This is a genomic window from Pantoea sp. EA-12 (genome assembly GCF_030053355.1).
Taxonomy (GTDB): Bacteria; Pseudomonadota; Gammaproteobacteria; order Enterobacterales; family Enterobacteriaceae; genus Pantoea; species Pantoea vagans_C.
This window is the reverse complement of the sequence record NZ_JASGBY010000017.1, coordinates 57,672-115,342: the sequence shown is the minus strand read 5'-3', so window position 1 is coordinate 115,342 and position 57,671 is coordinate 57,672. Positions and strand designations below refer to the sequence as shown.

The window sequence follows — 57,671 nt, the reverse complement described above, 5'->3', positions numbered from 1 at the left end:
GCCACACCGCCTTGGGCGTTACGCTTATCCAGGCACGATTGCAGTGACAGAATCGGATAGACATCGTCCTCAATCACCGCACTGAACTGCTTCAGCTGCGCCAGGCTCAACGCTTCCAGCGCGACGCCCTGTTTGATCGCTTCTACCACCGTTTCACCCACAATGTGGTGTGCTTCACGGAAAGGTACGCCCTTCGCCACCAGATAGTCCGCCAGCTCAGTGGAATTAGCATAACCCTGCTCTGCTGCCTCCTGGCAACGTGGACGTTTTACCTGAATGCCGTCCAGCACCAGCACCGCCATATGCAGGCAGTCTCCCCAGGTATCCAGCGCATCGAACAGCCCTTCTTTATCTTCCTGCATGTCTTTGTTGTAGGCCAGCGGCAGGCCTTTCAGCGTCATCATCATGCCGGTCAACGCGCCCTGCACGCGGCCACATTTGCCGCGAATCAGTTCCAGCGCATCCGGGTTTTTCTTCTGCGGCATCAGTGAAGAGCCAGACGTCACCTTGTCAGACAGCTCAAGGAAGCCCGCTTCACCGGTGTTGAAGAAAATCAGGTCTTCGGCAAAGCGTGACAGGTGCACCATACCGATCGATGCGTCAGACAGCAGCTCCAGTACGTGATCGCGGTCGGACACGGTATCAAGGCTGTTGCGGGTGGCGGAGGCGAAACCTAACCAGCCCGCCAGCTGCTGACGGTCGATTTCATACGCAGTGCCGGCCAGTGCGCCACAGCCCAGCGGGCTGACATCCAGACGCTTCAGGGTATCCTGCAAGCGGCTTTCATCACGCGCCAGCATCTCAACATAGGCCAGACACCAGTGCGCAAAGGTCACCGGCTGCGCACGCTGCAAGTGCGTGTAACCCGGCATGACGGCGTCTTGATTGGCTTCTGCGGTCGCGACCAAAGCTGATTGCAGCTCACGCGTTGCTTCAAGCAGCACCGCAACCTGCTCTTTGCACCACAGTTTGAGATCGGTCGCGACCTGATCGTTACGGCTACGTCCGGTATGCAGTTTTTTACCGAGTGCGCCAACTTTGTCGATCAGTTTGCCTTCAACCCAACTGTGAATATCTTCTGCGTCGCTTTGCAAAATCTGCTCTGGATTGGCGCGCACTTCTGCCAGCAGTTCATTTAATGCGGCTTCCAGCTGCTGTTGTTCTTCGCTGCTCAGCACATTGACGGTCACCAGCGCTTTTGACCACGCAATCGAACCGGTGATGTCCTGCTCAGCCAGACGATAGTCAAAACGCAGTGAGTCATTGAATTGTTTGAACCGTTGGTCTGCTGCCTGCGAAAAACGTCCGCCCCAAAGTGCCATCTGCTTTACTCCTGAATTCTGTTAAAGAAAGGGCGGCTCGCGGCCGCCCTTGCAAAAAATCGTCTCTGCTGCGGTATTACTTCTTCTGCTCGTTCAGTGCACGGATGCGTGAAGAGAGAGAGAACAGACGGATGAAGCCGCCCGCGTGGCTGTGGTCGTACACTTCGTCTTCGCCGAAGGTCGCGAATTCTTCAGAGTACAGGCTGTTAGCAGAGGTTTTCTGAATCGCGGTCGCCTGGCCTTTGTACAGCTGCAGTACCACTTCGCCATTCACTTCTTCTGCCAGTGATTCAGCTGCCGCCTGGATAGATTTACGCAGTGGCGCGAACCAACGACCGTCGTAAACTACGTAAGACATCTCATGGCCCAACTGCTCACGCCATTTGAAGCTATCACGATCCAGCACCAGCTGCTCAACCGCACGCAGGGCATTAACCATGATGGTGCCACCAGGGGTTTCGTAGCAGCCGCGAGACTTAATACCCACCAAGCGGTTTTCCACGATATCAATACGGCCCACACCGTGCTTCGCGCCCAGCACGTTCAGTTTTTCCAGGCACTGGAACGGGCTCAGCTTCTCACCGTTTACGGCAACCACACGGCCTTTCTCAACGGTGACGGTCACGTTCTCTGGCTGGTCTGGCGCTTCCAGTGGATCAACGGTCCATACCCAGCAATCTTTGTTCGGTGCGTTCGCTGGGCTTTCCAGTACGCCGCCTTCGGTGGAGATGTGCCATGCATTCTCATCACGGCTGTAGATTTTTTCCAGCGAAGCGGTGGTTGGGATATTGCGTACTTTCAGGTAATCCAGCAGGGCTTCACGTGAACGCAGATCCCACTCACGCCATGGCGCAACCACTTTCAGCTGTGGTGCCAGTGCGGTGTAGGTGGTTTCGAAACGCACCTGATCGTTACCTTTGCCGGTCGCACCGTGGCACAGCGCGTCTGCGCCGACTTTCAGCGCCAGCTCAACCTGCGCTTTAGCGATAATAGGACGCGCCATTGAGGTACCCAGCAGGTAGGTGCCTTCGTACAGTGCGCCAGTCTGCAGCACGGGATAAACGTATTCGCTGATGAACTCTTCACGCAAGTCAGCCACGTGGCACTCAGAAGCACCTGACTGCAGCGCTTTCTTCTCAACGCCTTCCAGATCGGCTGGGTCCTGACCAATGTTGGCCACGAATGCCACCACTTCACAATCGCCGTAATTCTCTTTCAGCCATGGAATGATGGCTGAAGTATCCAGACCGCCGGAATAGGCCAGAACGATTTTCTTAATCTTTTGCGTGCTCATGTCTTAAATCCTTGATTATGCGAGAATCCGGGTGCCAATCGACACGCCGTTGAAAAGGGTTGGCAGCTGTTCAGCATGACGCCAGCTAGCAATATCAACCGGGCGACCCAGCGTACGCGCTGCGTCGAGCGCCGCGTTCACTTTCACGATCATGCCATCAGTAATAATGCCTTGAGCAATCAACTGCTCTGCTTTCTCTGCGGTCATCTCTTCGATGCGCTGACCTTTGCCATCGAGAATACCGCTCACGTCAGACAACAGAACCAAATCAGCACCGATGGTAGCCGCCAGCGCCGTCGCTGCCTGGTCAGCATTGACGTTCATCAAGTCACCGCCATCAGTGATACCAATTGAACTGATCACTGGCATGTAGCCTGCACTCAATAAGGTATTCACCAGCGCAGGATTGCCAGGCGTGGCATTGCCCACGTGACCGAGTTCTTCGTCGAACTGCGCCACGTTAACCAGGCCTGCATCGCCGAGGCATAAGCCCACTGCGCCAATGCCGTATTTCTTTGCCCAGGCTAACAGCGTTTTGTTGGCAGTACCGGCCAGGGCACCGGTAATAATGTCAATCTGATCGGCTGGCGTCACGCGCAATCCGTTCTTCTTTTTCACTGGCAGGGCGAGCTTCTTCATCAGCTCATCAACCAGGCAACCGCCACCGTGCACAATGATCAGCGGACGCTGATATTCGTTGCGATACGCCAGCAGGGCATCAAACAGACGGGCCAGCGCTTCTTCGCTATCCAGCAACACGCCACCCAGTTTAATGATCAATGGATTCATTGCAGTTTCCGTCCGTTAAATCAGTGACAGCGTTTCAGGGAAGCCGAAACGAATGTTCAAACACTGAACCGCCTGCGAAGAGGCACCTTTCAGCAGGTTATCTTCCGCCGCTACCACAATCAGGTGCTCGCCTTGCATGGCAAAACCGATATCGCAGAACGGCAAACCGACCACCCCTTTCAGCGCAGGCACGCCTTTGTCATACACGCGCACCAACGGTTTGTCGTGATAGGCCTTGTGGAAAGCATCGGCGACATCTTGTTGCGTCACACCGGCTTTCAGACGGCAGGTGGTGGTGGATAAAATACCACGCGGGAAGCTACCCAGATGCGGAGTGAAGATCACCGGCGTTCCCAAATGCGCAACGATTTCAGGGTGATGGCGATGGTTGAACAGCCCATAGGGCTGCAGGCTCACTTCACAGAAGCTGGTGCCAACATTGGCTTTGCGCCCTGCACCACTTACGCCACTGGTGGCATTAATCACTGGCCACTGTGCATCGTTAAGCAGGCCCGCTTCAACCAACGGTTTCAATGACAGCTGTGCGGCCGTTGGGTAGCAACCCGGCACGGCGACCAGCTGGGCATCTTTAATTTTGTCGTGCTGCCATTCCGCCAGGCCATAGACAGCTTTGTCCAGCCACTCTTGATGCTGATGGCTGAAACCATAATATTGAGTATAGAAAGCTTCGTCGTTGACGCGGAACGCACCGGAAAGGTCGAACACTACGCAACCGGCTTTAAGAAAGCCTGGTGCCAGATCGTGGCTGACTTCATGGGCGGTGCAAAGGAACACCACATCGACTTTATCGGCCCATTCTGAGGCATCACTCAACGGCTGCAGAGGCAAATCCACAATGCCTTTCAGCTGCGGATGCAGGTCCGACAGTAATTTTCCGGCATCCGGGCTTTGCGCTGAAACCGCCAAAGCGGTTATGTTCATATGCGGATGGCGATTCAGGTAAGTGGCAAGCTCTACGCCAGCATAACCACTGGCACCAACGATCAGCGTATTCAACATCAGGCTGTATACCTTATTACAGTCACACATTCCGGGTCGCGGCCTTGCCCCGTTGCCCACGATGCCGTTTGCAGAAGATTTCTCTCTTCACATGCAGACGACGTTATTGTATTTTTATTCACTATTAATGCATGAATATTGATACATCCTAACCCAAGGACCGTCAACAGTGAAGACAAAATTACCACCTTTTATCGAACTCTACCGCCAGTTGATTGCCACACCATCGATCAGCGCGACCGACAGCGCCATCGATCAGAGCAATGAAACTTTAATCAATTTACTGGCAGGTTGGTTCCGCGATCTGGGCTTCAGTGTCGAAGTACAACCGGTACCGGGTACGCGCCATAAATTCAACATGCTGGCACGCAGCGGATTAGGTGCGGGCGGCCTGCTGCTGGCGGGCCATACAGACACCGTTCCCTACGATGATGGGCGCTGGACGCGCGATCCCTTTACCCTGACTGAACACGACAACAAGTTATACGGCTTGGGTACGGCGGATATGAAAGGCTTCTTTGCCTTTATTCTGGATGCGTTGCGTGACGTTGACGTGACTAAACTGAGCAAGCCGCTGTACATCCTTGCGACCGCCGATGAAGAAACCACCATGGCCGGTGCGAAGTATTTTTCGGAATCCACCCAGCTGCGCCCGGACTGCGCCATCATTGGTGAACCGACCTCGCTGAAACCGGTACGTGCTCATAAAGGCCACCTGTCGAATGTGATTCGTATTCAGGGCCAGTCAGGTCACTCCAGCGATCCCGCGCGCGGTGTCAACGCCATCGAACTGATGCATGAGTCCATTACCCAATTGATGCAGCTGCGTAACACGCTGAAAACGCGTTATAACCACGACGGCTTCGCTATCCCCTACCCGACCATGAACTTTGGTCACATTCACGGGGGTGACGCCGCCAACCGGATTTGCGCCTGTTGCGAATTGCATATGGATATTCGCCCGCTGCCGGGCTTAACCCTGAGCGATCTCGACGGTCTGCTGAATGAAGCCCTGGCACCGGTTAGCGAACGCTGGCCAGGACGTTTAACCGTAGGGGAATTGCACCCGCCGATTCCGGGCTACGAATGCCCTGCCGATCATGAACTGGTGAAAGTGGTAGAAAAACTGCTGGGTGTGCCGACTGAAGTGGTGAACTATTGCACTGAAGCGCCTTTTATCCAGTTGTTATGCCCTACATTGGTTTTAGGCCCAGGATCGATCAATCAGGCCCATCAGCCAGATGAATTTATTGATACCGCATTTATTAAGCCAACTCATGCGCTTATCACGCAGGTTGTGCAGCATTTTTGCCACTGATTAACAATAGATGGGGCAATTCACTGTTAAAACAGTAAATTGCCCGGTCATTGTTCGGGATTTAATAATAAGAATAACTTATCTCGCTTCCTCTCAATTTAATTCTATGAATTTCCGGTAGTTAGCAGCGAATTATCGTCAATTTAAGTCAATTGACGTACAGGAAGAACCGTGGCTAGATAAAAGACGATGTTATGCCCGTTGGGTGTAAGGGTACTTTTAAGACGATAAGGGTGTCAGGGTCAAATGAACGAACAATATTCCGCAATGCGAAGTAATGTCAGTATGCTCGGCAAACTGCTCGGGGATACGATAAAGGATGCACTGGGAGAGAACATCCTCGAACGTGTGGAAACCATCCGCAAGCTCTCTAAATCATCCCGCGCTGGAAATGACACCGATCGTAAGGAATTGCTGAACACGCTGCAAAACCTCTCTAACGACGAGCTGCTGCCCGTCGCGCGTGCCTTTAGCCAGTTCCTGAACCTGACCAACGTGGCTGAACAGTATCAGACCATTTCCCGCAGCGGCGAGGGTGCGAATAACCCTGAGCTGCTGAAAAAAACCTTTGAACATCTGAAGCAGCAGGGCGACCTGAGTGAAGCGGCGATCCGTCAGGCGATTGAATCGCTGTCGCTGGAGCTGGTGCTCACGGCGCACCCAACCGAAATCACGCGTCGCACCTTGATTCACATGCTGGGCGAAGTGAATAGCTGCTTGCAGCAACTCGATCACAGTGACATCTCCGATTATGAGCGCACGCAGGTGATGCGTCGCTTGCGCCAACTGGTCGCGCAAGCCTGGCATACGGATGAAATCCGTAAGTATCGGCCTACCCCGATTGATGAAGCCAAATGGGGCTTTGCGGTGGTGGAAAACAGCCTGTGGCAAGGCGTGCCGGCTTTCCTGCGTGAGCTGAATGAGCAAGTCGAAGAGACCTTTGGCATCAAGCTGCCGGTGGACTTCGTCCCAATCAAATTCACCTCATGGATGGGCGGTGACCGCGATGGCAACCCGAATGTTACCGCGCCAATCACCCGTCACGCGATGCAACTGAGCCGCTGGAAAGCCGCCGATCTGTTCCTCCGCGATGTGGGCGTGCTGATCTCTGAGCTGTCGATGTCTGAGTGCAGCGATGAAGTGCGTGAGCTGTGCGGCGATCCCGAAGCGCTGGAACCGTATCGCATGATCCTTAAGCGCATCCGTGGCCAGCTGATGACCACTCAAGCGTATCTGGGGCGTCGTCTGAAAGGTGAACGCCTGCCGCGTCCAGCCGATCTGCTGGTGAACAACGACCAGCTGTGGCAACCGCTGTTCGCTATCTATCAATCGCTGCAACAGTGCGGTATGGGCATCATTGCCAATGGCCAGCTGCTGGATACGTTGCGCCGCGTGAAATGCTTCGGCGTGCCGCTGGTGCGCATTGATATTCGTCAGGAGAGCACCCGTCATACCGAAGCGATTGCTGAAGTGACGCGCTACCTTGGTCTGGGCGATTATGAAAGCTGGTCAGAAGCCGACAAGCAGGCGTTCCTGATCCGTGAACTGAATTCCAAACGTCCGCTGCTGCCACACCAGTGGGAGCCAAGCGACAACACGCGCGAAGTGCTGGACACCTGTAAAGTGGTGGCCGATGCGCCGGAAGGCTCCATCGCTTCCTACGTGATTTCCATGGCTAAAACGCCATCAGACGTGCTGGCTGTGCATTTGCTGCTGAAAGAAGCGGGCATTCCTTATGCGATGCCGGTTGCGCCGCTGTTTGAAACCCTTGATGACCTGAACAACGCTAATGACGTGATGACGCAGTTGCTAAACATCGACTGGTATCGCGGCTTCATCAACGGCAAACAGATGGTGATGATTGGTTATTCCGACTCGGCAAAAGATGCCGGCGTGATGGCCGCCAGCTGGGCACAATATGAAGCACAAGACGCGCTGATCAAAACCTGTGAGAAAGCCGGCATCACGCTGACGCTGTTCCACGGACGCGGTGGTTCCATCGGCCGTGGCGGCGCACCTGCCCATGCAGCACTGCTGTCGCAACCGCCGGGCAGCCTGAAAGGTGGCCTGCGCGTGACTGAACAGGGCGAGATGATTCGCTTCAAGTACGGTTTGCCAGAAGTCACTATCGCTAGCCTGTCGCTGTATACCGGTGCGATTCTGGAAGCCAATCTGATGCCACCGCCAGAACCAAAGCGTGAGTGGAAGGAGATCATGAACGGTCTGTCAGCGCACTCCTGCGCGATGTACCGTGGCTATGTGCGTGAAAATCCTGACTTCGTGCCGTATTTCCGTTCCGCAACACCGGAACAGGAACTGGGCAAACTGCCGCTCGGCTCGCGTCCGGCGAAGCGTCGTCCAACCGGTGGCGTGGAGTCACTGCGTGCCATTCCGTGGATTTTTGCCTGGACGCAGAACCGCCTGATGCTGCCGGCCTGGCTCGGTGCGGGTGCCGCGCTGCAGAAAGCGATGGATGAAGGCCATCAGGATCAACTGGAAGCGATGTGCCGCGAATGGCCGTTCTTTGCCACGCGCCTGGGTATGCTGGAAATGGTGTTCTCGAAAGCCGACTTGTGGCTGGCGGAGTACTACGATCAGCGTCTGGTGGATAAATCACTGTGGTCGCTGGGCCAGCAACTGCGTGATCAGCTGGCAGCGGATATCAAAGCTGTGCTGACCATCGCCAACGATGCGCATCTGATGGCCGACCAACCATGGATTGCTGAGTCCATCGCGCTGCGTAACGTCTACACCGATCCGCTCAACGTGCTGCAGGCTGAATTGCTGCATCGTGCGCGTGCGCAGGAAGATCGTGGTGATGAGCCAGATGCACGCGTTGAACAAGCACTGATGGTAACGATTGCAGGTGTTGCGGCGGGTATGCGTAATACGGGCTAGTGGTGAAAACACTCATCATGAAGGGGCCAATGTGCCCCTTTTTTTATGGGCGTTGCGCATCGTGGTAAGAGGCGACAAATTACGTAAAGTCGCTGTCTCGTCCCTGATCGCTCAACGCTTTACTCCATTTGCCGCCTCTTCCCACTATGTAAGCCAGTGCCCATAAAAAAGAGGACACATTGGCCCTCTTCTTCGTGATTCCATTGTAGATGATCAGGCCGAGGCAGGCGGACGCACACCCAGCGTGTGACAAATAGCGTAGCTCAGCTCTGCACGGTTTAAAGTATAGAAATGGAAATCTTTCACACCTTCGCGTGACAGGATTTTTACCATGTCCATGGCGACACTGGCGCCGACCATTTTGCGTGTCTCTGGATCGTTATCCAACCCTTCAAACATTGCATTCATCCAACCGGGTACGCGAACGTTGGTCATGGTGGCGAAGCGCTGCAACTGCTTGAAATTTGATACCGGCAAGATGCCCGGCACGATTTCCACGTCAATGCCTGCCGCCACACAGCGGTCACGGAAGCGCAGATAACTTTCAACATCAAAGAAGAACTGCGTGATGGCGCGATTGGCTCCCGCATCCACTTTACGCTTCAGGTTAATCAGGTCCGCCTGGGCACTTTTCGCTTCGGGATGCACTTCTGGATACGCCGCCACAGAAATATCGAAATCACCGACCTCTTTCAACAGCGACACCAAATCCGCGCCGTACATCTCAGGTTTGCCGCTGCCAGGCGGTAAATCGCCACGCAAAGCCACAATATGACGGATACCGTTATCCCAATAATCACGGGCGATGGTGCGTAACTCATCACGTGTGGCATCGATACAGGTTAAATGCGGCGCCGCTTCCAGGCCGGTACGATCTTTAATGCCTTTAATGATGCTATGCGTACGGTCACGCTCGCCTGAGTTGGCACCGTAGGTGACGGAGAGAAATTTTGGCTTCAGGCTGCTGAGTCGATCGATGGAGCTCCACAAGGTCTCTTCCATTTCACTGGTGCGCGGCGGGAAAAACTCGAAAGAAACATTAATTTGCCCGTTCAGCTCAGCCAGGCTTTGGTTCAGCGCTTCGCGTTGATTGGCGTGAAAGAAACTCATCCTGTTACCTCGTCATCACATCGATTATTTTGCGGCCCCCGAACATCCATACGTTTAGACGTCCAGATGCTTAAATTGAACGATTACGGGGTTAGCGTCAACCTAAAATTAATGTACAGGCGTGACAATAATTCAACCAATGTGAAAGAGTTTCATTAAAAGAGGGAAATGCAGACGACGGACGCCGTCTGCAGGAAAGGTCAGATTACAGCAGTTGCGCGAGACGGTTGATATCAGATTGCAGTGCGCCCGCCGTGACATCGCGGCCTGCGCCTGGCCCACGGATCACCAGTGGATTATCGCGATACCAGCGGCTTTCGATGGCAAATACGTTATCACACGGCAGCAGCGAGGCGAGCGGATGCTCCGGACGCACCGCCTCAACACCAACGCGCGCTTTGCCATTCGCATCGAAACGCGCCACGTAGCGCAGTACCAACCCCATCTCCTGCGCGGCCTCAAGGCGTTGCAGCATTTGGTCGTTAAGCTCGTCGGCGTTCTCGAAGAAATGATCGATGGACTCGTCTTCGCAATCCGCTGGCACCAGCGATTCGACACGCACCTGGTCTGGTTCAATGTCATAACCGGCTTCACGCGCCAGAATCACCAGCTTGCGCATTACGTCCTGACCCGATAAATCAACGCGTGGATCGGGCTCGGTTAAGCCCTGCTGCCAGGCTTGATCCACCAGCTCACTGAACGGCACCGTGCCATCAAATTGCAGGAACAGCCACGACAGCGTACCGGAGAAAATGCCGCTGATCGCCAGAATGCTGTCACCGCTTTCACGCAGATCGCGCACCGTATGGTTAACCGGCAAACCGGCGCCCACGGTGGCGTTATACAACCAATGGCGACCGGTTTTCGCGAAGGCATCACGGATCTGGCGCCAGCTTTGGCCACTTGATGCCCCCGCCACTTTATTCGCACTGATGACGTGGAAACCATGGCTGGCAAAGTCGAGGTACTGCTGCGCCAACGGCGCACTGGCTGTGACATCCAGCACCACTAAATCATCAAACGGATGGGCGCGCATCCACAGGAACAATGACTCTTCATCGCGCGCTTCGGCTTCATCTTCAAAGAAAGCCAATGCACGGCTGGCATCAAGACCTTCATAACTCAGCAGGCTGCGGCTGCTGTCCACCACGCCCGCCAGCACATATTCAAAACCGGTCCGCGCCGACAAACTTTCCTGCTCGCGAGCAAACAGCTCCAGCCAACGCGAACCGATATTGCCTTTGCCGAACAGCATTAAACCAATACGTTTTTCCGCGCGGAACAGCGACTGGTGCAGTCCCTGAATCAGATGCTGGGTGGGTCCAACACGCAAGACCGCAACAATGCTGATGTGATCTTCTGACTGCCAGACAAACTCCACCGGCTGATCTTTAATTTGCTGCCAGAAACGATGGCTGTGCAGTGGATTGCGCGTTACCCCTGCACCCACCAGCGCCACCAGCGCTAAGCCATCACGCAATTGCAAATGGCCCGGCAGCGCGGCGTCCTGCAACAGGTTAAAGGCGCTGTTCACCACTTCTGAGGTGTAGCAGAGTTGCAGCAACCGGCGGTCAGGATGCACGCCAATCGCTAACGGACGCAGTTGCGCCCGCTTCAGCAGCAGATCGATCTCTTTCTGCTGGGTTTTAAAGTCGTGGTTGTCCGGGATCTGAATCTCCACCAGACAGACGTCGTCGTGGCTGGTGACGATACGTGCGCCAGTGCCAGAAGCCAGCACGCGTTCAATGCGCGTGGAACCCTGCTCCGGCTGGTAACTGCAACGCAGTTGCAAATCGATATCGCTATTTGAGACTGGCTGTAACGTGCGGGTATGCAGCACCGGGGCAGCGAGACGTGCCAGTTCGCTGGCTTCGTCTAAACGCAGCAGCGGTAACAGACAAGCATCGGAAACTTTACGTGGATCGGCACTGTAAACCCCGGCCACGTCACTCCAGATGGTCACGCGACTGACGCCAGCCAGCGCACCAATCTGCGTGGCCGAGTAATCCGAACCATTACGGCCCAGCAACACGGTTTCACCGGCATCGCTGCGGCTGATAAAGCCGGTCACCACCAGACGTTTATGCGGATGCTGTGCCAGCAATGCCTGCAACAGCGGCCAGGATTTGCCTTCATCCACCTGTGGCTGCGCAGCACGCTCGGCACGCAGGAAGTCACGTGCATCCAGCCAGGCCGCTTCAATATCACGCTGGCTGAGTACCGCGGCCATTAAACGCGCCGACCAAAGTTCGCCATGACCGACGACTTCGGCATAGACCGCATCGGTGATGGTGCCATCCAGCAGTGCCGCAAGACGTTCCAAATCACGAATAAACGAAGCTGTCAGGGTTTCAGCAAATTCAGCAGGCAGCAGCGCAGCAATCAGCTCACTGTGGTAACGCCGTAAAGCTTGTTGCACCTGATGCGCAGATAAGCGATCGCTCTGACTCAGCTTGAGCCAGCTAATCAGCTGATTGGTGGTACTGCCTGCGGCAGAGACCACCATTAAGTCGCCCGGCTGGCTGTAATCCGCCATGATGCTGGCGACACGCTGATAACAACGCGCATCGGCCAGGCTACTGCCACCAAATTTATGCAACTGCTTGTTCGGCGTTCCCGCGCCTGCTGAAATCGTCATGCTTAGTCCTCGGCTGCGATCCGGAAGGCATTATCCAGATCGGCGATTAAATCTTCGTGATCTTCAATTCCGACAGAAATACGCAACAGCGTTTCCGAAATTCCCGCTGCGGCACGCGCTTCCGCAGACATACCTGCATGCGTCATGGTCGCGGTATGCGAAATCAGACTCTCTACGCCACCCAGCGATTCTGCCAGGGTGAACAGCTGCAGCGCTTTCAGGAAGCGGCGCAGACGTGCTTCATCAGCGTCGAGTTCAAAACTGAGCATCGCCCCAAAGCCACGCTGTTGACGTACCGCATACTCATGCCCCGCATTTTCCGGCAGAGACGGATGATACAGTTTTTTCACCAGCGGTTGTTGCTTCAGGTAATCAACAATTGCCAGCGCATTACGTTGTGCGGCCGCCATACGTGGTGCCAGCGTGCGCAAACCACGCAGCAGCAGGTAGCTATCAAACGCTGCGCCGGTTACACCAATATTATTCGCCCACCAGGCCAGTTCGGTTGCCACGGCAGGATCTTTAGAAATCACCGCACCTGCCACCACGTCAGAGTGGCCATTCAGGTATTTGGTGCAAGAGTGGATCACCAGATCGGCACCCAGTGCCAGCGGGTTCTGCAACGCCGGGCTCAGGAAGGTGTTATCCACCACGCTGACGGCACCGGCTTCACGCGCCGCCTGGCAAATACCGGCGATATCCACCACGCGCAGCAACGGGTTGCTTGGGCTTTCAACCAGCACCAGCTTCGGTTTTTCAGCCAGCGCCGCGGCCAGTGCCGCTTTATCACCCTGATCGACAAATTTGACGCGATAAGCGCCACGCTTGCTCAGGCTGTCGAACAGGCGATAGCTGCCGCCGTAACAGTCATGTGGGGCCACCAACAGGTCGCCCGGCTTCAGGAACACGGTGGTCACCAGATGGATTGCCGACATCCCGGTATTGGTCAATACCGCGCCCACACCACCTTCCAACTCGGCCAGCGCGCGTTGTACCACATCACGCGTAGGATTTCCGCGACGTGAGTAGTCATGCGCACGCGGTTCGTTGAAATCGAGAAAGTTGTAGGTGCTGGAAAGATGAATCGGGGGGACAACGCAGCCATATTGCTCGTCATCATTCAAACCGCTGCGTACTGCGATGGTTGCCTGTTTACGCGTCATGGTGCTTACTGTTCCTGAAGTGTAATAAGAAGTGGCAACAGGATAACATTCAGCGCATAGACGTCAATACATCTGGACATCTAAATGTCTTTGCGTATAGATTGAGCAAATCATCAATAACCGCTAAAATTACGCGTCATCGCCTGATGTTCAGCGCGCTTTCCTGTGAAAAGCGATGTTTAAGCATAAAACCGGCAGTTTAAGCGGTCAGGCATCGAAAAATCGGGCATAATCAACGGATTTCCCCATATTCAACTTTTATTGATTAAGGTAACCCATGGCTGAATGGAACGGCGAATATATCAGCCCTTACGCTGAGCACGGTAAGAAGAGCGAGCAGGTCAAGAAAATTACAGTTTCTATCCCGCTGAAAGTGCTGAAAATTTTAACGGATGAGCGCACCCGCCGTCAGGTGAACAACCTGCGTCATGCCACTAACAGCGAATTGCTGTGCGAAGCCTTTTTGCATGCTTTCACCGGGCAGCCTCTGCCAAATGATGTTGATCTGCGTAAAGAACGCAGTGATGAGATTCCGGAAGAAGCCAAACAGATCATGCGTGAGATGGGCATCGATCCTGATACCTGGGAATACTGAGTCCAGAAACAAAAAAACCCAGCCTTGGCTGGGTTTTTTCTTGCTGCCGAATCATGAAGATTCGATGGCAAATAATCTTATTTCTTGCTGCCTGGGATGCTGAAACGCTTGTTGAAGCGATCAACACGACCACCAGAATCAACAACACGCTGCTTACCAGTGTAGAACGGGTGGCATTTGCCGCACACGTCCAGGTTCAGGGTACCAGTCATGGTTGAACGGGTGTTGATCACGTTGCCGCAAGAGCAGGTGATGGTCACAGCTTCGTATTTCGGGTGAATACCTTGTTTCATGGGAGAACCTCATAAAAGGCCGTGTCGCTCTCCGTGCCAGGCGAACCTGCACAGCACCACACGCGGTTGAACAATTAAGTGTATCTTTGACGAGTCGTCTCATCAAAGGCGGCATAGTATACAGAATTTGACCGCATCAGGCAAATCCCTGCGATCTATACCCGCTGCTGAAGCGAGCGTGTACACTACTTCTCCTTTTGACAGAACCGGATAGAGATCGACATGCCCGTTGTTCAGGTTGCCCTGCCCGTTCCGCTGCCTCGCCTGTTTGACTACCTGCTGCCCATCGACGCGCCGCAGCCAGTGGTCGGCAGCCGCGTGAGCGTAACGTTTGGCAATCGCAAAATGATTGGCATTGTGGTGAAGATTCAGGAAAGCAGCGATCTGCCTCTGGCGCAGCTAAAGCAACTGGAAAGCGTGCTGGACGATCAGAGCCTGTTCTCTCCCGCACTGTGGCGCATCCTCAACTGGGCAGCAAGTTACTATCATTCCCCACTCGGCGAAGTGCTGAGCCACGCGTTGCCGGTGCTGTTACGCCAGGGTAAACCGGCTCAGGAAGCCCCGCTCTGGCAGTGGGTGATCAACGACGCGGGGCGTGAAGTGGCGATGGAAAGCCTGAAGCGTGCGCCTAAGCAGCAGCAGGCGCTGGCGGCACTGCGTCAACAACCGCTTTATCGCCATCAGGTCAGTGAACAGGATCTGACTGACGCTGCGCTGCAATCGCTGCGCGCAAAAGGGCTGTGTGATCTGCGTGAACACGCGCCGCAAATGCACGACTGGCGCACCACCTTTGCCGTAAAAGGCGATCGCCTGCGCCTGAACACCGATCAGGCCATGGCAGTAGGTGCGATTCGCAGCGAAGACGAGCACTATGCCCCTTGGTTACTGGCAGGCATTACCGGTTCCGGTAAAACGGAAGTCTACCTCAGCGTGCTGGAGAATGTGCTGGCACGCGGCAAACAGGCGCTGGTGCTGGTGCCAGAGATCGGGCTGACGCCCCAAACTATCGCCCGCTTCCGCGAGCGATTTGATGCGCCCATCGATGTCCTGCACTCTGCACTCAACGACAGTGAGCGCCTGGCAGTGTGGCTGCGTGCGCGCCGCGGCGAAACGGCGATTATCATCGGCACGCGCTCGGCCTTGTTCACGCCGCTGGCCCGTCCTGGCGTGATCATTATTGATGAAGAGCACGACAGCTCTTATAAGCAGCAGGAAGGCTGGCGCTATCAAGCTCGTGATTTGGCGGTGTTCCGTGCGCACGCGGAGGATATTCCTGTCGTGATGGGTTCAGCCACGCCGGCGCTGGAAACCCTGCACAATGTGCGCGTCGGGAAGTATCGCCAGCTTAACCTCACCAAACGCGCCGGAAATGCCAAACCGGCATTACAACAGCTGATCGATCTCAAGGGCCAGCAGCTAAAAGGCGGCCTGGCCCCCGCGCTGTTAGGCAAAATGCGTCAGCATTTACAGGCCGATAATCAGGTGTTGCTGTTCCTTAACCGACGCGGATTTTCTCCGGCGTTAATGTGCCACGACTGCGGCTGGTTAGCCGAGTGTCAGCGTTGCGATAGCTATTACACCCTCCATCAACATCACCGCCAGTTGCGCTGCCACCATTGCGACAGCCAGCGCCCGTTGCCAAACCAGTGTCCTGGCTGTGGTTCAACGCATTTGATGCCGGTGGGTGTAGGGACCGAACAGCTGGAAGAGCAGCTCAGCACACTCTTCCCTGGCGTGCCGGTATCGCGCATCGACCGTGATACCACCAGCCGCAAAGGCGCGCTGGAACAACATCTGGCCGATGTGCATCGCGGGGGAGCCCGCATTTTGGTCGGTACGCAGATGCTGGCCAAAGGCCACCATTTCCCCGATGTGACATTGGTATCACTACTGGATGTTGATGGCGCGTTGTTCTCCGCTGACTTCCGGGCTGCCGAACGCTTTGCGCAGCTGTATACTCAGGTCGCGGGCCGCGCTGGACGCGCCGGAAAACAGGGTGAAGTGTTGCTACAAACCCATCATCCGGAACATCCCCTGTTGCAGACGCTGCTCCATCGCGGCTATTTCGCTTTTGCTGACGAAACCTTGCTGGAGCGCCAATCCGTCCAACTCCCCCCCTGGACCAGCCATGCGCTGTTTCGGGCTGAAGACCTCGATAACGCGCAAGCCGCAGAATTTTTGACGCAGCTGCGTAATTTGCTGGAAGCCAGCCCACTGAAAGATGAAGCCATGTGGTTGATGGGTCCGGTTCCTGCTCTGGCGCCGAAACGCAGTGGACGCTGGCGTTGGCAACTGCTGATACAGCACCCTTCCCGCAAACGCCTGCAGCAGTTGCTCAGCAGTTCATTACCCCTGATCTCAACCTTGCCAAGCGCGCGTAAGGTGAAATGGACGCTGGATATCGATCCTACTGAGAGTTAAGCCACGTCACATCTGCGAGCCAGATCGAAAAAAGTCGCACAAGTCACAATTTTTATGCAAATTAAGTAACAACCTCATCCGGCGTTGGGTTATCAATAGTGCCCATCCCGGCTGAAGCCCGGCAATGTCTGAAAATCAATGCGCTGTACCGCGTCAGGAGTTATACGTTGGACCAGAAGCAACCTTCATCTGCTGCCACCATGAAAGATGTGGCCGAGAAAGCCGGCGTTTCAACCGCCACGGTATCTCGTGCGTTGATGAATCCAGAAAAAGTCTCGGCTGCCACCCGGCAGAAAGTTGAACAGGCCGTCATTGACGTGGGCTACGCGCCACATGGATTGGCGCGTAATGCCAAACGCGGTGAAACTCAAACCATTCTGGTGATTGTGCCGGACATCTGTGACCCCTTCTTTAGCGAAATCATTCGTGGCGTGGAAGTGACCGCCGCTCAGGAAGGTTATCTGGTGCTGATTGGTGACTGCGCGCATCAGGATCAACAAGAAAAAACCTTCCTGAACCTGATGCTGACACGGCAAATCGACGGGATGGTGCTGCTGGGTTCACAGTTGCCATTCGAGGCGGGTATTGAAGATCAACGCAATCTGCCACCGATGGTGATGGGCAATGAGTTTGCCCCAGAAATGGCGCTGCCCACGGTGCACATCGATAACCTGACCGCCGCCTTTGAAGCGGTCAACCATCTGCTGCAACTCGGCCATCGCCAGATTGCGTGTATCACCGGCCCTGAGCACATCCCACTCTGCCAGTATCGTTTGCAAGGCTATATTCAGGCGCTGCGCCGCAGCAATATCGCCATTGACCCGACGATGATTGTCCACGGTGATTTCACCTTCGAAGCGGGTGCTAATGCACTGAAACAGTTAATGAGCTTACCGACCCCGCCTAAAGCGATATTCTGCCACAGCGATTTGATGGCGCTGGGCGCGATGAATCAGGCGCGTAAACTCGGCATGCGCATTCCTCAGGACCTTTCTGTGGTGGGTTTTGACGATATCGAGCTGGCACAATATTACGATCCGCCGCTGACGACCGTTGCCCAGCCGCGATTTGCCATCGGTCGCGAAGCGATGTTGCTGTTGCTTGATGAGTTACAAGGCAAGCGGGTCAATAACGGTTCACGCCTACTGGATGCGGAATTACGCGTGCGCGGGAGCACTGCGCCAGCGGCAAAACGCGAAAAATAGCGATGGAACCCTGCATTTTCAGCAGATTCTGAAGGCAGACTCTGCTGGTCAAAGTTCCAGCCCTTGAGTAACATGGCGCATTCCTTGCCGGGCAATTAACAGTACATTTACAGGCCCATTGGCATTTTTTAAAGGGTATCAGAACGAAAGTGGCACAGAGAGATTATGTAGGCCGCGGGCGTTCAACAGGGACGCGTCGCAAAAAACCCGCAGCGGGCCGCAGCAAGAAAAGCAAAGGCGGCTCCGGCACCTCAAAGCTGATGATGGTACTGGCCGTGGCCGTGCTGGTCACCTTTGCCGGTGGTTTATGGTTCATCTCTCATCATAAGAAAGAAGAGACTGAGGTCATTCCGAATCATAAAGCCAACGGCAACGGCCTTCCGCCTAAGCCGGAAGAGCGCTGGAAGTACATCAAAGAGCTGGAAAATCGCCAGATCACCGTGCCAACGCCGACTGAACCGTCTGCTGGCGGTGGCGTGCAGTCGCAAACCCAACTCACTGATGAACAACGTCAGTTGCTGGAGCAGATGCAGGCGGATATGCGCCAGCAACCCACGCAGTTGAACGAAGTGCCATGGAACGAGCAAACACCTGCACAGCGCCAGCAAACCTTGCAACGTCAGCAGCAGGTGCAGGTTCAGCAACAGCAATTACAGCGTCAGCAGCAACAGTTACAGCAGCAGCGCCAACAGCAGCAGGCCACTCGTCAGCAGCAGCAACCCGCGCCTATTACCCGCGAGCCGGTGCAACAGCCGAAACCGCAGGAGACGGCACAAACGAAGCCGGAAGAGAAGGCCACTTCTCAGCGCTGGATGGTGCAGTGTGGATCGTTCAAAGGTACCGATCAGGCAGAATCTGTGCGTGCGGGGCTGGCATTCGAAGGTTTCGAAAGCCGCATCACCACCGGCGGTGGCTGGAATCGCGTGGTTATCGGGCCGTTTAAAGATCGCAGCAGCGCGGACAGCACCGTCAAACGCTTACACAGCTCCGGCCACAGCAGCTGTATTCCTCTCGCATTACCTTAAAGACGAGCGGCAAGTGCACTCCCCCTGAGCATACATCAGGGGTGAGCGTACCTCGCCAGCTCACCTGCCCTGTCAAGTAAGACAAATCTCGGGGTTGAAACCCTCCAAACTTGCCCCATATCTGGTTGCATGATACTCCGCGCTCTGTGCGCGGCGTTCCTTTTCCACTGCAACAAGGGGTCTGCCCGTGACAACAATAGTAAGTGTACGACGCAACGGCCGAGTCGTAATTGGCGGTGATGGCCAGGCGACTCTCGGCAATACCGTGATGAAAGGCAATGTTAAGAAAGTGCGTCGTCTCTACAACGACAAAGTCATCGCTGGTTTTGCTGGCGGTACTGCAGATGCCTTCACCCTATTTGAACTGTTCGAGCGCAAGCTGGAGATGCACCAGGGTCATTTGGTGAAAGCCGCGGTCGAACTGGCAAAAGACTGGCGTACCGATCGCATGCTGCGCCGTCTTGAAGCACTGCTGGCGGTCGCTGATGAAAACTCCTCGTTGATCATCAGCGGTAACGGTGACGTGATTCAGCCGGAAAATGACCTGATTGCCATCGGTTCTGGCGGACCTTACGCCCAGGCAGCGGCACGCGCCCTGCTGGAGAACACGGACATTGGTGCGCACGATATCGTAGAGAAAGCGCTGAACATCGCGGGTGATATCTGCATCTACACCAACCACAACATCAACTTCGAAGAATTACCGTCTAAGGCGTAAGGATTAAAATCATGTCTGAGATGACTCCCCGCGAGATTGTCAGCGAGCTTAACCGCTTCATCATTGGCCAGGATGGCGCCAAGAAGGCCGTCGCGATTGCGCTGCGTAACCGCTGGCGCCGCATGCAGCTCGACGAAGAGCTGCGCCATGAAGTGACACCAAAAAACATTCTGATGATTGGCCCGACCGGTGTCGGTAAAACCGAAATCGCTCGCCGTCTGGCAAAACTCGCCAACGCGCCTTTCATCAAAGTTGAGGCCACTAAATTCACCGAAGTTGGTTATGTCGGTAAAGAAGTGGACTCGATTATTCGTGATTTGACCGACTCCGCTATCAAGATGGTGCGCAGCCAGGCGATCGAGAAAAACAAATACCGTGCCGAAGAGATGGCTGAAGAGCGCATTCTCGATGTGCTGATCCCACCGGCAAAAAATAACTGGGGCCAGGCGGAGCACACCGCTGAACCTTCTGCTGCACGCCAGTCTTTCCGCAAGAAGCTGCGTGAAGGCCAGTTGGACGACAAAGAAATTGAGATCGATCTGGCGGCCTCTTCTGCAGGTGTTGAGATCATGGCTCCTCCTGGCATGGAAGAGATGACCAGCCAGTTGCAGTCGATGTTCCAAAACCTCGGCGGCCAGAAGCAGAAAGCACGCAAGCTGAAGATCAAAGACGCGATGAAGCTATTGATCGAGGAAGAAGCGGCAAAACTGGTGAATCCGGAAGAGTTGAAGCAGGACGCTATCGAGGCTGTTGAGCAGCACGGTATCGTTTTCATCGACGAAATCGACAAAATCTGTAAGCGCGGCGGCCAGTCTTCCGGTCCTGATGTTTCACGTGAAGGCGTGCAGCGCGACTTACTGCCACTGGTAGAAGGTTGCACCGTTTCAACCAAACACGGCATGGTCAAAACTGACCACATCCTGTTTATTGCTTCCGGCGCATTCCAGGTGGCGAGCCCATCGGATCTGATTCCAGAACTGCAGGGCCGTTTACCGATTCGCGTTGAGCTGCAAGCGCTGACTGTGAATGACTTTGAGCGCATTCTGACAGAACCTAATGCCTCCGTTACCGTGCAGTACAAAGCGCTGATGGGCACAGAAGGTGTGAATGTCGATTTCACCGAAGACGGCATTCGTCGTATCGCTGAAGCCGCATGGCAGGTCAATGAAACCACCGAGAACATCGGTGCGCGTCGTCTGCACACGGTGCTGGAACGTCTGATGGAAGATATCTCCTATGACGCCAGCGATCGTAGCGGTGAATCCATCACCATCGATGCAGAGTACGTAGGCAAACATCTGGACGTGCTGGTGGCAGACGAAGATCTCAGCCGCTTTATTCTGTAATCGTCTCATCGATATGCGATGCCCGGCCACTGCGCCGGGCATTTTTTTACGCAGGATATTGATGCAGCGCTTTTTTTGACGGTTGATGATTTTGCCAACAATCCTCAGATAGCGATATACTTACCGCTCCTGTGGCAAACAGACGATACCCTCATGAAATACGATACTTCCGAACTCTGTGACATCTACCATGAAGAAGTGAACGTGGTTGAACCGCTTTTTTCAAATTTTGGCGGACGCACCTCATTCGGTGGGCAAATCACCACAGTGAAATGTTTCGAAGACAACGGCCTGCTCTATGATTTACTCGAAGAGAATGGTCGGGGTCGTGTGCTGGTCATTGACGGCGGAGGTTCCGTACGTCGCGCGCTGGTAGATGCACAACTGGCACGTCTGGCCGCGCAAAATGAGTGGGAAGGATTGGTGATTTACGGTTCCGTGCGCCAGGTTGACGATTTGGAGGAGCTGGAGATCGGCATTCAGGCGATTGCCGCGATTCCCGTAGGCGCTGCAGGTGAAGGTATTGGTGAAAGTGACGTTCGCGTTAACTTTGGTGGTGTCACCTTCTTCTCCGGTGACCACTTGTATGCCGACAATACCGGTATCATCCTGTCGGAAGACGCACTCGATATCGAGTAAGCTACAAAATAAAACGGGTGCCGAGGCACCCGTTGGTTTAAGCGCTGATGTTTAAATGCTGGCTTAAACCTCTTCCATTTTTCCCAGCAGTGCACGCAGGCGCTCCTGCCATACATGCTGCTCTTCTTTCAGATGCTGGTTTTCACGTACCAGTGCATCCTGGTTGCCAGAAGCCTGGCTGGCTTCGTTGCGCAGCGTATTGTTCTGATCTTTCAGCTCTTCAATTTCCATCTGCAGCAGAGTGATGGTATCAATCGCCTGCTGTACTTTCGCTTCCAGTTTTTCGAACACTTCAAATGACATCTTTCTGACCTCTCCTAAATCTCTTGCAAGGCGTTGATGGTGCTGGGACTGCCTTGTTATGGTGCGTCCAGCCACGATGTCCCGATTGTATGTAGCGAGACCTTGCAAGTCCAGCGGCACAGGGCCTGCAACGCTAGTCTGTAACACTTTTCAGTTAATGCTTAAAAAAACGCTCACGTTCGCGCATTTTTGCGCGCGGTCACGGTATTGCACCCAGTGACAGCAGGGTTAATGGGTCATAAAGAAAAGCAAAAGACGCGAAAACGCGCATTTTTATGACGCAGTACACATATTTCGATTTCGCTATTTCTCGTTTATGCTCGTTAACGATAAATTCACATCAGCCCTACATAAGAGCTGGGTGACTCATGGATTGAGAACAAAAACTGATAAAATTTAACCTCGCTTCAGGAATACCATTATGAGTCAGACAACGAACACACTAAAAGGTCAGTGCATCGCCGAGTTTCTCGGCACCGGTTTGATCATCTTTTTTGGTGCAGGCTGTGTGGCGGCGCTGAAACTGGCGGGTGCCGCATTCGGTCAGTGGGAAATTTGTATTATCTGGGGTTTAGCTGTCTCCATGGCAGTTTATCTCAGTGCGGGCGTGTCAGGTGCGCATTTGAATCCAGCCGTTACCGTCGCACTGTGCCTGTTCGCTAACTTCGAAGGCCGTAAAGTTCTGCCCTACATCCTGGCGCAGGTTGCCGGTGCCTTCTGTGCGGCGGCGTTGGTTTATGGTCTCTACTACAATTTGTTCTTTGATTATGAAGCCAGCCATCAAATGGTACGCGGTAGCGTGCAGAGTCTCGACCTGGCCGGTATCTTCTCTACCTATCCAAACCCACACATCACTGTAGGTCAGGCTTTCCTGGTGGAGATGGTGATTACGGCAGTATTGATGGCGGTGATTATGGCACTGACTGACGACGGCAATGGTGTACCTCGTGGTCCGCTGGCGCCGCTGTTAATTGGTCTGCTGGTTGCCGTGATTGGCGGTTCAATGGGCCCACTCACCGGCTTCGCACTGAACCCGGCACGTGACTTTGGTCCAAAACTGTTTGCCTTCATCGCCGGCTGGGGTGACGTGGCCTTTACCGGTGGCAAAGATATTCCTTACTTCCTGGTTCCGATTTTTGGCCCATTAGTGGGTGCCTGCCTCGGAGCCTTCGGTTACCGTTCACTGATTGGCCGTAACTTGCCTGTCAATGTGGCGGAAGCCAGCAAAACAGAAAAACCGGTCGCACGCGCTGAGCAGCGTAAAGCGTAAGTTTCATCGTTAATCATCAGGAAAATAAAATGACTACGACTGATAAAAAATACATTCTCGCGCTCGATCAGGGCACGACCAGCTCCCGTGCCGTGGTACTGGATCATGACGCGAACATCGTCGCCGTCTCACAGCGTGAATTTACCCAGATCTACCCGAAAGCGGGCTGGGTTGAGCACGACCCAATGGACATCTGGGCCTCACAAAGCTCAACGCTGGTAGAAGTGCTGGCTCATGCCGACATTCGCTCTGATGAAATTGCCGCTATTGGTATCACTAACCAGCGTGAAACCGCCATCGTGTGGGATAAAGAGACCGGTAAGCCAATCTACAACGCCATTGTCTGGCAGGATCCGCGTACTGCGGATTACTGTAACAAGCTGAAAAAAGAGGGTCTGGAAGAGTACATCCAGCACACCACCGGTCTGGTGATTAACCCGTACTTCTCTGGCACCAAAGTGAAGTGGATTCTCGACAACGTGGAAGGTGCGCGTGAGCGTGCAAAACGTGGCGAGCTGCTGTTCGGAACCGTTGATACCTGGCTGGTGTGGAAAATGACACAGGGCCGCGTACACATCACCGATCACACCAATGCCTCGCGTACCATGATGTACAACATCCACAAGCTGGAGTGGGATGAGCGCATGCTGGAGATCCTTGATATTCCGCGCGAAATGCTGCCGGAAGTGAAAGGCTCTTCTGAAATCTACGGTCAGACCAACATCGGTGGTAAAGGCGGTACGCGTATTCCTATCGCCGGTATTGCAGGTGACCAGCAGGCGGCACTGTACGGCCAGCTGTGCGTGCAACCTGGCATGGCGAAAAACACCTATGGCACTGGCTGCTTCATGTTGATGAACACCGGTACCGAAGCGGTGACCTCCACCCACGGCCTGCTGACCACCATCGCCTGCGGCCCACGCGGTGAAGTGAACTATGCACTGGAAGGTGCGGTGTTTATCGGCGGCGCGTCCATTCAGTGGCTGCGTGATGAGATGAAGCTGATCAGTGATTCAACTGACTCTGAATACTTCGCGCTGAAAGTGAAAGACACCAACGGCGTTTACATGGTGCCAGCGTTTACCGGTCTGGGCGCTCCATACTGGGATCCGTATGCACGTGGTGCCATCTTTGGCCTGACGCGTGGTGCGAATGCTAACCACATCATCCGCGCGACTCTGGAATCGATCGCTTACCAGACGCGTGACGTACTGGAAGCCATGCAGAATGATGCGGGTACACGCCTGCAGTCCCTGCGTGTCGATGGCGGTGCGGTTGCTAACAACTTCCTGATGCAGTTCCAGTCAGACATTCTGGGCACCCGCGTTGAGCGTCCAGAAGTGCGTGAGGTCACAGCATTAGGCGCCGCTTACCTGGCGGGCCTGGCGGTTGGCTTCTGGAGCGACCTGGAAGAAGTGCGTGCGAAAGCCGTGGTTGAGCGCGAGTTCCGTCCAAGCATTGAAACCACCGAACGTAACGTACGTTACGCCGGCTGGAAGAAAGCTGTGGCGCGCGCACAAGCGTGGGAAGACTCAGAGTAATACTCAACTGACCCGCGGCACCCTGCCGCGGGTTTTTCTCCCCGTCTCACTTTCCCCTCCGTGCTACACTGCTTGCCTGTTTTTTATCAGGTGCAACCATGAAACGAGAACTCGCGATTGAATTTTCCCGTGTGACCGAAGCCGCTGCGTTAGCGGGCTATCACTGGTTAGGACGCGGCGATAAAAATGCGGCTGACGGCGCAGCCGTTCACGCCATGCGCATTATGCTCAATACCATCGATATCGACGGCCAGATTGTGATTGGCGAAGGCGAAATCGATGAAGCCCCGATGCTGTATATCGGAGAAAAAGTCGGTACCGGCCGTGGCGACGCGGTGGATATCGCCGTAGACCCGATTGAAGGCACACGCATGACGGCCATGGGCCAGGCCAACGCGCTGGCCGTGCTGGCGGTGGGCGATAAAGGCAGCTTCCTGCACGCACCTGATATGTACATGGAAAAGCTGATTGTCGGACCGGGCGCACGTGGGGCCATCGATCTCAATCTGCCGCTGGAAACCAATCTCAAAAACATCGCTATCGCACTCGATAAACCCCTCAGCCAACTGACCGTCTCGATTCTGGCCAAACCCCGCCACGATGCGGTGATTGCGCAGTTGCAGCAGCTCGGCGTGCGCGTGTTTTCCTTCCCGGATGGCGATGTGGCCGCATCCATTCTCACCTGCATGCCAGACAGCGAAGTGGATGTGCTCTACGGTATCGGCGGCGCGCCAGAAGGCGTAGTGTCAGCGGCAGTGATCCGTGCGATGGATGGCGACATGCAGGCCCGCTTGCTAGCACGTCATGACGTCAAAGGGGATAGCGAAGAGAATCGCCGTCTTGGCGAGCAAGAGCTGCAACGTTGCGCCGAGATGGGTATCAAAGCCGGGGAAGTGCTGAAGCTGGAGGAGATGGCGCGTAACGATAACGTGATCTTCGCGGCTACCGGCATCACCACCGGTGACCTGCTGAAAGGCATTACCCGCAACGGTAACATCGCCACCAGCGAAACCCTGTTGGTGCGCGGCAAATCACGCACCATTCGCCGCATCCAGTCGATCCACTATCTGGATCGCAAAGACGCGGCGCTGCATCAGTTTATCCTGTAATCGCCTGTTTGCCGCTCTCAGGATGACGTGAGAGCGGCCACCAGCACAGCAACATCACCAGTGACGTCACAAACATCAGCATGCCAAGGCTGGACTGATCGTGCTGAGGTAACAGCGCGGATAGCCAGGCAATCACGCCTGAACCCAAATTCTGCAAGCCACCAATCAGCGCACCCGCACTGCCCGCTAACCAGGCATAGGGTTCCATTGCGCCAGAGGTCGCCAGCGGGAACAGCATACCGGCACCAAAGAAGAACAGCGCAGCAGGCACCAGCAACGTCCAGATATTCATGATTCCGAACCAGGCTGGGACCCACATCAATAAACCAGCCAGCAAGCAACTGTTGACGCCATACCACATCAGCGTGTGCCAGGATTTCTGCTCACGCCCGGCAAACCATGCGCCAAAGAACGCCGCCGGAATAGGCAGGATAAACAGAACACTGACGGTCAACCCATCCAGACCCAGCACGCCACCCAGCAGCACGCCACAGCTGGCCTCAAATACCGCGATGCCCGCCAGTGCGCCAATCAGCAGTAGCAGAAATCGCACGAAGTTGCCGTCACCAAGCAACGTGGCATAACGACGCAGAAACGGCGTAGCAGGCGTCTCAACGGGACGCGTTTCCGGTAACCAGCGCGCCATGGAGGCCGTTACGCCCACACACAGCAGCAGCAGGAAGGCAAAACAGGCGTGCCAGCCAAACAGATGCGTGAGCAGTGCGCCGATCACCGGTGCCAGCAGTGGGCTGACCAGAATGCCCATATTCAGCAGACTGTTCGCCTGGCGCAGCGCAATACCCGAGTAGAGATCGCGTGGCATGGTGCGCGCCATCACGCCCGCCACGCCAGTCCCCAGCCCTTGCACCGCACTGCCGAGGACTAAAATGTGTAACGAGGGTGCGAACATGGCGATCAACGCGCCCACGGCAAAGATCGTCATGCCGATAAGGATCACCGGGCGACGACCAAAACTGTCTGACAGTGGGCCGTAGATCAGCTGCGATCCGCCATAGGTCATCAGGTATGCGGCCATCACCTGCTGCATGGTGCCGCTGCGCACATTGAGCGCTTCCGCCATGTTGGCCATCGCCGGAACATAGATCGTTTGCGCCATCTGACCCACGGCCACTAAAACGATCAGCATGAATAACAGGAAGCGGTTTTGCGTTTTATTTTTCAACATGGAACAAAATGTCTGCCTGAGAAACAAAATTAAGACAGCATGAAAAAATGCCATCTGAAATGAATGGCGGCAAAAATATCAGGATTGAGTGACAAATCGAGAGGTGAGCGCAAAGTGGTTTACGCGCAGGCGGCAAGCTTATGTACCAGGCTTGTAAAGTGGTCGCTACAGTTGCTGATCTGTGCGCTCCATTTGTCGCTGAGAGCGCTTTGCCCGGCACAGGGCTGGAAATGAGCTGGCTGGCTGACGATGATAGTGACATGCCTGAATAATCAACAATAAGGAGCGATCATGGCAGAGTGGATCAATGCTGAAGTGAAAGAAGTGAAAAACTGGACCGACGCACTGTTCAGCCTGCGCGTTACCGCGCCGATTGATGCTTTCACCGCCGGGCAATTTGCCAAACTGGCGCTGGAGATTGACGGCGAACGCGTTCAGCGCGCTTACTCTTTTGTGAATGCCCCGCAGGATCCGCTGCTGGAGTTTTATCTGGTCACGGTACCGGAAGGTAAACTCAGCCCGCGTTTACAGGCATTACAGCCCGGCGATCAGGTGATGGTGACCAAGGAAGCCGCAGGATTTTTTGTGCTCGACGAAATTCCCGACTGCAGCACCCTGTGGATGTTGGCTACCGGCACCGCAATCGGTCCCTACTTATCGATTCTGCAGCAAGGTGAAGACCTGGAACGTTTTGACAATATTGTGCTGGTTCATGCCGCGCGCTATGCCGATGACCTGAGCTTTTTACCGCTGATGCAGCAGTTGCAACAAAGGTATCAGGGCAAGCTGCATATCCAAACGGTGGTGAGCCGTGAAGAGATAGCCGGTTCACTGCACGGCCGTGTGCCACAATTGATTGAAAGCGGAGCATTAGAACGTGCCGTTGGCTTGCCGATGTCAGCTGACACCAGCCACGTGATGCTGTGTGGCAATCCACAAATGGTGCGTGATACCCAGCAGTTGTTGAAAGAGTCGCGTGATATGCGCAAACATTTCAAACGCAAACCCGGTCATATGACCAGCGAACATTACTGGTGATAAGTGCGGTGTGATTAATGTCAGATTTTTCTCAGTGCGAGTTTTGACTTTGGTCGGTAAAAACCGTTCTAATCATGGGCTAAGTGAATGATTTAGGGCCGAAGCAATGAAGAACCTGCCAGTCGCGCTGCTTGTTAGCCTCGCACTGACATTTCCCGCCTGGGCGGAGGACGCACCAGCGCAGGATCGTAGCGATCATCTGCCTGCTGCGCCCTATTTGCTGGCGGGCGCGCCCACCTTTGATATGACCATCGCGCAGTTCCGCGAAAAATATAATGCGGCGAATCCAGAACTGCCGCTGCTGGAATATCGCGCTATCGATAATCGCGACGACAAGAGCAACCTGACCCGCGCTGCCAGCAAAATCAGCGAAACGCTGTACGCTTCCACCGCGCTGGAGCAAGGCACCGGAAAAATCAAAACGCTGCAAATCACCTGGCTACCGGTTCCAGGCCCTGACATGAAAGCCGCGCAGGCCCGCGCCTTGGATTACATGACCGCCTTGCTGCGCTTTTTCGTGCCGGGATTGTCACCTGAAGACGGACGCAAAAAACTCGACTCCCTCCTCAATGCCGGTAAAGGCGTGCGCTATTTTGCTCGCACCGAAGGCGCACTGCGTTTTGTGGTGGCAGACAACGGCGACAAGGGTTTAACCTTCGCGGTTGAGCCGATAAAACTCTCGCTTGCTACCCCCTGATCAGTCCGGCAAAAATGACGAAAAGCAAAGCCAGCGGCACATTTGATCTCTATACTGTCTGGCAGACATCGCTGCCCGATGGCAGCGCTATTTCATGAATCGCGTTATGCGGAGGAAAGAATGCGACATCCACTGGTTATGGGTAACTGGAAACTGAACGGCAGTAAGCACATGGCGGGCGAGCTGATCGAAGGTCTGCGCAAAGAGCTGTCAGGTGTTGAAGGTTGTGGTGTAGCGATTGCCCCACCGGCTATCTATCTTGACCTGGCAAAACACGCCATTTCCGGTAGCCACATTGCACTGGGTGCTCAGAACGTCGACGTTAACCTGTCAGGCGCATTCACCGGTGAAACCTCCGCAGACATGCTGAAAGACGTCGGCGCGAAATACATCATTATCGGCCACTCTGAGCGCCGTACTTACCACAAAGAAAGTGACGAGTTCATCGCGAAGAAATTTGCGGTGCTGAAAGCGGCTGGCCTGATTCCCGTCCTGTGCATCGGTGAAACCGAAGCAGAAAACGAAGCGGGCAAAACCGAAGAAGTGTGCGCACGTCAGATCGACGCGGTGCTGGAAACTCAGGGTGCTGCTGCCTTTGAAGGCGTGGTTATCGCTTATGAGCCAGTCTGGGCGATCGGTACCGGTAAATCAGCCACCCCTGCTCAAGCTCAGGCCGTGCACAAATTCATCCGTGACCACATCGCGAAGAAAGATGCTGCGATTGCTCAGCAGGTGATCATTCAGTACGGCGGTTCTGTTAACGATAAAAATGCAGCAGAACTGTTCACCCAGCCAGACATCGATGGCGCGCTGGTTGGCGGTGCATCACTGAAAGCGGACGCTTTCGCAGTTATCGTGAAAGCCGCTGCGGCAGCGAAAAACGCTTAAGCTGTAGGCTACGGTTTAAAGGGCGGCCCAAGGGCCGCCTTTTTCATCATTACACGTAGCGGCGCAATTTATTGCGCGATAAATCGCGCCGCTACGGTTGGGTAGTGAGGGCGCGCATTGGCGGTCGTGGGTTTTATTAATGCAAAATCTGGCATTGATGGTCCTGCAACTCTTCCGCCGAACCGCTATTCAATTTCAGCCAGTTCCGCTCCAACGCCAGTAACGCCAGGCGGCCATCCGGTAACGCGACCAATGCCAGCCCAAATTTCCCCATCTCACTGCGTGCATTTGGCACTTCTTCTGCCAGACGGATAAACGCGCTTTGTTGCGCCAGTTCAGCGGTTGAAAGCGTACGAATCAGATAGTGGTGTTTGCGCAGCGTAGCGGATTGCCACTGCTGGTTAAGTCGTGCCGTCATGCTATCCAACTGCTGGCGAATATCAGGACGTAGGCAAGAGATGTGGATGTGCAGCTGATTCTGCGTACGCCCATATTGCGCATTAATCGCCAGCGACAGTGCACTATCAGCAATCGGCGCACCGCGTTTGTTCGCCAGTAAACTGCGCTGCTGCCAGGCGGCGGCGAACAGATTTGGCGTAGTGGGTTCGAGAATGATGGGGCTTTCCATGCCGGTGATTTTCTCAATCGGCATCAGTAAAAACTGTAATGGCCCGTTGAGGTCTTTTAACGTGACATAACCCTGTGTAGTGTTGACCTGCTGGCAAGGGGCAGGATTGCCGCTCTTCGCCATATTGGGTACGCACTTCTCACTGATGATCTGCCATAACGCATTAGAATTTTTCTGGAAGTGAAAGGCACTGACGATCAGCCCCACGATCAATAGCAGCAACAACACGGTCAATAACTTCAGGGTACGACGACTTCCCTGCATGGCCTGGCCCTCTGTTCATCACCTGCCTGCATCCTCGCCTGCCGAATGGGCAAAGTCACGGACTTTTGCTGCCACGCAAAGCAAAACGGCCAGCGCAAGGCTGACCGTTTCAATTTAAAGATGATGCGATTACGGTTTCATCACCTGATCATAGCTACCACCATCGGCGAAGTGGGTTTTCTGGGCCTGTGTCCAGCCACCAAACTTGCTGTCGATCGTGAAGAGTTTGACCGGGGCAAAAGTACTGGCAAACTTCTTGGCCACTTCAGGGTCGCGTGGACGATAGAAGTTTTCCGCCGCGATGGTCTGGCCTTCCGGTGAATAAAGGTACTTCAGATACTCTTCGGCGACTTTGCGCGTGCCCTGCTCATCCACCACTTTGTCCACGACGGAAACCGTTGGCTCAGCCAGAATCGACTCGCTCGGGGTGACGATCTCAAATTTGTCTTTACCCAGCTTATTCACCGCCAGATAGGCTTCGTTTTCCCAGGCAATCAGCACATCGCCAATACCACGTTCAACAAAGGTATTGGTCGCGCCGCGCGCGCCGGAATCCTGCACTTCGACATTCTTGAACAGCGCTTTCACATAAGCCAGCGCTTTGGCCTGATCGCCATTATTTTGGTCCAGTGCCCAGCCCCATGCGGCCAGATAGTTCCAGCGTGCGCCGCCAGAGGTTTTCGGGTTCGGAGTGATTACCGAGACTCCAGGCTTGATCAAATCGTTCCAGTCATGGATGCCCTTCGGGTTGCCTTTGCGTACCAGGAACACGATGGTTGAGGTGTAAGGTGCGGAGTTATCAGGCAGGCGTTTGATCCAGTTTTTATCGATACGACCACGGTCAGCAATGGCATCTACGTCAGACTGCAACGCCAGCGTCACCACATCGGCACGAATGCCGTTGATGACTGAGGTTGCCTGCTTACCTGAACCGCCGTGCGACTGGCGAATCACCACGTTGTCGCCGGTCTCTTGCTTGTAGTGTGCGCTAAACGCTTTGTTGTACTGCTCGTACAACTCACGCGTTGGATCGTAAGAAACGTTTAACAGCTGGATATCCTTTGCCAAAACACTGGTTGAAGCCAGTAACAGGGTGACACCAATACTCCACTTGTTCATTGCTTGCTCTCCCGAGGTCGTTATAGAACAAGACTGACACAAACCAATCCATAGATTAAAGAATTAAAAAAGAGTGTTTATAACTTCGGGGAATATAAGGGTGCACAAAAAAGGGCGCGATGAAGGTCGCGCCCTGATGCTGTTTGATTAGTAGAGTTTTTTCGCGGTGTCGAGCCAATCGCGTTTGAACGGACGCTTCATGTTCTCAATCGCATCGATGATGTCGTGGTGCACCATCTTCTCGTTTTGGATACCGACGCAACGGCCGCCGTAACCCTGCAACAGCAGTTCAATAGAGTAAGCACCCATGCGTGAAGCCAGAATACGGTCATAGGCACATGGCGCACCGCCACGCTGAATGTGGCCAAGTACGGTGGCGCGGGTTTCACGTTTGGTTTCCGCTTCAATGTAATGTGCCAGGTCGTCGATATCACAGATGTGCTCAGTGATCGCCACAATGGCGTGCTTTTTACCTTTAGCGATACCGGCTTTGATCTCTTCCACCAGCTCTTCGCGGGTGTAAGGGATTTCCGGCAGCACGATAAATTCGCAACCGCCAGCAATCGCGGCAGCCAGGGTAAGATCACCGCAGTAACGACCCATCACTTCAACGATAGAGATACGCTGGTGTGAAGATGAGGTGTCGCGCAGACGGTCAATCGCTTCCACCACGGTTTCCAGTGCGGTGAAGTAACCAATGGTGTAGTCGGTTCCTGCTACGTCGTTATCAATGGTGCCTGGCAGACCAATACACGGGAAACCCATTTCAGTCAGACGCTTGGCACCCATGTAGGAGCCGTCACCGCCAATCACTACCAGCGCATCAATGCCGCGCTTTTTCATGTTCTCAATCGCGACCTGGCGAACTTCCTCATTACGGAAATCCGGGAAGCGCGCAGAGCCAAGGAAAGTGCCGCCACGGTTGATCATGTCTGACACGCTGTAGCGGTCGAGGTTGATCATGCGATCTTCATACAATCCCAGATAGCCGTCGTAGATACCAAAAACTTCAAGGCCTTCACTCAGCGCGGAACGGACAACTCCGCGAATGGCTGCGTTCATGCCTGGGGCGTCACCGCCGCTGGTCAGTACTCCGATTTTTTTGATCATGACAACCTCTGGATTGTTCAAAACTAAGGATTATTCCTGCCTGCCGACCGGTGTAAACCCATTCACGATCGTGCGGCTTAATAGTTGCAGATAGTATATCAAAGGCTTGATGCTGAATTGATTCAGGTCAGACAAGTTTTCGCTAATTTTTTACAGAGTTGTTAGCGTTACATCATTTTTATCACGCAACGCCATGATATTTAACCGCTAAAACTGAAAAAAACCTTGCTGATTTTCAGGCACCACCGAACAGGGATCCTGATGAATGATCACGTCAGAACCGGGAAATTTTTGCCGCAATGCTTGCTCAATCTGATCGGCCACCTGATGCGCCTGCAGCAACGGTAAGTGATCATCCATTTCCAGGTGCAGCTGTATGAAACGCGTCGGCCCAGACTGACGCGTACGTAACGCATGCGCACCACGTACGCCCGGCCAGTCACTGACTACATCAATAATTGCCTGTTTTTCTTCTTCCGGCAACGCGCGATCCAATAGCGATTGCACCGCTTCATAGCCCATACGCAATGCGTTATAGAGAATGTAGACGCCGATCCCCAAGGCGAATAACGCATCTGCCCTGACAAAACCATAGCTGCTTAACACCAGGGCAACCAGAATTGCGCCGTTCATCACCACATCGGATTGATAGTGCAGCATATCCGCTCGAATGGCCTGGCTACGTGTACGCCTGACAACCCAGCGCTGGAACGTCACCAGCAACAGCGTTGATAACAGGGCAACCACCGTCACCACAATGCCTACCAGCGGTGAATGCAGCGTATTGGGTGACGCAAGGTGCTGAATACCGGTAAGGAAGAGAAACAGGGCAGAACCGGAAATGAACATGCTCTGAGCCAGCGCTGCCAGCGACTCCGCTTTACCGTGACCAAAGGTATGATCATCATCGGCTGGCTGTAATGAATAGCGCACCACTAACAGGTTGGTGAGTGATGCGGCAATATCGACCAGTGAATCGACCAGCGCGGCCAACATGCTGACTGACCCGGTTAGCCACCAGGCGAAAACTTTGACGATTAACAGCAGTGTCGCCAGTGTCGTTGCTGCCAGCGCCGCCCGATTGACGAGTTTTGCATAGGAGGGATCCATGCCTTGCCTCATTAAAGCGCACGCTAAAGCGCCACGCCGTGGTTAAATCATGGCTAAAGTTTATCATCGGCCAGCTTAAGCTGCGTGGATTGAATATTAAGTTAATGATGCGTCAGCGCAATGACAGGCAAAAAAAACCCCGCCATCATGGCGGGGAAGACAGGGATGGTGTCTATGGCAAGGAAAACAGGGATACTATGTTACTGGTTACTGCTGGTACTACTCACTGCATGCAGCGGTGATGATGGCTGCAATCCGGAGAGCTGACGCATATTGTTGAGACGCCGCTCATAATTCTGCTGCAATAACGCTTGCTGTGCAGGCGTAAGCAGGTGATACATCTGGTTACGAACCCGAGCCATCTCAACTTGCAGTTCAACCTGCGCGCGGGCTTGTTTTTCTGCCTGCTGGCGGATGGCCGATTCGTTAAATTTGTCTGCAATGACAAGGTCATGCATAGTTTCAATGTCCTGAACGCTCAATACGGGGCGTTCGTGTCGCGCTTGCTGCATCAGGTCTCGCATCTGTTGCCGCTGTTGTTCAGTCAGCTCAATGCCATCGAACATGTGGCTTTGCGGATTTTGCGTCATACTGCCTGTCGTCAATCCGCTGTTCTGATGCATCTCGTCAATCGTCGTCGTGTCTGCTGCTTCTGCGCTGGCGTGACTGAGAACCATCGCTGAGGCAATGACGACGGCGGTTAAGTAGCGCATCGTTTACTCCCAGTTCGTTCCGTTTTGCGATTCAACGAGAGCTAGTGTACGGCGATGGCTGCAAACATCCGTCAGGGGGTGTAAAACTACGTAAAGCGTTGGATTGCAGGTCATGGAACACGGTATTTTGCCTGCGGAGGGCAATAAAAAATGAATAAAATCCTGTTGGTTGATGACGACCGCGAATTAACTTCGCTGCTTAAAGAACTGCTTGAAATGGAAGGTTTTGAGGTGATTGTCGCCGGTGATGGCGAGCAGGCGCTCAACCTACTGGACAACACCGTTGACTTGTTATTGCTCGACGTCATGATGCCGAAAAAGAACGGTATTGATACGTTGAAAGAATTACGCCAGCAACACCAGACTCCGGTCATTATGCTGACCGCGCGTGGCAGTGAGTTAGATCGCGTTCTCGGCCTTGAGCTGGGCGCGGACGACTATCTGCCAAAACCGTTTAACGACCGCGAACTGGTAGCGCGTATCCGCGCTATTTTGCGCCGTTCAAACTGGAGCGAACAGCAACAGCAGCATGACAACAGCTCGCCAACGCTGGAAGTGGATTGTTTACGCCTGAATCCCGGTCGCCAGGAAGCCAGTTTCGATACTGAAACACTGGATCTTACGGGTACCGAATTCACCCTGCTTTATTTGCTGGCACAGCATTTGGGTCAGGTGGTTTCGCGCGAACATCTAAGCCAGGAAGTACTGGGCAAACGCCTGACGCCGTTTGACCGTGCCATTGACATGCATATCTCTAACCTGCGTCGTAAATTGCCGGAACGTCGTGATGGTCATCCGTGGTTTAAAACTCTGCGCGGACGCGGCTATCTGATGGTTTCGGCATCATGATTGGAAGTTTGACCACCCGTATCTTCGCCATCTTCTGGCTCACGCTGGCGTTGGTGTTGATGCTGGTTTTGATGGTGCCCAAACTCGACTCACGCCAGATGACATCGCTGCTGGAAAGTGAGCAACGACAGGGCACCATGATTGAACAGCACGTTGAAGCTGAACTGTCACAAGACCCGCCTAACGATTTGATGTGGTGGCGTCGGCTATTTCGCGCCATTGATAAATGGGCCCCGCCGGGGCAACGTTTATTGCTGGTGACCAGTGAAGGCCGCGTCATCGGCGCTCAACACAATGAAATGCAGGTGATCCGTAACTTTATCGGCCAGGCAGATAACGCCGATCATCCGCAGAAGAAGAAGTATGGTCGTGTGGAAATGGTCGGCCCCTTCGCCGTGCGCGATGGCGAAGACAATTACCAGCTTTACCTGATTCGACCTGCCACCAGTTCGCAGCTGGATTTTGTTAACCTGTTATTTGATCGACCTTTACTGCTGCTGATTGTCACGATGCTGATCAGCTCGCCACTGCTGTTATGGCTGGCGTGGAGTCTGGCTCGCCCGGCACGCAAACTTAAGTACGCGGCTGATGAAGTAGCAAGCGGTAACTTACGCCAGCATCCTGAACTGGAATCCGGCCCACAGGAGTTTCTCGCCGCAGGATCGAGCTTCAACCAAATGGTGAGTGCGCTAGAACGTATGATGACTGCTCAACAGCGCCTGCTGTCTGACATCAGCCATGAACTGCGCACGCCACTTACGCGCCTCCAGTTGGCCACAGCGCTGCTGCGTCGTCGTAACGGTGAAGGTAAAGAGCTACAACGTATCGAAACGGAAGCACAGCGCCTGGATGGCATGATTAACGATCTGCTGGTGCTGTCGCGCACGCAACACAAAAATGCGCTGGTGAGTGAAGCGATGAAGGCAAACCAGCTTTGGAATGGCGTGCTGGAAGACGCCAAATTCGAAGCAGAGCAGATGGGTAAAACCATGGATGTGCCTTACCCGCCTGGCCCATGGCCGCTCTATGGCAACCCGCATGCGCTGGAGAGTGCGTTGGAAAATATCGTGCGTAATGCGTTGCGCTATTCCCACAACCACATCAGTGTCAGCTTCTCAGTAGATATTCAGGGTATCACTGTCCACGTCGATGATGATGGCCCAGGCGTCAGTGCCGAGGATCGCGAACAGATTTTCCGTCCGTTTTATCGCACAGATGAAGCGCGCGATCGTGAATCCGGTGGCACCGGTTTAGGTCTGGCGATTGTTGAAACGGCCGTCCAGCAACACCGAGGTTGGGTGAAAGCGGATGACAGTCCACTGGGGGGCCTGCGTCTTACGCTGTGGTTACCGCTGTACTCCGCTCGCCAATAATTTGCTATGCTTCGGCCCTCGTTTCCGGGGGCCTTATGCTGAACATCGTTTTATTTGAACCTGAAATCCCGCCAAATACCGGCAATATCATCCGCCTCTGTGCGAACACCGGCTTTCAGTTGCATCTGATTGAGCCGCTGGGCTTTGCCTGGGATGATAAACGCCTGCGCCGTGCCGGGCTGGACTATCACGAATACACCTCGCTGAAGAAACACGCCAATTATGCGGCGTTTCTCGCGTCAGAAGCCCCACAGCGACTCTTTGCCTTGACCACTAAAGGGACACCAGCACACAGCGCGGTAAGTTATCAGAAAGGGGATTATTTGCTGTTTGGTCCAGAAAGCCGTGGATTACCGGCAGAGATTCTTAATGCGCTGCCTGCAGAGCAGAAAATCCGCATTCCGATGATGGCGGAAAGTCGCAGTATGAACCTGTCAAATGCGGTATCTGTGGTGGTGTATGAAGCGTGGCGCCAGCTTGATTACAGTGGCGCACTGATCAAAAGCTAGATGCCGTCGCCGTATTCAAAACCGGCGCCATTGAAGAGTTGATCCATATCCATTGATGGCTTATCACTGGTGGGTTTACCAACGATGCGCGCCGGTACGCCTGCCGCTGTGGTATGCGGAGGTACGGGTTGCAAGACTACCGACCCGGCACCAATTTTCGCGCCGCGTCCCACTTCAATATTGCCCAAGATCTTGGCGCCCGCCCCAATCATCACGCCTTCACGGATCTTCGGATGGCGATCGCCGCTGGTTTTACCGGTACCGCCTAACGTCACCGACTGCAAAATCGACACGTCGTTTTCCACCACCGCCGTTTCACCAATGACGATGCCAGTTGCATGGTCGAGCATGATGCCGCGACCAATACGTGCAGCCGGGTGAATATCCACCGCGAAGGAGACTGAGATTTCATTCTGCAGGTAAACAGCCAGAGCACGACGCCCCTCTTTCCACAGCCAGTGACCAATGCGATAGGCTTGCAACGCATGGAAGCCTTTCAGATAGAGCAAAGGTGTGGAATATTTATCGACGGCCGGGTCACGCATACGTACTGCCTGGATATCATAAGCCGCTGAGACAATCATCTCTGGGTCTTCACGATAGGCTTCTTCAACGATCTCGCGCACGGCGATAGCAGGCATAATGGGGTTCGCCAGTTTGTTCGCCAGCATGTAGCTCAGCGCACTGCCGAGGTTCTCATGCTTAAGCAATGTCGCGTGATAAAAACTGGCCAGCATGGGTTCACAATCAGCCAGCGCTCTGGCTTCAGCTTTGATGTTGTTCCAGACCAGTTCTAACTCTTCTGACGACATTGCTCTGTGCTCCCGATAAAAAAAGCGCCTGAGAGGCGCTGCAGGTGGTTTAGCTGGGCATCCGGCTTCAGCTTTGGCTGTTTTCGTCCTTCCTTGCACGGCCAAGTAAACTCAATGCTGCCTCTCGCGCCGATTTTTCGCAATACAAGACCTGATAAATCTGCTCAGTTATCGGCATCTCGACACCCATTCGTGCCGCCAATGCTTTGACTTCTTTAGTGTTTCGATAACCTTCTACAACTTGTCCGATAATGCGTTGTGCCTCATCAACGCTCTCACCCTGCCCCAGCATCATGCCAAAACGACGGTTGCGTGATTGATTATCGGTACAGGTCAGCACTAAATCGCCTAGCCCCGCCATCCCCATAAAAGTGGTGGGATCAGCACCTAACGCAGCTCCCAGGCGGCTCATTTCTGTCAGGCCACGCGTGATGAGCGCGGTTCGGGCGTTAGCGCCAAAACCGATACCATCAGAAATGCCAGCGCCAATGGCGATCACGTTTTTCACGGCACCGCCAAGCTGCACACCAATGAAGTCCGGATTGTTATAAACGCGGAAGCTTTTACCGCAGTGCAGTTTTTGCTGCAGATCGTCAGCGAATTGCGCATCCGTAGCTGCCAGCGCAATGGCGGTTGGCAATCCTGCCGCAAGTTCTTTCGCAAAGGTTGGCCCGGAAATCACTGCCAGCGGAATGCTATCGCCCAGAATTTCACGTGCGACATCCTGCAATAAACGCCCGGTTTCTTTTTCCAGGCCCTTAGTTGCCCAGACAATGCGAGAATCCGCGCGCAGATGTGGCTTAAGCTGAGTCAGCACGTCGCCAAAAACATGGCTGGGCACGACCACAAGCAGATCGCGGCTGGCATTAACGACTGTCGCCAGATCGGCCTCAGGGGCAAGATTATCGGGGAAAGGAACATCGGGCAGGAAAGCGGTATTGCATCGGTCAGCTTTGAGCTGCGCCACGCTTTGCGGGTTGTGGCCCCAAAGTAATACCGGATGGCCGTTGCGGGCCAGCGTGATGGCCAATGCGGTGCCGTACGAGCCGGCACCGATGACGCTAATAGAAGCGTTGAGTGTAGTCATCAGGCATCCTGACGTGGCGCTTCGCCTTCACCTTGCTGCTGCAGATAGTTCATGAACAGGGCATCAAAGTTAACTGGCGCCAGATTGAGCTGCGGGAAAGTACCACGTGATACGAGGCTGGTGATGCACTCACGCGCATACGGGAACAGAATGTTCGGGCAGTATGCGCCGAGGCAATGTGCCATCTGCGTACCTTCGATACCGCCGATAGTGAAGATACCTGCCTGCTGGACTTCACACAGGAACGCGGTGTCTTCACCCACAGTTGCGGTCACGGTCACACGCAGAACGACTTCGTACACTTCATCAGCCAGCTGAGACGATGCAGTGTCCAGGTCCAACTTCACTTCAGGTTCCCACTCTTTCTGGAAAACCTGAGGGGCATTTGGCGCTTCGTAAGAAACGTCTTTGGTGTAAACACGTTGAATCTGGAACTGCATTTCGTTAGTAGAATGTTCTGACATGTGACTAAATCCTGTGAGTTAAATTGTCTTATCGAGAAATTATGCCTGGAGTAAGGGATCCAGTCCCTGACGCCCATCCAGCGCGTAAAGATCGTCACAGCCACCAATGTGCTGCGCATCAATAAAAATTTGTGGAACCGTTGTACGCCCGCTGCGTTGGATCATTTCTTCACGTTTCGTCGCGTTCCCATCAATAGGAATCTCCTTGAACGACACGCCTTTTTGATCCAGCAACGCCTTTGCTCTGTGGCAATACGGGCAGGTCACTTTGGTATAAATCTCTACATTAGCCATGCGGATACCTCAGGGAATTATTTACCGCGTACCAGCGGCAGATTCTCACCACTCCAGCCGCTCACGCCATCTTTCAGCACGGAAACGTTCTCAAAACCTGCGGCACTCAATTTCGCTGCCGATTCACCCGCACTTTGACCGGTGGCACATACCACAATTATGGGCTGTGACTTGTGCTTTTCCAGATCGGCAAAGCTGCCTTTTTTAATATCAGCGGCAGCAACGTTAATCGCCCCTGAAATGTGTCCTTTGCGATAGTCATCGCGCGAGCGCACGTCTACAACCACCGCGTCCTCTTTGTTAATCAGGTGGGTTGCTTCGCCACGGCTGATGGTTTTTATCTTAGAGAACATTCCTTTAACGGTGGTCACAATCACCAGAACGAGTAAAACAACCCATGCCAGACTAAGGATGGTGTGATTGCTTGCAAACTGCATAATATCTTGCATGAGGGGTAACGACTCCAGACCGGGCTAATTAAGCTAAAACAAGGGTTCTGAGTATACCTGCGCCACTTCTCATGTACAGTCGTGAAGCGGGCAGAGTTACGATTTGTGCGTCATTTTCCAAAAAAAGTGTTCTAATCGCAAAATTAAGACAAAGTTAATGCCAGTAAGCTCGGCACGGACATCTTTCGTTAAGCAAAACCCGCCCGGGATAACTGGTAAGCGGCTGTTCATCGTGGAATAATTATCGACTATGAAGGGAAAAGCGACCGTTACACACACAAGGACTCGCCACAACGGCCCAGCGCATCCGTTGTTATTTCGCTGGTCCGAAATCTCCCGAAGCCTGCTCTGTGCGGGCGCGCTGTTGTTGCCGATTGCCGCTCACAGCGCGGATGACAGCAAAACGCAGCTGAAATCCATTCAGCAAGATATCGCCGAAAAAGAAAAGAGCGTCAAAGCGCAGAAACTGCAGCGCAGCAAACTCCTTGACCAACTGCAAAGCCAGGAAAAAGTGATTGCTCAAGCCAGCCGTCAATTGCGCGAAACGCGTAATAGTCTGACCGCGCTAAACGGCGAAATCGCACAGATAACCACCTCTATCTCTCACCTGGAAAAACAGCAGGCCCAGCAGGAAAAATTGCTGGCGCAACAACTGGATGCGGCGTTCCGTCAGGGGCAGCACAATGGTTTGCAATTGCTGTTAGGTGGTGAAGAAGCGCAGCGCAGTGAACGTATTCTGGCTTATTTCGGCTACCTCAATGCCGCACGTCAGAAAAACATCGACGATCTCAAACAAACCCAGCAGCAGCTCGCGGAACAGCGCCAGGCATTACAAGGCAAACAGGAACAGCAGAAATCGCTGTTGTCACAGCAGCAGACACAGCAAACCAAGCTGGAAACCGCCAGTGCAGCACGCAAGAAAACGCTGACGGTGCTGGAAAGCTCGCTGGAAAAAGATCAAGCCGATCTGGTCGAAATGCGGGAAAACGAAAGCCGCCTGCAAGATAAAATTGCCAAAGCAGAACGTGAAGCACGTGAACGTGCGGAACGCGAAGCGCGCGAGGCAGAGAAAGTTCGCCAACGCCAGGCGCAGGCAAAAGCCAAAGGTTCCAACTATCAGCCCACGCAGAGCGAGCGTGAACTGATGGCACGTACCGGCGGACTTGGCAGGCCTGGTGGCCAGGCACTTTGGCCGGTCAACGGACGTATAGAACATCGCTTCGGCGAATCCATGCAGGGCGAACTGCGCTGGAAAGGTCTGGTGATTGATGCACCAGAAGGTACAGAAGTGAAAGCCATCGCCGATGGACGCGTACTGATGGCCGACTGGCTGCAAGGCTACGGTCTGGTTGTGGTGCTGGAGCATGGTAAAGGCGACATGAGTCTTTATGGCTACAACCAAAGTGCGCTGGTGAGCGTCGGTACTCAGGTGAAGGCAGGACAGCCTATCGCCTTAGTGGGTACCAGTGGCGGCCGCGGCACGCCTTCGCTCTACTTTGAAATCCGACGCCAGGGAAAGGCCGTCAATCCACTACCGTGGTTAGGAAGATAAGTGTTGTTTCAGCCCCGAAAGCTTTCAATCGCGCTCTGTGCGCTGTTTTTGTCACTTTCTGCTCAGGCCGGCAAACTTTCGATAGTCATCGACGACTTCGGTTACCGGCCTGTAGAAGAGAACAAAGTGTTGCAAATGCCAGCGGCGATTTCCGTCGCTGTACTTCCCAATGCACCACACGCGCGTGAAATGGCGACCAAAGCCCATCAGGGCGGCCATGAAGTGTTGATCCATCTGCCCATGGCACCGCTCAGTAAGCAGCCACTGGAGAAAGACACCCTCACCCCGGAAATGAGTAGCGAGGAAATCGCCCGCATCATTCGCGATGCGACGGGTAAAGTCCCATTCGCCGTGGGTCTGAACAACCATATGGGCAGCAAAATGACCTCAAGCCTGCCTGGCATGCAAAAAGTGATGCAGGTACTTAACCAGTACAACTATTACTTTCTTGATAGCATGACGATTGGCAACAGCCAGTCCATTCCAGCCTCGCAGGGCACGCACGTTAAAGTACTTAAACGGCGGGTATTTCTTGATGACAGCCAGAATGAAGCTTCGATTCGTGAGCAATTCACTCGTGCCGTGAAGCTGGCACAACGTGATGGCTATGCCATTGCGATTGGTCATCCGCATCCAACCACGGTTCGCGTGTTACAACAGATGCTGCCATCACTGCCAGGCGATATCACCTTGGTACGCCCAAGCCAGTTGCTGAATGAGCCGTTGCATCAGGGATCCGGCCCATCCTCTCAGCCAGCAAAACCGCTGCCTACCAAGTTCCATGCGCCGGGCGTGTGTAAGGTGAGTAAACCGCTGCCGCCAATACCACAGAGCCGTGCGGTGGATCTGATTATCGAGCATGTTTCAGAAAGCAAACTAATCAAACAGTTAGGTTCGCTTTTCTAAGCTAATCGTCAACAACATGAAAAATTAACGTCAGTGCCATTCGGGACTGGCGTTTTTTTCGTTATGATAACGAAATTATTTCCCAGCATTGATGTCAAATTTGCCAGGTTCTTAGGGTTAATCGGATTAATGAAAAAGATTTGGAAAATAAATTTAATCAATAACGTACTGAGTTTGCATGCCAGACTGAGTCAGATTGATAAAAATAAGCAGCCGTTAAGTTCAAATCATGAATTTGAACGCATTGTTATTTTCTCAACGACTGCATTAGGTGATTTACTCTTCAACACCCCAGCCATTAAAGCCATAAAACGCCGTTATCCTGCTGCCAAACTTATGCTGGTATCCAGTGATAAAAACCGCGACCTGGTCGAAAAAAGTGAATGGTTTGATCAAGTCGCCATCTGGGATAATAAAATCGTTCGTGCACCAAACCTGATTAGAAAAATACGTCAATTTCAACCAGATTTAACATTACTTTTACATTCAAGCCTGGGTTACGATATTTTATGCTCCCGCCTTGGTGGTTCAAAGTATATCCTTAGAGATAACTTTCGCCATGACAAACCGGTATTTAACCATTGGCTGGATAAATACTCGACCAGCGTAGATGGCCATATCATTCAACGCAAAATGGATTTAATTAGCGTTTTAGGCTGTGATCCGGCCGATATTAAAATGCAGTTTCCGATTGCAGTTAATAAAACACCGCGCAGCGCTCTGAGTCCAACCATTGGTTTTCAGATGGGGGCATCAGGTAAAAATCGCTGCTGGCCTGTTGAGCATTTTGCTCAATTAGCAGAACGTATTTTCACTGACATTGCTGACTCGAAGGTGATATTGACAGGTGCAGGACAAGACCAGCCGATTGAAAAAGAGTTCTTCAAAATGTTGCCTGAAAAATATCACTCCCGAGTGACGTCCTACATTGGAAAAACCCGTCTTCCAGCGTTGATTGAACTCATCAATTCAATCGATGCCTTAGTCACCGGTGACACCGGTCCGCTGCATATTGCCATTACAGCCCAAACGCCAACAGTGAGCCTGTACGTCAGCGCAAACCCACGGCATACAGGCCCGTATCAGGATTTAGACATTCATCAGACGATAAGAATTGAACCTGAGTTAAACGATGATCCGCATTTCCCTTTACGTAAAATAAGCGTTGACCAAGTTTATAATGCCTTGATTAAAAATATTAAATCCTAAAATTATGCTACCAGATAGATCTTTATCTGGTAGCATAATCCCCCTAAGATTTACGAGATGACAATACAACTGCCAATGGCAGCCAGAATAATACCCATGTCTCACCTGGACCGCCGATAACAAACATACCTTGTGTCACAAAAAACATGAGTGAGAATAGATAAATTGAGGCTTCCAGTCCCAAACCTTGATGAAACTTTTTGTACGCATGATACATACCATTAATGATAAGACTGGCCAATAACAACACACCAACTACACCACCTTTCAAGAAGGTAGAAACATAAACACTGTGTGTGGTAGTAACATGCTGACCAATACTATTAACGAAAGTCAGTTGCTTATCAAATCCCCAACCAAAATAAGGATGGACAAAAGCCTCTGAAAGCGCATGCTGCCAGATACCAAATCGAATAAAGCTCTGAGCATACGCAGAAATGATTCGTGCATAAAACTCACTACCATAGTCAGTAAAATAGAAAAACAGGGATACAACGACAATAGATAGTGCGGTGTATAGAATATGGCGGAGATGAACATGTTTGTACTGCGCAAATAATACAGCCAACGCTATCAGTAGAGCTAATAAAGGCCCGCGACTCTGTGTCAATAGCAACCCAATGAAGAGTAGCGATGCAGGTAAATATATCCAATGCTTACCTGACTCCCGTGCAATAATTAATGCACTTAGAATACCAAGAGCAAAATACCCTCCTAAATCAATAACGTTCTCAGGAGCTGCAAAAAATCCGTTTTCAAGCCTATTAGTTAACAGCGTACTTTTATCTACGAATAAAAATGTAAGGAGTAGTAAGATAAAGCATCCAAAAAAAATCAAACCATGTAATTTCAAAACACCATATCGATTAATGCAATAGTTAACCATGCATACAAAAAAAATAAGATAAAAAGAATGTTTAATCGTGGATATTATATTCCATGGGTTTTCAGTCCATAGATTTGCCAGACTAAAGTAAAATAAAAAGAGAGTTACCACCCCTATGGAAGCCCAAGGAAACCCTCTTAAAAAGATGTTTTCCTTACGATGAATAACCCAATGCAACATCATCAGCATTATTGATAGATGAAATAAATTACTTACTTTCCCTGCACCAGTAAAAATGGTCATCAAAAACAGAAATGCCATAAATGATACTGATGAAAAAAACTCAACCTTATTACTATTTTTTAAAAATGACATCTGGCGTCGCCTTTTCAAAGACTTCCTCATTAAGACCACTTGTTAGAGATAAATTATAAACCTTCACACCTGCACGGCTCAAATCCCTACTCGCATGTAAAAAAGCAGGCTTTATTACATGGTTAAAGTTTTCCTCTAGAAAACTTTTTTGCTTGTTTTTTTCATTTTCATAAAATCGAGGGGATGAGAAATTATTCATATCCACTCCCGCCAATAATATCCTTCCCCGGCAGAGCCACGAAGCTATTTGTAAGGCCCAATATGCTACGGTACCCGCATCAAAAACCCCCTGCCGAATATCCCAAGAAAAACCAGATAAGGGTTTGGTAGGATAAAGAGAGAGACCTATATTATTACTATAAGAAGTTACATATTCAGATGGTGGTACATTTTTTCGATAAACTTTATAACTTACATCTTCAATGATAGCCAAACGACAGCGTATGTTTTCATGGCCAACACAATTCAATATATCATTGAGACAATGCACTGTGGTAAAAAGAGTTAAGTTAGGATTATCTAAAACCTGAGCAACAATATCAAAGCGATTTTCCACAAAACCGCGGTCCACAATTATATAATATGAGAACTCCACTTTTTTACTGAGATGGTAAGTTCCATTCACTCCAAAAAATGTAGTTCCTGACAGTGAATCAAAATCAATTTTATTGACGGAGGGGCCAGATGCCAATATTGTCACATCACCAGCAACCACTTTATGCAGTGCCGTCAAGGACTCAATTTTTATTTCATTTTTACGCCAGATAAGACGCTCGATATGATCGTCTTGACCTCGCTTTATAGTGATATGTGGCCAGAAATTCTCATTGTGGCGGAAATCCCTGCCATGAGTGTAGCGATAGATCTGTTTAAATAAGGAGCCCATTCAGAGCATTTCCTGTAATTCTTCCATTACTCGCCCCGATGAAATTGCCTGCATTGTGCCATCTTCACCGCGTAATTCGTGCTGGTTTTGCCCATACCCCCCAATCAAGCCCGGATCGGTTGGCCCAAAGAGCGTGATATTGGGCCGGTCCAGCGCGGCTGTCAGATGACTCAAGCCCGTATCCACAGAGACCACCGCGCGCGCGCCTGCTAACTGCTGCGCAACCTGTTCCAGCGTAAGCTTTGGCAGCACCTCAACATGTGTAAACCCCTCAGCCATTCTTAATGCACGCTGATGTTCATGCTCTGCCCCCCAAGGAAGCTTTATTTTCAGGCCCGTTGGCTGTACCAGCTCTATCAGTTCACGCCAGTGCGATTCCGGCCAGTGTTTATTGTCACGCGTGGTCGCGTGCAGGAACACCAGGTACTGATGTGCGTCATGGGGCAGCGTGGAGAGGAAATGTCGGGCAATTGCATAGTCGCCTTGCGTAGCCGGTTTCTCATAGCCCAGGCTTTTGGCAAACAGTTCCCGCGTCCGTTCAACGGCATGCTGTTGCTTATTGATTTCATGGCGTTTGTCATACCACCAGCTGGCAAAAGGTTCACGCGCACTCCGGCTGTCTTGCCCGTGTTTAATCCCCTTAGCCAATCGCGTGACCAGCGCGGCACTTTTGATCAGGCCTTGCGCATCAATGATCACGTCATACTCACGCGATTGCAGGTCACGCTTGAAGAGCACACGCTCTTCGCGCTGCTGGCTGCCAAACCAGTGTTTACGCCAGCGGCGAATGGCAACCGGCAGGACTTTATCCACTGCTGGGTGCCAGCCTGGGATTTGAGCGAAGTTCTCTTCCACTGCCCAATCAAAACGTATGCCAGGCACGGCCTGCATCGCATCAGTGAGTGCAGGTAAGGTGTGCAGCACGTCTCCCATTGAGGAGGTTTTAACAATCAAAACGTGCATGGCTACTCCCGCACCGGCTGCAGCAGCGCACTCAGTTCCTGGTGAACACGAGCAGGCTGAATATCAATTAAACTCTGGTGATAGCCTTCTTCGGCATCACCCTTACGCACTTTGTGATAGCCCGTGATCAAACGAATAACGCGAGCCTGATGAGACAATGGCGGCGTAAAATCCGGGCTGCTTGGGCCATACAACGCCACAAGTGGGCGATTTAGCGCGGCGGCAATATGCATTAAGCCAGAGTCATTACTGACAACGGCAGCACAGTGAGCAATCAAAATCACGGCCTGCTCCAACTGCGTGTCACCGGCCAGATTTTTGCAGCGTGCGCGCGCGTCGTCTGATAGCGATTGCACAATAGTGTCACCGGTTTCACGATCTTTCGCCGAACCGAACAGCACAACCTGGTAGCCTTCACCAATCAGTTGTTCCGCTAAGGCAGCATAGTGATAGTGCGGCCAGCGTTTTGCCGGGCCGAATTCTGCCCCTGGACAAAAACCAATGACCGGGCGGTCGGCGGACAGTGAAAATTGCGCGGCCGTCATGCGCTTTTCTTCATCATCTACGCGCAGTTGCGGCCAGAGCAAGGGCTGCGGTAATTCCTGGGCAGAAGATACTGGCTGGTCATAACCCAGCGCCACATAACGCTCGACCATCAGCGGAAATGCCGGTTTATCCAATACACGTACATCATTCAGCAAGCCATAACGCATCTCACCACGCCAACCGACGCGGCGTTTAATTCCGGCAAAAAACGGCACCAGCGCCGATTTAAACGAGTTAGGCAGCACATAAGCGCGATCATACCCACTGGCGCTGAGGGATTTCCCCAAACGACGCCGCTCACCCAGCGCTAAGGCACCATGGCCAAGCGGCATCGCCAGCGCCTGATTGACCTCTGGCATGCGTGACAGTAAAGGCCGACACCAGGCCGGCGCCATCACATCAATCACCGCATCTGGATGCTCAGCCTTGAGCGTGCGATAGAGACTTTGCGACATCATCATATCGCCGACCCAGGATGGGCCAATAACCAGAATTTTCATCGCTGGTGCCGGATTCCTTATGCGTTACGATTCAGCCATGCCATGTACTCACCCACACCCTGCGCGACAGTTTTGAACGGCTTGTCGTATCCCGCTGCACGCAGGTTGGTGAGATCGGCTTGGGTGAAGGCCTGATAACGACCTTTCAACTTGTCTGGGAACGGAATGTACTCAATCTGGCCCTTCTGATGGAAATTCAGCACTGCATCCGCCACTTCCTGGAAGGATTCTGCGCGACCCGTACCACAGTTGTAGATACCCGAAATGCCGTTCTCCCAGCACCACAGGTTAACCGCAACCACATCATCAACGTGGATGAAGTCACGGCGGAAATCGTCGCTGCCTTCAAACAGTTTCGGATTTTCACCGCCGCCGATCTGGGTGTTGAGGTGGAAAGCCACGCTGGCCATGCTGCCTTTATGCCCTTCACGTGGACCGTATACGTTGAAGTAACGGAAACCACACACCGGCGAATTTGCCTCTGGCAAAATCTGACGCACATAATGGTCAAACAGCATTTTTGAGTAGCCATAGACGTTGAGCGGCTGCTCGTACTGGCGTTCTTCGATGAAGTTCTCATTACGTCCGCCGTAGGTGGCGGCTGAAGAGGCATACAGGAACGGAATTTCACGCTCCAGGCAGAAATGCAGCAGATCTTTTGAGTACTGATAGTTGTTATCCATCATGTACTTGCCGTCCCACTCGGTGGTCGCTGAGCAAGCACCTTCATGGAACACCGCTTCAATCGGACCCAGATCCTCGCCGGACATGATGTAAGAGAGGAATTCCTCTTTATCCATGTAATCCGCGATATCGAGGTCCGCGAGGTTCACGAATTTGGTGCCGTCTTTCAGATTATCCACCACCAGAATATCGGTAAGACCGCGATCGTTCAGCGCTTTAACAATGTTGCTGCCAATCATGCCAGCGCCACCGGTTACGATAATCATATGCTTTGCCTTTAAACAGTTTGGGGTGAAACAGGAGGTTTCACGCACGAATACCTAACATCATAACATTTCAGCCCGAGACAGGCAGCCAGATGACTCTGCAACGGCTGCACAAATCGCAACCATCACGTGAACTATGCTGCAAAACTGAGATTTCCCTGGCGTAAACGTCGGCACGATGCTTTTCGATCAGTAATATGTGCCAAAATTTTGCTATCTGAGGAGCAGAATCATGTCCAGTCAGTTTTATTCACAAATCCGTCAACAGCTTGAGACAACACGTCAGGACGGATTGTTCAAACAGGAACGCACCATTACGTCGGCACAGCAGGCGGAAATTACCGTCGCCAATAGCCCGCCCGTCATTAACTTCTGCGCCAATAACTATCTTGGCCTGGCTAATCATCCTGCGTTAATTCAGGCAGCCAAAGAGGGCATGGATTCGCATGGCTTTGGCATGGCGTCGGTGCGTTTTATCTGCGGTACTCAGGATATTCATCAGCAGTTAGAACATAAGCTGGCGGCGTTTCTGGGCATGGAAGATGCCATACTTTTCTCCTCCTGTTTTGATGCCAACGGCGGTCTGTTTGAAACCCTATTCAGCGCAGAAGACGCCATCATTTCTGATACGCTCAACCACGCCTCGATCATTGACGGTGTGCGCTTGTGCAAAGCCCAGCGATATCGCTATGCCAATAACGATATGAGCGAGCTACGCATCCGCTTGCAAGAGGCGCGTGATAAGGGCGCACGTCACATCCTCATCGCCACCGATGGCGTGTTCTCGATGGATGGCGTTATCGCTAATTTGCAGGGTATTTGCGATTTAGCCGACGAATTTGATGCAATGGTCATGGTGGATGATTCTCATGCCGTTGGCTTTGTCGGCGCATCCGGGCGTGGCTCGCACGAATATTGTGGCGTCATGAACCGCGTCGATATTCTGACCGGCACCTTAGGTAAGGCGTTGGGTGGCGCATCCGGCGGCTACGTGGCCGCCAAAAAAGAGGTCGTCGAGTGGCTACGTCAACGTTCACGCCCTTACCTGTTCTCTAATTCGCTGGCTCCCGCCATTGTCACCGCCTCACTGCGTGTGCTGGACCTGCTGAGTGAAGGCGATGGCTTACGCCAGCGTCTGTGGGAAAATGCCCGCTTCTTCCGCGAAAAAATGACAGCCGCAGGCTTTACGCTGGCGGGAGCCGATCACGCCATTATTCCGGTGATGTTGGGTGATGCCAAAGTGGCACAGCAGTTTGCCAGCTTGCTGCAACAGGAAGGCATTTACGTCACGGGCTTCTTCTATCCGGTGGTGCCGCAGGGCCAGGCGCGCATCCGCACGCAGATATCTGCCGGACACACGCAGGCACAGCTTGAGCATGCCGTCGCGGCCTTTACGCGCATTGGACAGCAACTGGGTGTGATTACAGGAGCGGCAAAATGAAAGCGCTGGCTAAATTAAAAGCCGAAGAAGGCATCTGGATGATCAAGGATGCACCGATTCCAGAACCTGGCCATAACGACCTGCTGATTAAAATCCGCAAAACCGCGATTTGCGGTACGGATGTGCACATCTACAACTGGGATGACTGGTCGCGTAAGACTATTCCCGTCCCGATGATCACGGGCCACGAATATGTCGGCGAAGTCGTGGGAATGGGTGAAGAGGTTAAGGGGTTTTCAGTTGGCGATCGCGTTTCAGGTGAAGGCCACATCACCTGCGGCCATTGCCGTAACTGCCGCGCCGGGCGCACGCATCTCTGCCGCAACACGGTTGGGGTGGGTGTTAATCGTCAGGGCTGTTTCGCTGAATATCTGGTCATCCCCGCCTTTAACGCCTTCAAAATCCCTGACAATATTCCGGACGAACTGGCCGCGATTTTTGATCCCTTCGGTAATGCCGTACATACCGCGTTGTCATTTGATCTGGTCGGTGAGGATGTGCTGATCTCTGGCGCGGGTCCGATTGGCATCATGGCAGCGGCAGTATGCAAACATGTGGGTGCGCGTAATGTGGTGATCACCGATATCAACGAGTATCGGCTTGGTCTGGCACGCCAGATGGGGGTCACTCGCGCAGTCAACGTAGCGCAGGAAAATCTGCGTGATGTGATGGCGGAATTGGGCATGACCGAAGGTTTCGATGTCGGTCTGGAGATGTCTGGCGCCCCCCCAGCGTTTCGCACGTTATTGGACGTCATGAACCACGGTGGGCGCATCGCCTTACTGGGGATCCCTCCGGGTGAGATGGCCATTGACTGGAATCTGGTGATCTTTAAAGGATTATTCATCAAAGGCATTTATGGCCGTGAGATGTTTGAGACCTGGTACAAAATGGCGGCGCTGATTCAGTCTGGCCTCGATTTAACGCCCATCATTACGCACCGCTACCACATCGATGATTTCCAGCAAGGATTTGACGAGATGCGCTCTGGTCGCTCTGGGAAAGTGGTATTGAGCTGGGATTAACCGTTTGCGGGAGGTAACCAGCCCTCCCGCAGACTTCATCGACTCAATGCCAGATAGTGCTGACAGATTGATAAAGTATCAAACCCGGCAAATGCATCGGCCTGTATGAGTGGCGGATGCTGATAAATCTCCTGCATTTTCTCCGCCAGGGATTCCGGATTAAGTTCGGACAGACCACGCGCTAAATCGCCCTGCAATAACCACTCTGGGCCGCCGGGACAACGGGTGCTCACCACAGGCGTGCCGCAGAGCATCGCTTCGATGAGTACGTTTCCAAAGCCCTCGCTATCCGAACTGACAATCAACATGGTTGCCCGGCTTATCCAGGCATAAGGGTTCAGCGTAAAGCCCTGGAAAATCACCCGGTCGGCGATACCCAGCGCCTGCGCTTGCGCTTGCAGGGCGGCTTTGCGATCAGGTGAACCCTGGCCTAATAGCACTAAGGGTTGTTGGATGTTACTCAACGCATAGGCTTTAAGCAGACGGTCATGGCGCTTAGTTTCGTGGAAGCGCCCCACATGCACCAGAAAACCAGCCAACGGCACCTCAGCCGGCTCGGCGGCCAGTTGTCGAATTTTTTCAACATCGAATGGGTTACCAATCACCGCTTCATGTGAGGGCTGCACGGCAAAGGCAGATTTGAGATCTTCAAGCACCGCAGGCGAGACACCCACCACGTTGCGCCCCTGATAAACCTGACGGATTTTACGTGCCTTCAACCAGCGTGATAAGCCAGTGCGATGCCCCAAATAAGACGCAGAAAATACGCCGTGTAGGCAAAACCAGGTTTTCTCCTGCCGAAGTGCATGGCTGCGGCGCACAATACGGTCGGTTTTGTGCAGGTGTGAGACTACAAGATCGAATTGGCCGCCCTCCTTTTCCGCCTTCCTGACGGCGACATCCAGTAAACGAGCACGCCGATTGAGTTCAGTCAACTTGCGCCACGGCTTACGGTTGGTGTCCTGAATGACGTGATAATCCGCGCCTTCTGGCAATGGATACTCGCACACTTTGCGCAGGGAAAAGAGTGAGACTCGATGCCCCAGCGCCAACATACCGGCAACCAGCGTCAACACCACCTTCTCGGCGCCGCCGCCTGGTAAACCATCGATCACCATCAGTATGCGTTTTGACAAATTGTCCTACCTATCAGTTTTAGAAAACGGGTGAATGCCAGCTATGTGCGGGGAATATTAACGCACATTCATCCCCCTTTCCGCCTGTTTACTGCCGTGGCAAATAGTTTTGCGTCACTGCAGGGCACAGCGTAACATTGCGATTTTATTGGCCTCAGGCGGCGAACATGACCCGGCACGCGTTCCTTATTACCATTGACACCGAAGGCGACAATCTCTGGCGCAATCACCGCTCAATCACCACCAAAAACACCGGCTATCTGCCACGTTTTCAGGCGTTGTGCGAACGTTATGGTTTTAAACCCACCTGGCTGACCAACTATGAAATGGCGATAGATCCCGCATTTGTAGAATTTGGCAAAGATGTGATTGCCCGTAAGCAAGGCGAAATCGGGATGCATCTCCATGCCTGGAACAGTCCACCAGAAGCCCCGCTGACTGACGATGACTGGCGCTGGCAGCCTTTTCTGATCGAGTACCCCGATAGCGTGCTGCGTGACAAAGTCGCTTATATGACGGATCTCCTCGAAGAAAAGTTCCAAACCAAAATGTTAAGCCATCGCGCCGGTCGCTGGGCATTTGATGAACGCTACGCTGCGATCCTGACTGAGTTGGGCTATCAGGTAGACTGTTCGGTCACGCCACGTGTGAACTGGTCCTACACGCGCGGTGCGCCACAAGGTAACGGCGGCACTAACTATACCCATTTCCCGGCCAAACCTTATTTCATCAATCCACAGGATATTTCGCGCAGTGGTGATTCATCACTACTCGAAGTCCCGATGAGCATCCAGTACAAGTATTCCGCATTAATGAATGCGTTCAAACAGGGTGCTTACCGACTACGTGGTAAACAAAAGAGCCCTGCTGTGCACTGGTTGCGCCCTTCGGGTGGCAACCTTGCGGATATGAAGCGCGTCGTGGAGATGTCACTGGCGGAAGGGAACAATTACACCGAGTTTATGTTGCACAGCTCCGAATTCATGCCCGATGGTAGCCCAACGTTTAAAAATGAACGTGACATCGAGCAGCTATACGAAGATCTCGAAGCGCTGTTTAGCTGGTTGGCACCGAACTTTGTCGGCCAGACACTGGCTGAATATTACGCCAGCTTCACACGCCAACTAGCTCAGCGCTGAGTTCCTGCCACGCCTGCCAGACCGTTTCCAGAGTGACATCGCTGCATTCACCGGACTCGGTCTGCATAATGCGGTATTCACCCGACCATGGATGCCAAAGAGTGGCATTGGTATCACCAAAGAACACCACCTGCTTTTTATGTAAACCTGCGGCCAGATGCATCTGGCCACCATCGCTACACAAAATTTGTTCACAGCGGTCAAAACCGGCAATCAACTCACGTACTGATGCAGTTGGGTAACGCGCTGCGCGGGGTGAGTTTACTTTTTCCATCAGCTCATCGGCGCGTGCGGCATCGCCTTTATCATTGGCATCCAGTGTGCCTTGCGGCGACCAGAAAACCAGTACCCGCGCCTGCTCATCTTCCAGCAATTTATTAATAAAAGCGGCATAAGATGCCACCGGCCAACGGCGTTTTGGGCTGCGGCTACTGATATGAACACCGAAGACTTTACCCGGCGCGGGAAATAATGCTGCGACGCGTGTGCTCGCCGCTTCGCGTTCTGCCTCCGCGAGGTAGAGGTTGACCTGAGGGACCGCAGGGGAGGCGTCCGTTAATGCCGAAAGATAAGAGTAGGTGTGCTCAACCTGATGCTTGCCGTGAAAATCTGTTTTCTGGAAGGGATGATCCAGCTGTGCATCTGCTTGAGCGGCGCCAATTATGTTGTGCGCGCCCGCCATCTTCGCCAGCCTCAGGCTGTATTTGCAAGGCACGGGATTGGCCAGAATGGTGGCATCAAATCGGGTTTTACGCAGTGCCAGCATGATCTTCACACGCTGCCAGTAAACGCCCAACGTGGTCTCATTTTTGGCGCGATGCTTGGCTTTCTTATACACATACAGTCGGTCAACATGGGGGTTGTAGCTCACCACATCCTGCGCAATTTTGTTCACCAGCAAAGTGATAGTTGCTTCTGGAAATGCCTGTTTTATGCCATCCAGTAAAGGTGTGGTACAGACCATATCGCCGATATTATCACGTCGGATAACGAGTATATTTTTCATGCTGAGACCCAGATGTATAAAGATATATGCTGCGCTTTTTGGCTATCACCATTCCTAAAAGTGCAAAAATGCTAGCGAGCTAACTACTTTTGACCATAAATGTCCAAAAAGTTCTGAATTCCTTAGCAATAATTAACGTAAGAATTTCGTTAATTACCTATAAAAACATCACATCAATGTCGGAAAACGTACCCTTACTCTCCATTATCTCACCGATGTACAACGCCGGTGCGATGCTCGAGACTTTTATGCAGTCCCTGCTGGCGCAAACGCTAAGCTCACTGGAAATTATCATCGTTGATGATGGCTCCACCGATGGCTCAGGTGAGCGGGCCGATGCCTACGCGCAGCAGCATTCTCATGTACGTATCATCCACCAGGCGAATGGCGGAGTTTCACGTGCACGTAATGCCGGGCTGGCCGTGGCAAGGGGCAAATACGTCACTTTCCCAGACGCCGACGACACCATGAACCCGGCGATGTATCAAACGCTGGTCGAGATGGCAGAAAGTGATGAGTTAGACGCCGCGCAATGCAACGCTGAATGGTTCTTCAAAGCCAGCCAGACCACCAAACCGCTCATCCCACTGGACCGCTTAACCAGCACCACGGTATTAAGTGGACCTGAATGGCTCAACAAGGCATTGATAACCCATCGTTATATGCATGTAGTGTGGCTCGGTATTTACCGCCGCGAACTGATAGAACAACTCAATCTCACCTTTGAGCCTGGTCTTCACCATCAGGATATTCCCTGGACCACCGAGTTTATGTTCAACGTCAAACGTGTTCGCTATACCGATCAGATGTTGTATCGGTATTACATGCACGATGCATCGATCAGTAATCGCAAGCGCACAGGCCAGCGTAACGTGGAATATCAACGGCACTACCTGAAAATTGCGCAGATGCTGGAAGAGATCAATACACGCTATCGCACACGCATTAAAATTTACCCGGCATTTCACTATCAGATTACCCGTGAAGCGCTCAGCGTCTGCCACTCCATCCGGCGCGAACCCGATGAGAGCGCACGCCAGGCGATGATTGCGGATATCTTTGCCACCCAAACCCACAAACGAATGCTGCGTAACGCACGCGGTGCCAGACAGTGGTATCAGTTAATGTTGTGGTTGAGCCGGATTTATCGCTGGCGTAAGAAATAAGCGCCGCGGCTGGCTTTCGCACCCTGGGGGTTTGCCCTACAATCAGCTCACTGAATTTTGAGATCATTTGAGTATGGCAAGCCCGATTCCAGCCCAGTTTGCACCGAAAAATATTCTGCTGATTAAGCTGCGTCATCACGGCGATATGCTGCTGACCACGCCGGCTATCAATGCACTACGCCAGCGCTATCCCCAAGCCAATATCGACGTCCTGTTGTATAAAGAGACCCGGCCAATGCTGGAAGCACATCCTGCCATCCGTCAGTTGCATATCATCGATCGTAACTGGAAAAAGGAAGGCGGCTGGCAAAAGTTTCGCCATGAAATGGCCCTGATCTCTGCGGTCCGTGCCTGCCATTATGATGTGGTGATTAACCTTGCCGATCAGTGGCGCAGTGCGATCATTACCGGCTTTTCTGCCGCACCGGTTCGCATCGGCTTTGCCTTTGCGAAGCGCGATAATGCACTCTGGCGCTGGTGCCATAATCACTTGATATCCACTCAGAACTACAATCAGCTGCACACCGTTGAGCAAAATATGGCGGCGCTGGAACCACTCGGCATCAGTGCGGAAGGTGCGAAAGCCTCGATGCACTTTAGCGCAGCCGATCAGCAAAAAGTGCAGGATGTGTTGGCGCAGCAACACGTCACCGGCCCGTTTATCGTGATACAGCCGACCTCACGCTGGGTATTCAAATGCTGGGAAGATGAAAAAGTCGCGCAGCTCATCGATACGCTTACTGCCGATGGCCATACCGTTGTCCTGACCGCAGCACCAGATCAGAAAGAGCAGGCGATGATCGCTAACATTCAGTCGCTCTGCCATAGCCAGAACGTGGTGTCACTGGCTGGGCAGCTTTCACTACCGCAACTGGCGGCGTTGATAGATACAGCGCAACTGTTTATTGGCGTGGATTCAGCCCCAATGCACATGGCCGCCGCGCTCAATACGCCCTGCCTGGCGCTGTTTGGTCCCACCAAGCTGCATCACTGGCGTCCGTGGGGTGACAATAATCGCGTCATTTGGGCCGGTGATTATGCACCGCTGCCATCCCCCGACGATATCGATACCAAAACCGAGCAGCGCTATCTCTCCGCGATTCCCGTTGAGGATGTGATTGCCGCCGCAAGGAGTTTTTTGCATGACTAAGTTACGCCTGGCGATTGTCCGGCAGAAATATCGCCCGGATGGCGGTGCTGAGCGCTTTATCTCACGGGCGCTGGAAGCGCTGGATAGTGAGCAGCTCGATCTTAATATCATTACCCGCAGCTGGCAGGGCACACCCAATCCGGCCTGGCATCTCCACATTTGCAATCCCGCTAAATTTGGCCGCGTCTCACGCGAACGTGGATTTGCGCGCGCCGCACGAGAATGCTGGGAGCGCGAAAAATTCGATATCGTTCAGAGTCACGAACGTATTGCGGGCTGCGATATCTT

The 57,671-nt window shown here is 53.1% G+C and carries 54 protein-coding genes (2 of these 54 cut by a window edge); 27 read left to right on the top strand and 27 right to left on the bottom strand.

Translation table 11 applies throughout. The annotated features are described in order from the left end of the window. The 4 genes from argH to argC form a co-directional block, all read right to left on the bottom strand. Window positions 1-1,322 carry the 5' portion of an argininosuccinate lyase gene (gene argH / locus QMZ30_RS21440; protein ID WP_283228879.1) on the bottom strand. It extends 52 nt beyond the left edge of the window, so the window shows 1,322 of its 1,374 coding nt (coding positions 1-1,322); it begins with the start codon at window positions 1,320-1,322; its stop codon lies beyond the left edge, outside the window. Window positions 1,323-1,398: 76 nt separating this feature from the next. Continuing rightward, complete coding sequence (locus QMZ30_RS21435) at window positions 1,399-2,616, bottom strand: argininosuccinate synthase (protein ID WP_039336506.1); 1,218 nt, start codon at window positions 2,614-2,616, stop codon at window positions 1,399-1,401. A 15-nt stretch (window positions 2,617-2,631) separates the two neighbouring features. Beyond that, window positions 2,632-3,405, bottom strand: coding sequence for an acetylglutamate kinase (argB, locus tag QMZ30_RS21430; protein WP_039336504.1), 774 nt, complete (start codon window positions 3,403-3,405; stop codon window positions 2,632-2,634). 15 nt (window positions 3,406-3,420) lie between these two features. Then, the gene (gene argC, locus QMZ30_RS21425) at window positions 3,421-4,425 is read right to left on the bottom strand and encodes an N-acetyl-gamma-glutamyl-phosphate reductase (protein WP_283228878.1); all 1,005 of its coding nucleotides are present in this window, start codon (window positions 4,423-4,425) and stop codon (window positions 3,421-3,423) included. 169 nt (window positions 4,426-4,594) lie between these two features. Between argC and argE the strand changes: the two genes are divergently transcribed. Beyond that, window positions 4,595-5,743 (top strand): acetylornithine deacetylase, encoded by a 1,149-nt coding sequence (argE, locus tag QMZ30_RS21420; protein WP_058970391.1) that lies wholly within the window; start codon window positions 4,595-4,597, stop codon window positions 5,741-5,743. Window positions 5,744-5,989: 246 nt separating this feature from the next. Next, the gene (ppc, locus tag QMZ30_RS21415; RefSeq protein ID WP_039328300.1) at window positions 5,990-8,641 is read left to right on the top strand and encodes a phosphoenolpyruvate carboxylase; all 2,652 of its coding nucleotides are present in this window, start codon (window positions 5,990-5,992) and stop codon (window positions 8,639-8,641) included. Between the two features lie 213 nt (window positions 8,642-8,854). Here ppc and metF read toward each other — a convergent pair whose 3' ends face one another. The 3 genes from metF to metB form a co-directional block, all read right to left on the bottom strand. Then, complete coding sequence (gene metF, locus QMZ30_RS21410) at window positions 8,855-9,751, bottom strand: methylenetetrahydrofolate reductase (protein ID WP_283228877.1); 897 nt, start codon at window positions 9,749-9,751, stop codon at window positions 8,855-8,857. Window positions 9,752-9,956: 205 nt separating this feature from the next. Beyond that, a complete protein-coding gene (locus QMZ30_RS21405; protein WP_283228876.1) occupies window positions 9,957-12,389 on the bottom strand; it encodes a bifunctional aspartate kinase/homoserine dehydrogenase II in 2,433 nt (810 codons plus the stop codon). Between the two features lie 2 nt (window positions 12,390-12,391). Further along, a complete protein-coding gene (gene metB, locus QMZ30_RS21400; protein ID WP_039328291.1) occupies window positions 12,392-13,552 on the bottom strand; it encodes a cystathionine gamma-synthase in 1,161 nt (386 codons plus the stop codon). Between the two features lie 277 nt (window positions 13,553-13,829). On the opposite strand from metB, the gene metJ reads away from it, so the two are divergent. Further along, window positions 13,830-14,147: a met regulon transcriptional regulator MetJ gene (gene metJ, locus QMZ30_RS21395; protein ID WP_034823729.1), complete on the top strand. Its 318-nt coding sequence runs from the start codon at window positions 13,830-13,832 to the stop codon at window positions 14,145-14,147. A gap of 77 nt (window positions 14,148-14,224) precedes the next feature. Here the strand turns inward: metJ and rpmE are convergent, their stop codons facing one another. Then, complete coding sequence (gene rpmE / locus QMZ30_RS21390) at window positions 14,225-14,440, bottom strand: 50S ribosomal protein L31 (RefSeq protein WP_021506837.1); 216 nt, start codon at window positions 14,438-14,440, stop codon at window positions 14,225-14,227. Window positions 14,441-14,662: 222 nt separating this feature from the next. On the opposite strand from rpmE, the gene priA reads away from it, so the two are divergent. The 6 genes from priA to rraA all read left to right on the top strand — a co-directional run bounded on the left by priA (window position 14,663) and on the right by rraA (window position 21,794). Then, window positions 14,663-16,861 carry a primosomal protein N' gene (priA, locus tag QMZ30_RS21385; RefSeq protein WP_283228875.1) on the top strand — a complete coding sequence of 733 codons (2,199 nt, stop codon included), beginning with the start codon at window positions 14,663-14,665 and terminating at the stop codon, window positions 16,859-16,861. Window positions 16,862-17,028: 167 nt separating this feature from the next. Continuing rightward, complete coding sequence (gene cytR, locus QMZ30_RS21380; RefSeq protein ID WP_283228874.1) at window positions 17,029-18,066, top strand: DNA-binding transcriptional regulator CytR; 1,038 nt, start codon at window positions 17,029-17,031, stop codon at window positions 18,064-18,066. Window positions 18,067-18,215: 149 nt separating this feature from the next. Continuing rightward, window positions 18,216-19,091: a cell division protein FtsN gene (ftsN, locus tag QMZ30_RS21375; protein WP_283228873.1), complete on the top strand. Its 876-nt coding sequence runs from the start codon at window positions 18,216-18,218 to the stop codon at window positions 19,089-19,091. Between the two features lie 187 nt (window positions 19,092-19,278). Further along, window positions 19,279-19,809 (top strand): ATP-dependent protease subunit HslV, encoded by a 531-nt coding sequence (gene hslV, locus QMZ30_RS21370; RefSeq protein ID WP_071885763.1) that lies wholly within the window; start codon window positions 19,279-19,281, stop codon window positions 19,807-19,809. Window positions 19,810-19,820: 11 nt separating this feature from the next. After that, on the top strand, window positions 19,821-21,155 hold the full coding sequence (gene hslU, locus QMZ30_RS21365) for an ATP-dependent protease ATPase subunit HslU (protein WP_039328277.1): 1,335 nt from the start codon (window positions 19,821-19,823) through the stop codon (window positions 21,153-21,155). 153 nt (window positions 21,156-21,308) lie between these two features. Beyond that, complete coding sequence (gene rraA / locus QMZ30_RS21360; protein WP_034823742.1) at window positions 21,309-21,794, top strand: ribonuclease E activity regulator RraA; 486 nt, start codon at window positions 21,309-21,311, stop codon at window positions 21,792-21,794. Window positions 21,795-21,857: 63 nt separating this feature from the next. On the opposite strand, the gene zapB is transcribed toward rraA, so the two are convergent. Then, the gene (zapB, locus tag QMZ30_RS21355; RefSeq protein WP_034823745.1) at window positions 21,858-22,097 is read right to left on the bottom strand and encodes a cell division protein ZapB; all 240 of its coding nucleotides are present in this window, start codon (window positions 22,095-22,097) and stop codon (window positions 21,858-21,860) included. Between the two features lie 421 nt (window positions 22,098-22,518). Here zapB and QMZ30_RS21350 point away from each other — a divergent pair, with 421 nt between their 5' ends. From QMZ30_RS21350 to glpX, 3 genes are all read left to right on the top strand, one after another. Then, entirely contained in the window at window positions 22,519-23,367 is an 849-nt protein-coding gene (locus QMZ30_RS21350; RefSeq protein ID WP_058970402.1) for an MIP/aquaporin family protein, read from the top strand. Between the two features lie 29 nt (window positions 23,368-23,396). Then, the gene (gene glpK / locus QMZ30_RS21345) at window positions 23,397-24,908 is read left to right on the top strand and encodes a glycerol kinase GlpK (protein WP_034823749.1); all 1,512 of its coding nucleotides are present in this window, start codon (window positions 23,397-23,399) and stop codon (window positions 24,906-24,908) included. A gap of 98 nt (window positions 24,909-25,006) precedes the next feature. After that, a complete protein-coding gene (gene glpX, locus QMZ30_RS21340; protein ID WP_058970404.1) occupies window positions 25,007-26,017 on the top strand; it encodes a class II fructose-bisphosphatase in 1,011 nt (336 codons plus the stop codon). Here glpX and emrD read toward each other — a convergent pair. Continuing rightward, window positions 26,007-27,203 (bottom strand): multidrug efflux MFS transporter EmrD, encoded by a 1,197-nt coding sequence (gene emrD, locus QMZ30_RS21335; protein ID WP_283228872.1) that lies wholly within the window; start codon window positions 27,201-27,203, stop codon window positions 26,007-26,009. The genes glpX and emrD overlap by 11 nt on opposite strands. Window positions 27,204-27,494: 291 nt before the next feature. Here emrD and fpr point away from each other — a divergent pair, with 291 nt between their 5' ends. The 3 genes from fpr to tpiA all read left to right on the top strand — a co-directional run bounded on the left by fpr (window position 27,495) and on the right by tpiA (window position 29,826). After that, complete coding sequence (fpr, locus tag QMZ30_RS21330; RefSeq protein ID WP_283228871.1) at window positions 27,495-28,241, top strand: ferredoxin--NADP(+) reductase; 747 nt, start codon at window positions 27,495-27,497, stop codon at window positions 28,239-28,241. A 106-nt stretch (window positions 28,242-28,347) separates the two neighbouring features. Next, window positions 28,348-28,938, top strand: a complete 591-nt coding sequence (locus QMZ30_RS21325; RefSeq protein ID WP_283228870.1) for a YiiQ family protein — start codon at window positions 28,348-28,350, stop codon at window positions 28,936-28,938. 120 nt (window positions 28,939-29,058) lie between these two features. Further along, window positions 29,059-29,826 carry a triose-phosphate isomerase gene (gene tpiA, locus QMZ30_RS21320; RefSeq protein WP_039328259.1) on the top strand — a complete coding sequence of 256 codons (768 nt, stop codon included), beginning with the start codon at window positions 29,059-29,061 and terminating at the stop codon, window positions 29,824-29,826. A 136-nt stretch (window positions 29,827-29,962) separates the two neighbouring features. Here the strand turns inward: tpiA and QMZ30_RS21315 are convergent, their stop codons facing one another. The 5 genes from QMZ30_RS21315 to cpxP form a co-directional block, all read right to left on the bottom strand. After that, the gene (locus tag QMZ30_RS21315; protein WP_283228869.1) at window positions 29,963-30,718 is read right to left on the bottom strand and encodes a CDP-diacylglycerol diphosphatase; all 756 of its coding nucleotides are present in this window, start codon (window positions 30,716-30,718) and stop codon (window positions 29,963-29,965) included. A 129-nt stretch (window positions 30,719-30,847) separates the two neighbouring features. Then, on the bottom strand, window positions 30,848-31,837 hold the full coding sequence (locus QMZ30_RS21310) for a sulfate ABC transporter substrate-binding protein (protein WP_058970414.1): 990 nt from the start codon (window positions 31,835-31,837) through the stop codon (window positions 30,848-30,850). Between the two features lie 147 nt (window positions 31,838-31,984). After that, complete coding sequence (gene pfkA, locus QMZ30_RS21305) at window positions 31,985-32,947, bottom strand: 6-phosphofructokinase (protein ID WP_039328251.1); 963 nt, start codon at window positions 32,945-32,947, stop codon at window positions 31,985-31,987. 207 nt (window positions 32,948-33,154) lie between these two features. Continuing rightward, window positions 33,155-34,057 (bottom strand): CDF family cation-efflux transporter FieF, encoded by a 903-nt coding sequence (gene fieF, locus QMZ30_RS21300; RefSeq protein ID WP_283228868.1) that lies wholly within the window; start codon window positions 34,055-34,057, stop codon window positions 33,155-33,157. A 200-nt stretch (window positions 34,058-34,257) separates the two neighbouring features. Further along, window positions 34,258-34,770, bottom strand: a complete 513-nt coding sequence (gene cpxP, locus QMZ30_RS21295; RefSeq protein WP_283228867.1) for a cell-envelope stress modulator CpxP — start codon at window positions 34,768-34,770, stop codon at window positions 34,258-34,260. 150 nt (window positions 34,771-34,920) lie between these two features. Here cpxP and cpxR point away from each other — a divergent pair, with 150 nt between their 5' ends. From cpxR to trmL, 3 genes are read left to right on the top strand one after another with little or no spacing between them, the layout of a single operon-like run. Next, complete coding sequence (cpxR, locus tag QMZ30_RS21290) at window positions 34,921-35,619, top strand: envelope stress response regulator transcription factor CpxR (RefSeq protein WP_039328240.1); 699 nt, start codon at window positions 34,921-34,923, stop codon at window positions 35,617-35,619. Next, window positions 35,616-36,992 (top strand): envelope stress sensor histidine kinase CpxA, encoded by a 1,377-nt coding sequence (cpxA, locus tag QMZ30_RS21285; RefSeq protein ID WP_039328236.1) that lies wholly within the window; start codon window positions 35,616-35,618, stop codon window positions 36,990-36,992. Before cpxR ends, cpxA begins: the two co-directional genes overlap by 4 nt. Window positions 36,993-37,027: 35 nt before the next feature. Then, entirely contained in the window at window positions 37,028-37,501 is a 474-nt protein-coding gene (trmL, locus tag QMZ30_RS21280) for a tRNA (uridine(34)/cytosine(34)/5-carboxymethylaminomethyluridine(34)-2'-O)-methyltransferase TrmL (protein WP_039328230.1), read from the top strand. Here the strand turns inward: trmL and cysE are convergent. The 5 genes from cysE to QMZ30_RS21255 form a co-directional block, all read right to left on the bottom strand. Further along, entirely contained in the window at window positions 37,498-38,313 is an 816-nt protein-coding gene (gene cysE / locus QMZ30_RS21275) for a serine O-acetyltransferase (RefSeq protein WP_039328225.1), read from the bottom strand. The two genes, trmL and cysE, sit on opposite strands and share 4 nt — an antisense overlap. Before the next feature lie 67 nt (window positions 38,314-38,380). Further along, window positions 38,381-39,400 carry an NAD(P)H-dependent glycerol-3-phosphate dehydrogenase gene (gpsA, locus tag QMZ30_RS21270; protein ID WP_039328222.1) on the bottom strand — a complete coding sequence of 340 codons (1,020 nt, stop codon included), beginning with the start codon at window positions 39,398-39,400 and terminating at the stop codon, window positions 38,381-38,383. Further along, window positions 39,400-39,864: a protein-export chaperone SecB gene (secB, locus tag QMZ30_RS21265; protein WP_034823785.1), complete on the bottom strand. Its 465-nt coding sequence runs from the start codon at window positions 39,862-39,864 to the stop codon at window positions 39,400-39,402. The genes gpsA and secB overlap by 1 nt, the downstream gene beginning before the upstream one ends. Before the next feature lie 39 nt (window positions 39,865-39,903). Beyond that, complete coding sequence (gene grxC / locus QMZ30_RS21260; protein ID WP_039328217.1) at window positions 39,904-40,158, bottom strand: glutaredoxin 3; 255 nt, start codon at window positions 40,156-40,158, stop codon at window positions 39,904-39,906. 17 nt (window positions 40,159-40,175) lie between these two features. Further along, window positions 40,176-40,607 carry a rhodanese-like domain-containing protein gene (locus QMZ30_RS21255; protein WP_039328214.1) on the bottom strand — a complete coding sequence of 144 codons (432 nt, stop codon included), beginning with the start codon at window positions 40,605-40,607 and terminating at the stop codon, window positions 40,176-40,178. Window positions 40,608-40,857: 250 nt separating this feature from the next. Here QMZ30_RS21255 and envC point away from each other — a divergent pair, with 250 nt between their 5' ends. From envC to QMZ30_RS21240, 3 genes are all read left to right on the top strand, one after another. Continuing rightward, window positions 40,858-42,159, top strand: a complete 1,302-nt coding sequence (gene envC, locus QMZ30_RS21250) for a murein hydrolase activator EnvC (protein ID WP_058970422.1) — start codon at window positions 40,858-40,860, stop codon at window positions 42,157-42,159. 3 nt (window positions 42,160-42,162) lie between these two features. Beyond that, entirely contained in the window at window positions 42,163-43,065 is a 903-nt protein-coding gene (locus QMZ30_RS21245) for a divergent polysaccharide deacetylase family protein (protein WP_283228887.1), read from the top strand. 129 nt (window positions 43,066-43,194) lie between these two features. After that, window positions 43,195-44,274 carry a glycosyltransferase family 9 protein gene (locus tag QMZ30_RS21240; RefSeq protein ID WP_283228866.1) on the top strand — a complete coding sequence of 360 codons (1,080 nt, stop codon included), beginning with the start codon at window positions 43,195-43,197 and terminating at the stop codon, window positions 44,272-44,274. Between the two features lie 43 nt (window positions 44,275-44,317). On the opposite strand, the gene QMZ30_RS21235 is transcribed toward QMZ30_RS21240, so the two are convergent. Genes QMZ30_RS21235 through rfaD form a run of 5 tightly spaced genes read right to left on the bottom strand, consistent with a single transcriptional unit; the run spans window position 44,318 to window position 49,320 of the window. After that, window positions 44,318-45,475 carry an O-antigen ligase family protein gene (locus tag QMZ30_RS21235; protein WP_283228865.1) on the bottom strand — a complete coding sequence of 386 codons (1,158 nt, stop codon included), beginning with the start codon at window positions 45,473-45,475 and terminating at the stop codon, window positions 44,318-44,320. Then, window positions 45,456-46,361, bottom strand: a complete 906-nt coding sequence (locus tag QMZ30_RS21230; protein WP_283228864.1) for a WaaZ-like lipopolysaccharide core biosynthesis protein — start codon at window positions 46,359-46,361, stop codon at window positions 45,456-45,458. The genes QMZ30_RS21235 and QMZ30_RS21230 overlap by 20 nt, the downstream gene beginning before the upstream one ends. Next, window positions 46,362-47,324 (bottom strand): lipopolysaccharide heptosyltransferase RfaC, encoded by a 963-nt coding sequence (gene rfaC / locus QMZ30_RS21225; RefSeq protein ID WP_283228863.1) that lies wholly within the window; start codon window positions 47,322-47,324, stop codon window positions 46,362-46,364. It abuts the gene before it with no gap. A gap of 2 nt (window positions 47,325-47,326) precedes the next feature. Further along, window positions 47,327-48,370 carry an ADP-heptose--LPS heptosyltransferase RfaF gene (gene rfaF / locus QMZ30_RS21220; protein WP_283228862.1) on the bottom strand — a complete coding sequence of 348 codons (1,044 nt, stop codon included), beginning with the start codon at window positions 48,368-48,370 and terminating at the stop codon, window positions 47,327-47,329. A gap of 17 nt (window positions 48,371-48,387) precedes the next feature. After that, window positions 48,388-49,320, bottom strand: coding sequence for an ADP-glyceromanno-heptose 6-epimerase (gene rfaD, locus QMZ30_RS21215; protein WP_283228861.1), 933 nt, complete (start codon window positions 49,318-49,320; stop codon window positions 48,388-48,390). Between the two features lie 232 nt (window positions 49,321-49,552). Between rfaD and QMZ30_RS21210 the strand changes: the two genes are divergently transcribed. After that, entirely contained in the window at window positions 49,553-50,761 is a 1,209-nt protein-coding gene (locus tag QMZ30_RS21210) for a glycine C-acetyltransferase (protein WP_283228860.1), read from the top strand. Beyond that, the gene (gene tdh / locus QMZ30_RS21205; protein ID WP_283228859.1) at window positions 50,758-51,786 is read left to right on the top strand and encodes an L-threonine 3-dehydrogenase; all 1,029 of its coding nucleotides are present in this window, start codon (window positions 50,758-50,760) and stop codon (window positions 51,784-51,786) included. Before QMZ30_RS21210 ends, tdh begins: the two co-directional genes overlap by 4 nt. Window positions 51,787-51,821: 35 nt before the next feature. On the opposite strand, the gene QMZ30_RS21200 is transcribed toward tdh, so the two are convergent. Beyond that, window positions 51,822-52,904: a glycosyltransferase gene (locus tag QMZ30_RS21200; RefSeq protein ID WP_283228886.1), complete on the bottom strand. Its 1,083-nt coding sequence runs from the start codon at window positions 52,902-52,904 to the stop codon at window positions 51,822-51,824. Window positions 52,905-53,089: 185 nt separating this feature from the next. Between QMZ30_RS21200 and QMZ30_RS21195 the strand changes: the two genes are divergently transcribed. Continuing rightward, the gene (locus QMZ30_RS21195) at window positions 53,090-54,061 is read left to right on the top strand and encodes a polysaccharide deacetylase family protein (protein ID WP_283228858.1); all 972 of its coding nucleotides are present in this window, start codon (window positions 53,090-53,092) and stop codon (window positions 54,059-54,061) included. On the opposite strand, the gene QMZ30_RS21190 is transcribed toward QMZ30_RS21195, so the two are convergent. Then, on the bottom strand, window positions 54,036-55,067 hold the full coding sequence (locus QMZ30_RS21190; RefSeq protein ID WP_283228857.1) for a glycosyltransferase family 9 protein: 1,032 nt from the start codon (window positions 55,065-55,067) through the stop codon (window positions 54,036-54,038). The genes QMZ30_RS21195 and QMZ30_RS21190 overlap by 26 nt on opposite strands. A gap of 176 nt (window positions 55,068-55,243) precedes the next feature. Between QMZ30_RS21190 and QMZ30_RS21185 the strand changes: the two genes are divergently transcribed. The 3 genes from QMZ30_RS21185 to QMZ30_RS21175 form a co-directional block, all read left to right on the top strand. Next, window positions 55,244-56,233 carry a glycosyltransferase gene (locus tag QMZ30_RS21185; protein ID WP_283228856.1) on the top strand — a complete coding sequence of 330 codons (990 nt, stop codon included), beginning with the start codon at window positions 55,244-55,246 and terminating at the stop codon, window positions 56,231-56,233. A gap of 73 nt (window positions 56,234-56,306) precedes the next feature. Next, on the top strand, window positions 56,307-57,383 hold the full coding sequence (gene rfaQ / locus QMZ30_RS21180) for a putative lipopolysaccharide heptosyltransferase III (protein WP_283228855.1): 1,077 nt from the start codon (window positions 56,307-56,309) through the stop codon (window positions 57,381-57,383). After that, window positions 57,376-57,671: the 5' portion of a glycosyltransferase family 4 protein gene (locus QMZ30_RS21175; protein WP_283228854.1), read on the top strand. The gene runs 838 nt beyond the window's last position; only the first 296 of its 1,134 coding nucleotides appear in the window; its start codon is at window positions 57,376-57,378; its stop codon lies off the right edge, out of view. The genes rfaQ and QMZ30_RS21175 overlap by 8 nt, the downstream gene beginning before the upstream one ends.

What these genes read in the sequence shown, in the direction of transcription:
- QMZ30_RS21435 (WP_039336506.1), bottom strand. Translation starts at nt 2,616, where the DNA reads ATGAGCACGCAAAAGATTAAGAAAATCGTTCTGGCCTATTCCGGCGGT.
- argB (WP_039336504.1), bottom strand. Translation starts at nt 3,405, where the DNA reads ATGAATCCATTGATCATTAAACTGGGTGGCGTGTTGCTGGATAGCGAA.
- argC (WP_283228878.1), bottom strand. Translation starts at nt 4,425, where the DNA reads ATGTTGAATACGCTGATCGTTGGTGCCAGTGGTTATGCTGGCGTAGAG.
- ppc (WP_039328300.1), top strand. Translation starts at nt 5,990, where the DNA reads ATGAACGAACAATATTCCGCAATGCGAAGTAATGTCAGTATGCTCGGC.
- metF (WP_283228877.1), bottom strand. Translation starts at nt 9,751, where the DNA reads ATGAGTTTCTTTCACGCCAATCAACGCGAAGCGCTGAACCAAAGCCTG.
- QMZ30_RS21405 (WP_283228876.1), bottom strand. Translation starts at nt 12,389, where the DNA reads ATGACGATTTCAGCAGGCGCGGGAACGCCGAACAAGCAGTTGCATAAA.
- metB (WP_039328291.1), bottom strand. Translation starts at nt 13,552, where the DNA reads ATGACGCGTAAACAGGCAACCATCGCAGTACGCAGCGGTTTGAATGAT.
- metJ (WP_034823729.1), top strand. Translation starts at nt 13,830, where the DNA reads ATGGCTGAATGGAACGGCGAATATATCAGCCCTTACGCTGAGCACGGT.
- rpmE (WP_021506837.1), bottom strand. Translation starts at nt 14,440, where the DNA reads ATGAAACAAGGTATTCACCCGAAATACGAAGCTGTGACCATCACCTGC.
- priA (WP_283228875.1), top strand. Translation starts at nt 14,663, where the DNA reads ATGCCCGTTGTTCAGGTTGCCCTGCCCGTTCCGCTGCCTCGCCTGTTT.
- hslU (WP_039328277.1), top strand. Translation starts at nt 19,821, where the DNA reads ATGTCTGAGATGACTCCCCGCGAGATTGTCAGCGAGCTTAACCGCTTC.
- rraA (WP_034823742.1), top strand. Translation starts at nt 21,309, where the DNA reads ATGAAATACGATACTTCCGAACTCTGTGACATCTACCATGAAGAAGTG.
- zapB (WP_034823745.1), bottom strand. Translation starts at nt 22,097, where the DNA reads ATGTCATTTGAAGTGTTCGAAAAACTGGAAGCGAAAGTACAGCAGGCG.
- QMZ30_RS21350 (WP_058970402.1), top strand. Translation starts at nt 22,519, where the DNA reads ATGAGTCAGACAACGAACACACTAAAAGGTCAGTGCATCGCCGAGTTT.
- glpK (WP_034823749.1), top strand. Translation starts at nt 23,397, where the DNA reads ATGACTACGACTGATAAAAAATACATTCTCGCGCTCGATCAGGGCACG.
- glpX (WP_058970404.1), top strand. Translation starts at nt 25,007, where the DNA reads ATGAAACGAGAACTCGCGATTGAATTTTCCCGTGTGACCGAAGCCGCT.
- emrD (WP_283228872.1), bottom strand. Translation starts at nt 27,203, where the DNA reads ATGTTGAAAAATAAAACGCAAAACCGCTTCCTGTTATTCATGCTGATC.
- fpr (WP_283228871.1), top strand. Translation starts at nt 27,495, where the DNA reads ATGGCAGAGTGGATCAATGCTGAAGTGAAAGAAGTGAAAAACTGGACC.
- QMZ30_RS21325 (WP_283228870.1), top strand. Translation starts at nt 28,348, where the DNA reads ATGAAGAACCTGCCAGTCGCGCTGCTTGTTAGCCTCGCACTGACATTT.
- tpiA (WP_039328259.1), top strand. Translation starts at nt 29,059, where the DNA reads ATGCGACATCCACTGGTTATGGGTAACTGGAAACTGAACGGCAGTAAG.
- QMZ30_RS21315 (WP_283228869.1), bottom strand. Translation starts at nt 30,718, where the DNA reads ATGCAGGGAAGTCGTCGTACCCTGAAGTTATTGACCGTGTTGTTGCTG.
- QMZ30_RS21310 (WP_058970414.1), bottom strand. Translation starts at nt 31,837, where the DNA reads ATGAACAAGTGGAGTATTGGTGTCACCCTGTTACTGGCTTCAACCAGT.
- pfkA (WP_039328251.1), bottom strand. Translation starts at nt 32,947, where the DNA reads ATGATCAAAAAAATCGGAGTACTGACCAGCGGCGGTGACGCCCCAGGC.
- fieF (WP_283228868.1), bottom strand. Translation starts at nt 34,057, where the DNA reads ATGGATCCCTCCTATGCAAAACTCGTCAATCGGGCGGCGCTGGCAGCA.
- cpxP (WP_283228867.1), bottom strand. Translation starts at nt 34,770, where the DNA reads ATGCGCTACTTAACCGCCGTCGTCATTGCCTCAGCGATGGTTCTCAGT.
- cpxR (WP_039328240.1), top strand. Translation starts at nt 34,921, where the DNA reads ATGAATAAAATCCTGTTGGTTGATGACGACCGCGAATTAACTTCGCTG.
- cpxA (WP_039328236.1), top strand. Translation starts at nt 35,616, where the DNA reads ATGATTGGAAGTTTGACCACCCGTATCTTCGCCATCTTCTGGCTCACG.
- trmL (WP_039328230.1), top strand. Translation starts at nt 37,028, where the DNA reads ATGCTGAACATCGTTTTATTTGAACCTGAAATCCCGCCAAATACCGGC.
- cysE (WP_039328225.1), bottom strand. Translation starts at nt 38,313, where the DNA reads ATGTCGTCAGAAGAGTTAGAACTGGTCTGGAACAACATCAAAGCTGAA.
- gpsA (WP_039328222.1), bottom strand. Translation starts at nt 39,400, where the DNA reads ATGACTACACTCAACGCTTCTATTAGCGTCATCGGTGCCGGCTCGTAC.
- secB (WP_034823785.1), bottom strand. Translation starts at nt 39,864, where the DNA reads ATGTCAGAACATTCTACTAACGAAATGCAGTTCCAGATTCAACGTGTT.
- grxC (WP_039328217.1), bottom strand. Translation starts at nt 40,158, where the DNA reads ATGGCTAATGTAGAGATTTATACCAAAGTGACCTGCCCGTATTGCCAC.
- QMZ30_RS21255 (WP_039328214.1), bottom strand. Translation starts at nt 40,607, where the DNA reads ATGCAAGATATTATGCAGTTTGCAAGCAATCACACCATCCTTAGTCTG.
- envC (WP_058970422.1), top strand. Translation starts at nt 40,858, where the DNA reads ATGAAGGGAAAAGCGACCGTTACACACACAAGGACTCGCCACAACGGC.
- QMZ30_RS21240 (WP_283228866.1), top strand. Translation starts at nt 43,195, where the DNA reads ATGAAAAAGATTTGGAAAATAAATTTAATCAATAACGTACTGAGTTTG.
- QMZ30_RS21235 (WP_283228865.1), bottom strand. Translation starts at nt 45,475, where the DNA reads ATGTCATTTTTAAAAAATAGTAATAAGGTTGAGTTTTTTTCATCAGTA.
- QMZ30_RS21230 (WP_283228864.1), bottom strand. Translation starts at nt 46,361, where the DNA reads ATGGGCTCCTTATTTAAACAGATCTATCGCTACACTCATGGCAGGGAT.
- rfaC (WP_283228863.1), bottom strand. Translation starts at nt 47,324, where the DNA reads ATGCACGTTTTGATTGTTAAAACCTCCTCAATGGGAGACGTGCTGCAC.
- rfaF (WP_283228862.1), bottom strand. Translation starts at nt 48,370, where the DNA reads ATGAAAATTCTGGTTATTGGCCCATCCTGGGTCGGCGATATGATGATG.
- rfaD (WP_283228861.1), bottom strand. Translation starts at nt 49,320, where the DNA reads ATGATTATCGTAACCGGTGGCGCTGGCATGATTGGCAGCAACATTGTT.
- QMZ30_RS21210 (WP_283228860.1), top strand. Translation starts at nt 49,553, where the DNA reads ATGTCCAGTCAGTTTTATTCACAAATCCGTCAACAGCTTGAGACAACA.
- tdh (WP_283228859.1), top strand. Translation starts at nt 50,758, where the DNA reads ATGAAAGCGCTGGCTAAATTAAAAGCCGAAGAAGGCATCTGGATGATC.
- QMZ30_RS21200 (WP_283228886.1), bottom strand. Translation starts at nt 52,904, where the DNA reads ATGGTGATCGATGGTTTACCAGGCGGCGGCGCCGAGAAGGTGGTGTTG.
- QMZ30_RS21195 (WP_283228858.1), top strand. Translation starts at nt 53,090, where the DNA reads ATGACCCGGCACGCGTTCCTTATTACCATTGACACCGAAGGCGACAAT.
- QMZ30_RS21190 (WP_283228857.1), bottom strand. Translation starts at nt 55,067, where the DNA reads ATGAAAAATATACTCGTTATCCGACGTGATAATATCGGCGATATGGTC.
- QMZ30_RS21185 (WP_283228856.1), top strand. Translation starts at nt 55,244, where the DNA reads ATGTCGGAAAACGTACCCTTACTCTCCATTATCTCACCGATGTACAAC.
- rfaQ (WP_283228855.1), top strand. Translation starts at nt 56,307, where the DNA reads ATGGCAAGCCCGATTCCAGCCCAGTTTGCACCGAAAAATATTCTGCTG.